This window comes from Agromyces mediolanus (genome assembly GCF_023715325.1).
Classification (GTDB): Bacteria; Actinomycetota; Actinomycetes; order Actinomycetales; family Microbacteriaceae; genus Agromyces; species Agromyces mediolanus_A.
In genome coordinates this window covers 1-56118 of sequence record NZ_JAMBNX010000011.1, presented here as the reverse complement: position 1 = coordinate 56118, position 56118 = coordinate 1, and the positions used below count along the sequence as shown (strand labels likewise).

Sequence of the window (56118 nt, the reverse complement as noted above, 5' to 3'; positions counted from 1 at the left end):
ACGCTGCGCGGCACGCTCGCTGCGGCCGAACGGCTCGCCGCCGAGGGGCCGCTCGGCACGAAGCGGGCGCGGAACGCCGCGGTCCGGGAGGCGTACGTCGCGGCATCCGAGGTGCTGCACAACACCCCGACGATCGCGAAGTCGAGCTATGTGGACCCGCGGGTGGTGCGCGCATACGAGTCGGGCTTCGTGCTCGAGCCGAGCCGGCGGCCGGAGGCGGCGCTCGTCGCCCTCCTGGAGGAAGAGCGCCTCGACGAGGCCCGGTGAGCCGGCCTTCCATATCGCGGCGGAGCTGTCAATCCCTTGGCGGTCGAGGCGCCCTGGTGCGAACGTGGAGTGGTCGGCGCAACTCGCGCCGAAGGGCGAACCGACATCGAGGGGATACCGACCATGGGACTCGGAGACAAGGCCAAGCACACTGCCGAAGAGCTCGCCGGTAAGGCGAAGCAGGGCATCGGCAAGGTGACCGGCAACGAGGAGCTCGAGGCCGAGGGTCGCGCCGAAGAGGCGAAGGCCGACCTCAAGCAGGCCGGAGACAAGGCCAAGGATGCCGGCAACGACGTGAAGGACGCCTTCACGAATCGGGACTGATTGCAACCGACCCGACTTGCCCGACTTTCATGAAAGTCGGGCAAGTCGTGGTTTTGGGGGCGGGTGCGCGAGGGCCGCGAGGGACGCGACGGAGAAAAGGGTCTGGGCTGAATACAGCAGGAATTAACATTCTGAGCTGAATCTATCGATGCCGCGCCGCGAGGGCGGTGCAGATGGTGTCGACCCGGGCGATGCTGGACTGGCTCCGCCGTCAGGGGACCCGCCTCGGAACGCGATCGAGCTGAGCAAGGAGCTCAGCGCGGCCAGGGCGCCGACGGACGCGAGCTGCACGGGATCGACCTGCAGGATGCCGGTCACGCCGGCCCCGAACGTGGCGATCGCGGCCTGGGCGAAGGTCGCGATCGCACGGTCGGCGGCATCGATCCAGAACTGCGGATCGGCGTACTTCGAGGTCATGGTCGGCTCCAGGGGGTTCGGCGGCGGGGGTGGCGGGGGCGGGGCGTCGGGGCCGGGCGCTCCGGGTCTGGGCCCGGGGCTCGACCTGCGTCGGGCCCGAGCTCGCCGCGGAGCTCGCCGCGGAGCTCGTCGTGCAGTTCGTCGTGCAACTCCTCGTGCAGTTCGTCGTGCAGCCGCTCGTGGTCGTCCTCGACCTGGTGGCGCAGTCGGCGTACCGAGGCATCCGTGCGCTCCATGAAGCTCGGCAGGGTGCCGAGCGCCTCGACGAGGGCGACGACGCGACGCAGCCAGGGCCAGAGCCGCACGAGCAGCCGGAGCACGAGCACCGAGGCGGCCACGACGAGGGTCAGCTGCAGCAGATCGATGCTCGCGAGCCAGCCGGCGACGGCGGCGAACCAGTCGGGGGAGATCGAGTCGGTCATGGGGTCCTCCGTTCTTCGGGCCGCGGGGCGGGCGGGGTGGGCTGTGCGCCGGGGTGGCCGCGGTCGTCGGGCTCAGCGCCGGCGGGCGTGGCGGGGTGCCCGGTCGTGGCAGCCGCGGGGGCAGCGCAGCTCGTAGCCGCAGGGGCCGAGCATGGCCCGGGTGCCGCGGCGGCACTTCGCGCAGCACGGGGTCGGGTCGGTGGTCGCTTCGAGGTAGGCGATGATGCGCTCGAACTCGAGGTCGCGCATGGCGGTGATGGTCTGGTCGGGGATGCGGTTCATCCGTGGCTCCGTTCGGTCGATCCTCTATTGCACGTATGCAATGCAATTGCGTGAGATCAATATGGTGGATGCCTTGCGCGAATGCAAGCCGATTGCGGCGCGTCGTCATCCGCCGTACGCTGGAGCCCGTGAATGAGCGGATGCGGTGGAGCGCCTACCTCGCGGCGACGGGCGACGGCGTGCGGAACAGTGAGATCGCCCGACGCGCCGGCGTCGACCCGGCCACGGTCGGACGGTGGCGCAGCGGAGCGACCGACCCCAACCCCAGGCAGGTCGTGGCGTACGCGCGCGCCTTCGGGCGGCCGCCCGTCGAAGCGTTGATCGCCGCCGGGTACCTGACCGCCGAGGAGGCCGAGGTGCCGGTCGCCGTCGCGCCCGCCGATCCGCTCGCCGTGGTCTCGACGGGCCGCCTGCTCCGTGAGGCGCTGCGTCGGGTCGAGGCGGATGCCGGCGCCGGTGTCGGCGGCCACGCCGAGGATGACTACGAGTTCACGCCGGAGGCGCCGTCGCCCGACGACTACCGCCTCGCGGCGCGAACGGGCACACGCAAGTAACAGCACCGCATCGGGGGATCGGGTGAGGGCATTGGTTCGAGTCGCGGCCGCGCTCGGCGTGCGCCTGCACGCCACGCACCTCGACGAGCAGACGCTCGGGCTCTACTCGCCCGATGAGCAGCGCATCTATTTCGACATCCGCCTCACGCCGAACGAGCGGCGGGTGACGATCGCCCATGAGCTCGGCCACGCCTACTACGGCCACGACCACTCCAACCCGAAGCACGAGCGGCAGGCCGAGGTGTTCGCCGCCGAGCTGCTGATCGACCCCGAGAAGTACGCCCGGCTCGAACGCGTCGACCCCGACCAGCACCGCCTCGCCGACGACCTCGGGGTGACCGTCGAGCTCATCCGCACCTACGAGGAGCACTGCCTCGAGCGGGTGCGGGGCATGACCTACACCCGGGCGCGCATGGGTGCCGGGCAGTGGGAGTACCGCGGCGTACGCGCGGACGCGGAATCGGCGGGCGTCTAGCTCGTGCGGGTGGGGTCGCTCGGGCCCGCGGTGGCGATGAGCGCGATGTTCAGGCCGACCAGCGTGGCGGTGCTTCATGGTCAACGTTGGTATCCAGAACTCGAGTCAACAAGAGCATTGAGGATTCCCCTGCCTGAGCTGCATGGAAATGCGGGCATTCGTTCTCGGGGTTGAATTCTTCGGTGGTATCCCGTAGGCAAGAAGCGTCTACGGAGGGAGTTCAATGGTGCAAAGAAGGCTAAGTGGGTTGACGGTGGCGCTCGGAACGGTCTGTGTCTTTGCTGCTTCGGTGGCCACGCCCGCTGCGGATGCGCTGGAACCGACACCAGGCACGCTTTCGGATATTCAGGCTGTCGCGCCGGAGGTGCTCGTCGACGTTGCGACGATCGAGAGGGGGATCGGCTCCCGGGCGGCGATTGAGTTTCGTCAGGGTGCCGATGAGGTGGTGGTGCCCCTCGATCCGGCTGACGGAATCCTGCTGTCGGGGGCGGGCGGAGATCTCGGGATTGGTCTTCCGAATTCGGATGATGCGAGCCAAGGGGAAGTCCTGGCTGGCGGAATTGTGGCCTACGAAAATGGCGATGGCTCAACGACTGTGCCAGTGCTGAAAGACGACGGGTCCGTGCAAATCGTCACGGTCATCGAAGAGCCCACGGCCCCTCACCGCTACGAGTATGTACTGCATCTTCCGGTCGGCGCGACGATCGAGCTGGCCAAGGAAGGGCACATCGTCATCTGGGACATTGACGGTAACCTCCTTGCCGGTGCCGTGGCGCCTTGGGCAACGGGCGCGGACGGGAGCGCTGTGACGACGTACTTCGAAGTCGATGGATCTACGCTCGTACAGATCGTGGAACATGAGCCAACCACAGCGTTTCCCGTGATTGCGGACCCATGGCTCGGGAAAAACCTCTTCGGCAAGGTCGAAAAGAACCGCAGAGGGCTGTTTCAGAAGAAGGCGACGTACTCAAGCGTGCTCTCCACGTGGGGGACCGCCGTGTATACGGGAATCGCACAGGGCGGGGGAATCGCCGGCTCAGTTGCCGGGCATGCGATCCTCCGTGATGCGGGGTGGTCTGAACTCAAGTCTCGGCTCGTGGGCTCTTCACCCGCGGCCACCTTGAAGCAACAATATGACTGCCATGTTCTGGGTGGCTACGCGGTGTGGATGAGTGGCGTTCACTGGGACCTGGAACTTGCGCGCCCGAACAATCCGAACTGGCTTAAGGGAGTTGACAAGCACAAATGCAATTGGTGAGGAGGATTGCCGCCCTATCAGTGATGACCGCGGCGGCCGCGAGCGCACTCACAGGGTGCGCCTCCGACGCCCAGAGCCGGTCGCAGCTCGACCTGGTGGCGACCTTCGTCGATCGCCCTGACGACCCGGACTGGCCCTACCTGGATGCCGTGGACGTCACAAGTTCCGTCTGCGTCGAAAATGTGTCCTGCCGGCAGGCGGTGCGCAGCGACTACGTCATGATCCTCACGTTTCCGGACAGCGACGATGCTCGCGACTACGCGGGCGCACTCGGCGGCGACGGTGTGCAGATCGACCCGCTCGTCATCGACTTCATCGACGAGTCCCTCACCAGTGAAGAGCGACTCGAAATCATCCAGAGCGTCGCCGGGATCAATGCCAGCAGCCCGGATTGATCCGGAGGCCGGCGGGACCTTGAACCGTCGCCTCAGCCCCGCGGCGCGAAGCGGCGCGGCTCGTGCGTGCGCGCGACGAGGTCGCGCAGCGCCTCGAGCGAACCGCTGACGAAGCCGGCGGCGCGCGCCTGGACAAGGAGGTTGCCGAGCGCGGTCGCCTCGACGGGGCCGGCCAGCACCGGCACCCCGGCACGGTCGGCGGTGCGCTGGCAGAGCAGGGCGTTCTGAGCGCCGCCGCCGACGACGTGGATCGTACGCAGTTCGACGCCGCCGAGCCGGGCGGCGGTCGCCGCGGCATCCGCGAACGCTTGCGCGAGCGATTCGACGATCGCACGCGCGATCTCGGCCCGGGTGGCGGGAGCGGCGAGCCCGCGCTCGGCGCACCACGCTCGGATCCGTTCCGGCATGTCACCGGGCGGCAGGAAGCGCGGGTCGTCGACGTCGAAGACCGGCACGGACTCGGCGGGCACCTCGGCCGCCGCCGCGAGCAGCGCCGGAAGCTCGATCGCGTGGCCCTCGCGCTCCCAGCCGCGCACGGTCTCGCTGAGGATCCACAACCCCATCACGTTGTGCAGCAGGCGCACCCGCCCGTCGACGCCGCCCTCGTTCGTGAAGTTCGCGGCGAGCGCCTCGGGGGTGCGCACCGGGTGCTCGACCTCGACGCCGACGAGGCCCCAGGTGCCGCAGGAGATGTACACCGCGGCATCCGCCCGCATCGGCACGGCGACGACGGCCGACGCCGTGTCGTGCGAGCCGACGGCGACGACGTCGGCAGTGCCGCCGAGGGAGTCGGCGACTGCGGGCCGCAGCGCGCCGACGCGCTCGCCGGGGGCGATCAGCGGCGGCAGGAGCTCGCGAGCCCCGGGCGGCAGCCCGACTCCGGCGATGAGGGCGTCGTCCCAGGCCTGCGCCGACCAGTCGAGCAGCCCCGTCGTGGACGCGTTGGTGAGCTCCGCCCGAGCCTCGCCGGTGAGCCAGTACGCGAGCAGGTCGGGCACGAGCAGCGCCCGATCGGCGACGGCGAGCACCTCGGCCGGCTCGGCCGCGAGCTGGTAGAGCGTGTTGAACGGCAGGAACTGCAGCCCGTTCCGCGCGAACAGCTCGGCGTGCGGCATCCGCTCGTGCACCGCGGCGACGCCGCGCGCGGTACGTTCGTCGCGGTAGTGGAACGGGATGCCGAGCAGGCGGCCCTGCCGCAGCAGCCCGTAGTCGACGGCCCAGGAGTCGATGCCGATGCTCGCGATCCCGGATGCCTGCCGGAACGCCTCCCGCAGGCCCGCGAGCACGTCGCCGTAGAGGCCGAGCAGGTTCCAGTGCAGGCCGTCTCCCGCGAACACCGGGGTGTTCGGAAACCGCGCGACCGTCGTGGCCTCGAGGGTGTCGGGACCGACGCGGCCGAGTACGACCCGCCCGCTCGTGGCGCCGAGATCGACCGCCGCGACCGCGCCGGCCGGCCCCGGCGCGCCCCCGCGCCCGGCGCTCATCGCAGGAACGCGGCGGCGACGCCCGAGTCGACGGGGATGTGCAGGCCCGTGGTGCGGCTGAGCTCCGGCCCGGTGAGCACGTACACGGCGTCGGCGACGTTCTCGGGCACGACCTCGCGCTTCAGGATGGTGCGGTTCGCGTAGAACTGGCCGAGGTCCTCCTCGTCGACCCCGTAGGTCGCGGCGCGGTTGGCGCCCCAGCCGGACGCGAAGATGCCCGAGCCGCGCACGACGCCGTCGGGGTTGATGCCGTTGACGCGCACGCCGTGCTCGCCGAGCTCGACCGCGAGGAGACGAACCTGGTGCGCCTGGTCGGCCTTCGTCGCCGAGTAGGCGACGTTGTTCGGCCCGGCGAACACGGAGTTCTTCGAGGAGATGTAGACGATGTCGCCGCCGAGCTTCTGGTCGATGAGCACCCGCGCGGCGGCCTTCGACACGAGGAACGAGCCCTTGGCCATGACATCGTGCTGCAGATCCCAGTCGGCCTCGCTGGTCTCGAGCAACGGCTTCGAGAGCGAGAGCCCCGCGTTGTTCACGACGAGGTCGACGCCGCCGAAGGCGAGCACGGCCTGGTCGATCGCGGCCTGGACCGCGTCGGCGTCGGCGACGTTCGCGGCGACGCCGATCGCGACGTCGGTGCCGCCGAGTTCGGCGGCCGCGGCGCGGGCCTTCTCGAGGTCGAGGTCGGCGACGACGACGCAGGCGCCCTCGGCGGCGAGGCGGGTGGCGATGGCCTTGCCGATGCCGCTCGCCGCGCCGGTGACGAACGCGATGCGCCCCCGGTGCGACTTCGGTTTCGGCATCCGCTGCAGCTTCGCCTCTTCGAGCGCCCAGTACTCGATGCGGAACTTCTCCGCGTCGGAGATCGGGGCGTAGCTCGACACCGACTCGGCGCCGCGCATCACGTTGATCGCGTTCACGTAGAACTCGCCCGCGACTCGGGCGGTCTGCTTGTTCGCCCCGTAGGAGAACATGCCGACACCGGGCACGAGCACGATGAGCGGGTCGGCGCCACGCATCGCGGGGGTGTTCCCTGAGCTCGTCGAAGGGTCGTTCGCATACGTCTCGTAGTACGCCTGGTAGTCGGCGCGGTACGCCGCGTGCAGCTCCGCGAGGCGGGCCAGTTGCTCTTCGAGGCTCGCGGTGGCGGGCAGGTCGAGGAGGAGCGGCTTCACCTTGGTGCGCAGGAAGTGGTCGGGGCAGCTCGTGCCGAGCGCCGCGAGCGCTGGGGCCTTCTCGGAGGCGAGGAAGTCGAGCACCGCCTCTGAGTCGGTGTAGTGCCCGATCATCGGCTTCTCGTTCGACGCGATCCCGCGGATGGCGGGGGCCAGCGCCGCGGCGCGCGCGTGCCGTGCGTCCTCGGGCAGCGCCTCGAAGCCGGGGCGCACGCCGCCGAAGGGCTGCGGGTCGCCGTGTTCGGCGAGGTAGGCGGCTGCGGTGTCGATGATCCACCGCGAGTTCGCTTCGGCCTCGTCGGAGGTGTCGCCCCACGCGGTGATGCCGTGTCCGCCGAGGATCGTGCCGATCGCCTGCGGGTGGTCGGCCTTGATCGCGGCGATGTCGAGGCCGAGCTGGAACCCGGGGCGCCGCCACGGCACCCACACGACGCGGTCGCCGAATATCCGCCCGGTCAGCTCGGGACCGTCGGCGGCCGTCGCGATCGCGATGCCGGAGTCCGGATGCAGGTGATCGACGTGCGCGGCATCCACCAGTCCGTGCATCGCCGTGTCGATCGAGGGCGCCGCACCGCCTGTGCCGTGCAGGCAGTAGTCGAACGCGGCGACCATCTCGTCCTCGTGCTCGACGCCGCGGTACACGCCGCGGAGCGCCCGCATCCGGTCGAGGCGCAGCACCGCCAGCCCCTCCGGCTTCAGGGTGCCCAGGTCGCCGCCCGAGCCCTTCACCCAGAGCAGCTCGACCGGCTCGCCCGTGACCGGGTCGGCCGCGATGCCCTTGGCGGAGGTGTTGCCGCCGGCGTAGTTCGTGTTCCTCGGGTCCGCGCCCAGGCGGTTGCTGCGCGCGATCAGTGCGGCGACGGCCGGGTTCGTCGACTCGTTCGGCTTCGTCATCTCAGGCCCCCCATCCGGCCTGCACGCCGCCGACGCGCTCTTCGGCGATCCGCTGCTGGTAGCCGGAGGCGAGGTACGCGGCCATCGGGTCGGCGGCGAGCCCGCGCTCCTCGCGCCAGGCGGCGAGCTGCGGGCGCACATCGGTGTAGAAGGCATCCATGATCACCGCGTTGGCGGCGAGCACGTCGTTCGCGTCCTGCGCGGCGGTGAGCGCTTCGCGGTCGATGAGCAGCGCGCGGGCGGTCATCTCCTGCACGTTCAGCACCGAGCGGATCTGGCCGGGGATCTTGTCCTCGATGTTGTGGCACTGGTCGAGCATGAACGCCACGTCGGGGTTGTTCAGTCCGCCGCCGCGGATGACCTCGGCAAGGATGCGGAACAGCTGGAACGGGTCGGCGGCACCCACGATGAGGTCGTCGTCGGCGTAGAAGCGGCTGTTGAAGTCGAAGGAGCCGAGCTTGCCGAGGCGCAGCAGCTGCATCACGATGAACTCGATGTTCGTGCCCGGCGCGTGGTGGCCCGTGTCGAGGCAGACCATGGCCTTCTCGCCGAGGGCGCTCACCTGCGCGTAGCTCGTGCCCCAGTCCGGCACGTCCGTGTGGTAGAACGCCGGCTCGAAGAACTTGTACTCGAGCACGAGGCGCTGCTCGTCGCCGAGGCGCGCGTAGATCTGCTGCAGCGAGTCCTGGAGCCGGTCCTGGCGGTCGCGCATGTCGTTCTGGCCGGGGTAGTTCGAGCCCTCGGCGAGCCAGATCTTCAGGTCGCGAGACCCGGTCTCGTCCATGATGTCGATGCACTCGAGGTGATGGTCGATCGCCTTGCGCCGGATGCGCGCGTCGTGGTGGGCGAGGGCGCCGAACTTGTAGTCCTCGTCCTGGAAGGTGTTCGAGTTCACGGTGCCGAGCGTCACACCGAGGTCTTCGGCGTGACGGCGGAGGGCGTCGAACGACTCGACCCGGTCCCACGGGATGTGCAGCGCGACCACGGGCGCGAGCCGCGTGTAGGCGTGCACCTGCGCGGCGTCGGCGATCTTCTCGAAGGGGTCGCGGGGCGTGCCGGGCGTCGCGAACACGCGGAAGCGGGTGCCGGAGTTGCCGAAGGCCCAGCTGGGCAGTTCGACCGACTGCTGGGCGAGGGCGGAGAGGTGCTCGGAGGAGAGGGCGGTCATGATGCGGGGCTTTCGTGGTCGGTGTCGGCGAGGGCCGTCAGCTGGTCGTGCAGGTTGAAGACTTCGGCGAGCGTGGTGGCGGCCTGGTCGGCGCGGCCGTCGAGGCCGACGAAGAACTCGGCCATGGATGCCTCCCAGCGGGCGGCGACGGGGGAGGCGGCGAGGTACGCGCGAGCGGCCTCGTCGTCGTCGGTCTCGTAGTAGCCGAAGAGGGTGCAGCGTTCGCGGTCGAGGAAGATCGAGTAGTTGCGCCGCCCGGCGGCCGCGATCTCGCGGAGCAGCTCCGGCCACACGGGGGTGTGCCGCTCGACGTAGGCGTCGAGCAGTTCGGGGCGCACCTGGAGGGTGAACGCGACGCGGGGCATGGCACTCCTTCGTGGGCTCGCGGGCTTCGAACGGCTCGGTCGACTCGGAAATGAATCGATCCAGCCGTGAATCGTTTCAAACTGTAATGTGGTCCTCAGGGATCCGTCAAGCGATCCGCAATCACCGACCGTCAGGGCGAGGGGCCACCTATGTCAGTGAGCGTGAAGGACGTCGCGGCCGCGGCCGCGGTGTCGGTCGGCACGGTGTCGAACGTGCTGAACCGCCCGGACAAGGTGGCGCCCGCCACCGTCGCCCGGGTGCAGGCCGCCATCGACCGGCTCGGCTTCGTGCGCAACGACGCGGCCAGGCAGCTGCGCGCCGGTCGGAGCCGCAGCATCGGGCTCGTCGTGCTCGACAGCGCGAACCCGTTCTTCGCCGAGGTCGCCCGCGGGGCGGAGGAGCGCGCCGCCCGCGAGGGCATGGCCGTGCTCCTCGGCAACAGCGATCAGACGCCGAGCCGTGAACGCGCCTACCTCGAGCTCTTCCGCGAGCAGCGGGTGAACGGCGTGCTGCTGACCCCGACCGACCTCGAGGACGGTGCCGTACGCCGGCTCGCCGAGAGCGGCATCCCGCTCGTGATCGTCGACGGCGAACTGCCGGGCGGCGGCGTGCCCTCCGTCGCCGTCGACGATGTGCAGGGCGGCATGCTGGCCGTCGCGCACCTGCTGGAGCAGGGGCGTCGGCGTATCGCGTTCATCGGCGGGCCTCGATCGATCCGCCAGGTGGCCGATCGACTCGAGGGCGCCCGGCGCGCCCTGGCCGGGGTGCCGGAGGCGACGCTGGAGGTCATCGAGCTCGACGCGCTGACCGTGCTGCAGGGACGCGATGCCGGTGAGGAGATCGCCCGCCGGTCGCCGGCCGAGCGTCCGGACGCCGTCTTCTGCGCGAACGACCTGCTGGCGGTCGGCGTGCTGCAGGGCACCGCGATCCTCGGCGAGGTCCGCGTCCCCGGGGACCTCGCGCTCATCGGCTACGACGACATCGACTTCGCGCAGTCCGCGGTGGTGCCGCTGTCGTCGGTGCGTCAGCCGGCGCGCGCGATCGGCGCCGCGGCGGTCGAGCTGCTGCTCGAGGCGCTCGACTCCGAGGGTGCCGCCATCCGGCACGTCCGCTTCCAGCCCGAGCTCGTCGTGCGCGCCTCGACCGGGCGGTGAGCGCCGCCGGATCGCGGTCGCGGATCGCCGTATCCGATCCGTGACTTGACCGACGGGCGACGGATGCCTACAGTTGCCCTGAATCGAAACTGAATCGATTCATACCGACCCAGTGAGATCCCCCGATCCCCCAACACCCTCAACGAGGAGGAACCCCGTGCCGAGCACTGACGCACCCGTGGTCCTCGAGCTCTCGGAGGTCGTCAAGTCGTTCGGCGCCGTCGTGGCGCTGCGCTCCGCCAGCCTGCGGTTGCAGGCCGGCTCGATCCACGCCCTCATCGGCGAGAACGGCGCCGGCAAGTCCACGCTCGTGAAGATCGTCGCCGGGCTCTACCGTCGCGACGCAGGCGAGTTCCGGCTCGACGGCGAGGACGTCGACTTCACCTCCACCGCCGAGTCGAAGGCCGCGGGCGTCGCGGTCATCTACCAGGAGCCGACGCTCTTCCCCGACCTCTCGGTCACCGAGAACATCTTCATGGGCCGCCAGCTCACCGGCCGCTTCGGCCGGATCGACCGCAAGGCGATGCGCCACGAGGTCGAGCGCCTCTTCACCCGGCTCGGCGTCGTCATCGACCCCGACCGTCCGGCCGAGGGGCTGTCGATCGCCGACCAGCAGGTCATCGAGATCGCCAAGGCGGTCTCGCTCGACGCGAAGGTGCTGATCATGGACGAGCCCACCGCGGCCCTGTCCGGCGTCGAGGCCGAGCGCCTGTTCGCGATCGCCCGCAGCCTGCGCGACGAGGGCCGCGGTTTGATCTTCATCTCGCACCGCTTCGACGAGGTGTTCGCGCTCTGCGACACCGTCACGGTGATGCGCGACGGCGCCTACATCGCCACGACCCCCATCGCCGAGACCACCCCCGGTGAGCTCGTGCGGCAGATGGTCGGCCGCGAGGTCACCGAGCTGTTCCCGAAGCAGGAGACGGTCGTCGGCGAACCGCTGCTCGAGGTCGAGGGCCTCACCTCGCCCGGCGTCTTCCACGACATCAGCTTCACCGTCCGTTCCGGTGAGATCGTCGGGCTCGCCGGCCTCGTCGGCGCCGGCCGCAGCGAGGTCGCGCGGGCGGTGTTCGGAGTCGACCAGTACCGCGAGGGCACCGTCACGCTCAAGGGTCGGCGCATCCGCCGCGGCCGGCCCACCGAGGCCATGCGCGCCGGGCTCGCCCTCGTGCCCGAGGACCGTCGCAAACAGGGCCTCGTCATCGACTCCGGCGTCGGCCGCAACATCACGATGGCGATCCGCCGCGAGCTCTCCCGCTTCGGCCTCATCACCACCGGGCTCGAGAACCGCGCCGCCCGGGTCTGGGCGAGCCGGCTCGAGGTGAAGTCGTACGCGCTCGACACCGTGGCAGCGACCCTCTCCGGCGGCAACCAGCAGAAGGTCGTCCTCGCCAAGTGGCTCGCCACCAAGCCCGACGTGCTCATCGTCGACGAGCCCACCCGCGGCATCGACGTCGGCACGAAGTCCGAGGTGCACCGCCTGCTCTCCGAGCTCGCGGGGCAGGGCATGGGCATCCTCATGATCTCCTCCGAGTTGCCAGAGGTGCTCGGAATGGCCGACCGGGTGCTCGTGATGCGCGAGGGGCGCATCACCGCCGAGATCGACCGCGCAGACGCCACCAGCGAGAACGTGATGTTCGCCGCCACCCACGCATCGGAGCAGCACTCGTGACCTCCTCTCCCCCCACCACGGTCATCCCCGTCTCCGGGATCACCAAGCACATCGGCGCCCTCGGCAAGGCGCGCGAGTTCGGCATCCTGATCGCCCTCGTCCTCGTGGTGATCGCCGCGACCACGATGAACCCGAGCTTCCTCTTCTCGACCGACGGCTGGCGCGACCTGCTGCTCACCCCGTCGATCCTGGTGCTCGTCGCCGCCGGGCAGGCGATCGTCATCATCACCCGCAACGTCGACCTCTCGGTCGGATCGGTGATGGGGCTGTCGGCCTACCTCACCGGCCGGCTCTTCATCGACGTGCCCGGCCTGCCGATCCCCGTCGTCGTGCTCCTCGCCGTGCTGTTCGGCGCCTTCCTCGGGCTCGTCAACGGCTCGCTCGTGGCGTTCGCCCGCGTGCCCGCGATGGTCATCACGCTCGGCACGCTGTACGCCTACCGCGGCATCAACGTCATGTGGGCCGGCTCGACCCGCGTGAACGCCTCGGACATGCCGAAGGAGTTCCTCGCCATCGGCACCGGGCAGTTCCTCACCATCCCGATCCTCGCCATCGTGGCGTTCGTCATCCTCGCTGTCGCGGCCTGGTACATGCGCAACACGCGCGGCGGCCGCGAGTACTACGCCATCGGCTCCGACCCCGCCGCGGCCGAGCTCTACGGCCTGAAGGTCACCCGTCGGGTGCTCAGCGCCTTCACCCTGTCGGGCGCGCTCGCGGGCCTCGCCGGCGTCTTCTACGTCGCCCGCTACGGCACCGTCAGCTCGCAGGCCGGCGCCGGCTGGGAGCTCGATGCCGTCGGCGCCGCGGTCATCGGCGGCGTCGCGATCACCGGCGGCATCGGCACCGTCTGGGGCGCCGCGATCGGCGCCGTGCTGCTGATGACCATCAACCGGGCACTGCCGATCCTCGGCATCCCCGACTTCTGGCAGCGCGCCGTCGTCGGCGTGCTCATCATCGGCGCCATCGTGCTCGACCGCTGGCTCGCGGTGCGGCAGAGACAGCGACTCATCGAAGCGAGGGACGAGTCATGACCACCACGACCAGCCCGGCGACCCCGCCCGTCACGACGAACCGGGTGAGCCGCGACTCCGAGAAGCCGCTCTGGCGCCGGGTGCTGCTCACCCGCGAGATGGCGATCGTGGCGCTCCTCGTCCTCGTCGTCGCCTACGCGATGCTCACGGTGCGCGGCTTCGCGCAGCCGATCACGCTCAACTATCTGCTGCTCGACATCGCCCCGATCCTGCTGATCGCGCTGCCGATGACCCTCGTCATGATCACCGGCGAGATCGACCTGTCGGTCGGCAGCATGGTGGGCCTCGCGAGCGTCGTCACCGGCGCCGGGGTGCACGCCGGACTGCCCTTCGAGCTCGCCGCCGTGCTCGCGCTGCTCGTCGGGGCGATCGGCGGTGCGTTCAACGGCTTCCTCGTGACCGTCGTCGGGTTGCCCTCGCTCGCGGTGACGATCGGCACGCTCGCGCTGTTCCGCGGCCTCGCGGTCGGCCTGCTCGGCACCACCGCGGTCACCGACTTCCCCGAGGGCTGGACCGCCCTCGCGAAGGCGAAGATCGCCGGCACGACGATCCCGTACATCATGATCCCGTTCCTGATCCTGCTCGTGATCTTCGTGGTGGTGCTGCACTTCACGCCCTTCGGCCGCGGCATCTACGCGATCGGGCAGTCGAAGGATGCCGCGCGCTTCTCGGGCGTGCACCTGGAGCGCACGAAGTTCCTGCTGTTCATGGCGGCCGGGCTCGTCGCGGCCTTCGCGGGCGTCTTCTACACCCTGCGCTTCGGCAGCGCCCGCGGCGACAACGCCACGGGGCTCGAACTGCAGGTCATCGCCGCGGTCGTGCTCGGCGGAGTCTCCGTCTTCGGCGGCCGCGGGCAGCTCTACGGCGTCGTCGCCGCGGTGCTCCTGATCGGGGTGCTCTCGAGCGCCCTCCGGCTCGCGAACGTCACCTCCGACGTCATCAACGTGATCACCGGCACCCTGCTGGTGGTCTCCGTCGTCAGCGCGAGCCTGCTCGCCTGGCTGCAGAAGGTCCGACGACGACGGTCGGGCCCTCCCTCCCCCGTCGCAGCACCCACAGCATCTTGACGACGCTGCGCCCTCGACCGACGGCACTCGTCGCGGTCGCCAGCACGAAAGGAATGGAAGAACAATGAAGTTTGCACACAAGCGTGCGACCGCCGTGGCCGCGGCCGCGGTGGCGGCTGCGCTCGCACTCTCAGGCTGCGCCGACACCGGCTCCACTGGCGGCGGCTCGAGCGACGGCGGCGGGAGCGACAACCTGTCGATCACCTTCCTGCCGAAGAGCCTCGGCAACCCCTACTTCGACACCTCGAGCAAGGGCGGCAAGGCGGCCGTCGAGGAGCTCGGCGGGACCTTCGCCGAGGTCGGCCCGGCCGAGTCGGGCCCCGACGCGCAGGTGAGCTACATCAACACCGCGACGCAGCAGGGCGTCGGCTCCCTCGTCGTCTCGGCGAACGACCCGAAGGCGATCTGCGACGCGCTCAACGAGGCGCGGGACGCCGGCGTCAAGGTCGTCACCTTCGACTCCGACACGAACGCCGACTGCCGCGACCTGTTCGTGAACCAGGCGACGGCCGACGGCATCGCGAAGGTGCAGGTCGACCTCATCGCCGAGCAGATCGGCGACGCCGGTGAGATCGCGATCGTCTCGTCGACGGCGAACGCGACGAACCAGAACACCTGGATCGACAAGATGAAGGAACTGCTCGCCGCCGACCACCCGAACATCCAGCTCGTGGACGTCGTCTACGGCGACGACGACGAGCAGATCTCGTTCGACAAGACGGCGGCCGTGCTGCAGTCGCACCCGAACCTCAAGGGCATCGTCTCGCCGACGACGATCGGCATCTCGGCCGCCGCGCGCTACCTCTCGACCTCGGACTACAAGGGCAAGGTCGCGCTGACCGGCCTCGGCACGCCGAACCAGATGCGCGAGTACATCGAGGACGGCACCGTCACCGCCTTCGCCCTGTGGAACCCGGAGGACCTCGGCTACCTGTCGGCGTACGCCGCCGCCGCGCTCATCAACGGCGACATCACCGGCAAGGAGGGCGACACCTTCAAGGCCGGCAAGCTCGGCGAGTACACCGTCGGTGCGGACGCCACCGTGCTGCTCGGCGACCCGTACGTGTTCAACAAGGACAACATCGACGACTTCGACTTCTGAGTCGTCGGCGGGTTTCGTACGACATCCACCCAGAAGCGCCCCGGCCGGGATCGGCCGGGGCGCTTCGGCGTGGGGGTGATGACCGAGTTGCCCAACTTTCATGAAAGTCGGGCAACTCGGGGGTGGGGGTGGGGTGGGGCGGGGGCGGTTCAGTCCGCTTCTGCGAGGCCCGCGACCCAGCCGACGAGGTGAGCGAGCAGCGGCTCGGCGCTCTCGGTGTCGAGCCGGCGGGGGTCGGCGCCGAAGACGCCGTGCAGCGGGTGGTCGGCGCGGTGTCGGTCCTGGCCGTAGGGGTCCTCGCCTGCGGGCGCCGGGTGCGTCGCGGGGTCGGGCAGCACCTCGACGTGCACGAGCTCGGGCGAGAGGGCGTGCAGCACGAGCGACTCGAAGCGGCCGGCGTGGTCGGGAGCGACCGGCGGGGTGGGCGCCTGGCCGAGGGTGCGGGCGACGGCGCGGAGCGGGGCATCCGTCGCGTTCCAGCGATCCGCGACCCGCTCGATCAGCTCGCGCTGCTCCTCGGCGAAGTGACCGCTCAAGACGACGGCGCGGCGCACGCCGAGCTCCGAGAGCCGGGCGAGACTCTCACCGAGCAGCGTCTCGATCGCCTCGGGGGTGTCGCTCATGAGCGTCCACGGGTAGCGCGAGTGCTCGCCGCCGACCGCCTGGTAGTACGCGGGCAGCACGACGCCGCCGTGCTGCTCGGCCGCCCGCAGGCAGATGCCGTAGGCGGTGAGCGCGTCGAGGCCGATCGGCAGGTGCGGGCCGTGGAACTCGAGCGAGCCGAGCGGCAGATACGCGACGGAGGCGAGCGCCAGGCGCGCCTCGATCTGCTCCGGGCTCAGCCGCTCGATCGCGGGCGAGATGTCGGTTGCTGAGGTGGTGTCGCTCATACGTAGAAGTTCCTCTCCCATCCGAAGCCGGCGAGCTGCTCGCGCAGGCCCTCGGCGAGTCCGCGCCCGTCGGCGAACGACAGGTTGCGGGCGATGCGCCGCTGCGACGTCATGCCGACGATCGCGGTCGAGACCTCCGAGCGGTCGAGCACGAAGCGCACGGCGGCCTCGTCGAGCCCGTCGTAGTACGGCGCCGTGACGGCTTTGATCGCCTCGACCCGCTCGAGCGTCTCGGTGAAGCGCTCGCCGCGGAACATCGTCTTCAGCACCGAGTCATCCGCCCACTGCGCGTACGTCTCCGGCGTCCACGCGCCGCTCAGCGAACCGGAGTCGAGCGCGACGCGCACGATGATCGCCGTGCCGGACGCCGCCGCCGCCGGCAGCAGCGCCCGCTCGGGTCGCTGCTCGAACAGGTTGTAGATGACCTGGATGGAGTCGACGAGTCCCGATTCGGCCAGGGCCACGCCCTCGTCGGCCCGGTAGTCGCGCAGCGAGACGCCGATGCGGTCGATCTTGCCCTCGTCGCGCAGCTCGTGCAGCGTCTCCAGCCAGCCGAGCTCGTGGATGCCGCGAGGCATCCAGCAGTGCAACTGGTAGAGGTCGATGCGATCGACGCCGAGGCGGCGGAGCGACTGCTCGGCCTGGGCGCGCAGGTACTCCGGCCGGTAGGCGGCGGCGATGTCGGGATCGTCGACCGAGGGGTGCGGCCACTCGGGCGGCTGCACCTTCGTGGCGACGTAGACGCGCTCGCCGCCCCACTCCCGGAGCGAGCGGCCGACGACCTCTTCGCTGTGGCCGGAGCCGTACATCTCGGCGGTGTCGACGAAGTTGATGCCTTGGTCGTAGGCGTCGAGCAGCGCGCGCACCGAGGCGTCGTCGTCGACCGGCCCCCACTGCCCGCCGAGCTGCCAGGCGCCGAACGACACCTCGCTGATCTCCCACCCGGTGCGACCGAACGGTCGGCGATGAACGGTCATGTGCTGATGCGCTCCTTCACGCTCGGATGCGCGGACTGCGCGCTGCGGCGCGCGGGCTGCACGCCGCCGCCGCGCACCCGGCGCGGCCCTTCGAATCTACGAAGAGCGGATGGTCCGCCGAAGGACACCGGAACGCAGAAACATGGACTGGACGAGCAACGCGCGCCGCGGTCTCACGGCCGTACGGTCTCCCGGGCGAACTGCGTCGGCGCGACCCCGTACGCCCGCCGGAACGCGCGCGAGAAGTACAGCGGATCGGGATAGCCGACGAGCTGCGCCACCTCGCTGACCCGCATGCCCGTGGTGCGCAGCAGACTGCCGGCCTCGCGCAGCCGCACGTGCCGGATCCACGCCTGCATGGACTCGCCGGTATGCCGGGTGAACAGCCGCTGCGCAGTGGTCTCGCTGCACCTGGCCGCCTCGGCGACCCGGGCGACGGTCAGCGGCTCGGCGATGTGGTGACGGATGAAGGTCATCATGAGCTCGAGCGAGCCGGGCACCGCGGTCTGTTGCGCGTGGCTGTCGGCCCAGGCCGCGTTCTCGAAGAGGATGAGCCGTCCGAGGGCCCGGAAGTACTCCTCGTCGAAGGCGCCCTCGCCGAGGCGTTCGATCGCGATCGTGCCGAACTCGGTGATGCGCCGGGCCGCGGCGTTCCGCATGGTCGACAGCCCGGGGCGGAAGGCCGCCGCATCGCCGTGCCGCGCCGGGTCGTCGAGCAGGGGGTCGCCCGGCAGGTGGGCGACCCGGGGGATGACGGGCGCCGAACGGTCGTAGCGGGGGACGACGTGCAGCGTGCCGATGTGGAACGGACCGCGGCGGTTCGCCCGGTACTCCACGTGATGGTGCCACGGCAGTCGCACGACGTGCTGCGCGTCGACGGTCCAGCTCTGGCCGCCGGCGCGGATCTCGCCCCCGCCGCTCACGATCCAGATGAACGAGACGCTCATCACGTGCGGGTTCACGATCTGCTCGCCCGACGTGAAGCGGTACCAGTTCGCGCCGACGACGACGGGGTCGTCATCGGGGTGCAGCAGCGTCACATCGACCATGGTAGGTCGCATGAGCGTCAGGCGGCGGCCCCCAAGCGGACCGACACGGTGCCCGCCTCGTAGACGGCGACCGGGTGCGCGAAGGGCTGCGGGGTGAGCTGCTCCGCGTCGACGAGGGTGAGCTCGGGGAACGACTCGAGCAGGGCCGTGATGGCCTCGCGGATCTCGACGCGGGCGACTTGCTGGCCGATGCATCCGTGGATGCCGTAGCCGAAGCCGAGGTGGCCGAAGGCGTCCCGGGTGACGTCGAACTCCTCCGGACGATCGCCCCAGTGGCCCGGATCGCGGTTCGCCGCGACGGGCGAGACCGACACCGACGTGCCCGCGGCGATGCGCGTGCCCTCGATCTCGACGTCCTCGAGCGCGGTGCGGGCGAAGAGCGTCACGAACATGGCGCCGGCGCGCATGAACTCCTCGACGGCCGGTCGGAGCTGCTCGGGTTCGGCCCGCAGGATGGCGAGCTGCTCGGGGTTCGTCAGCAGCGCCACGGAGGCCGTCGCGATGAGGTAGGCGACGGAGTCGCGCCCCGCGCCCATCAGCAGGCGCAGCAGCGCCTCGACCTCGACGCGGTCGAGCTCCGGATTCTGCAGCAGGTCGGTGATGACGTCCTCACCGGGCGAGTCGCGGCGCTCCTCGAGGAGGGCGCGGATGAAGTCGTACTTCTGCTGCGCCGTCGACTCCTCGACGAAGAGCGCGACGAAGCGCTCGTAGTGGTGCTCGGGGATGCCGATGACGTGGCAGTGCGTGCGGGCCGAGATCGGCATGGCGTAGTCGCGCCAGAGGTCGACGACCGGGCCGCGCTCCCGGAGCGCCGCGATCTGCTCGGCGACCATGGCGCGGATCCACGGTTCGCGGGCCCGCGCCTGGCGCACCGAGAAGCGGGCGGTCACGGCGCGGCGGAGCTTCGCGTGCTCCTCGCCGTCGAGGTTCAGGAGGTTGAGCTCGTCGGAGGCCTGGCCCGCGGCATCCAGTTCGCCCGGCGCCTCGAGTGGCACCGCGGCGCTCTCGGCCTTGCCCTCCTCGCCGTGCGCCGGCGGCCCGACCGGCATCCGCGAGGGGCGCATGCTGAACCGAGGGTCCTGCAGCACCGCGACGGCGGCGTCGTAGCGGGTGGCGACGAGGCCCTCGTGGCCGTCCTGGAAGTCGAGCGGCACGAAGGCGCCGGCCTCGCGCCAGGCGGCGAGCTGCGGTGACGGCGCGAGCGGCGTGCCGTCACCGGGGAGCGAGCGGGAGTGGAACGGGCATTCGGCGGGGATCGTCATCGATCTGGCTTCTTTCAGGAGTGGGCGACGAGTGGGCGGATGGTGGTGACGACGGCCGCGCGGGCCGTGCGGAAGTCGCGGGGCGGGGCGTTCCAGCCGACGACGCCGCGCAGCTCGCCGGCCTCGTCGTGGCTGCCGGAGACGGTGCCGGGGGAGTCGCTCGTCTTCGGCAGCTCGGCGAGCGGCCGCTCGGGATCGAACCAGCCGTAGGCGTGGATGCGCGTGCCGTGGATCTCGGACCAGAACAGTGGCACCGGCTGCGCGCCCTCGCCACCGTGCGCGAGTCGCGCCGCCACCGCGATGGCCTGCTCGATCGCGTTGCTCTGGTGTTCGACGCGGCGGTGACGGCCCGTGATCGGGTCGAGCCAGGCGGCGACGTCGCCCACCGCGGAGATGCCGGGGGCCGCGACGCCGAGGTGGTCGCAGACGACGCCGTCGGCGAGGTCGAGCGTCGAGGCGGCCAGCCACTCGGTGCGCGGCGTGCCGCCGATCATGGCGACGACGAGGTCGACGGCGCGGCTCGTGCCGTCGGCGAAGGCGAGCGTCGTGCTGCCCGACGCGTTCGGCGCGAGCCCGGCGCCGGCGAGCTCGGCGCCGACGAGCTCGGCGCGAAGGGCGAGCTCGACGCCATGCTGCTCGTGCAGCCGAGTCAGCTCGTCGCTCAGCAGGGTGCCGACGCCGCCGAAACCGAGGGAACCCGAACGGCCGACGAGCAGCACCTCCGCGTCGCGCTTGCGTGCGGCGCTCGCGATCTCGGAGCCGAGGATGCCGGAACCGATCACCGCGACGCGCCGGGCCGTCTCCATCCGCTCGCGCAGTCGCAGCGCGTCGTCCATGGTGCGGAGCGTGGATGCCTCGGCCAGCACGGGGTGCGGCCGGGGTCGTGTGCCGGTGGCGATCACGAGCTCGTCGAAGGGCAACGCGCCGTCGTCGGTGTGCAAGGTGCGCGCCTCGACGTCGAGGCCGGTCGCGGCGCGGCCGGTCAGCACGCGGATGCCGAGCCCGTCGAGCTCGGCGGCGGTGCGGATGGCGGCCTGCTCCGGCTGCCACTCCCCCGCGAGGATCTGCTTCGACAGCGGCGGTCGGGTGTACGGCAGGTGCGGTTCGTCGCCGAGCAGGGTGATCTCGCCGTCGAAGCCCTCGTCGCGCAGCGACTCGGCGACCGTCAGCCCGCCGATCGATGCTCCGACGATGACGACACGTGCGGGCGAGCTCATGTCGTCGAGAGGGCGATCGCTCGGGCGGGGCAGAGCCGCACGGCGCGGGTGGCGGCGGCGAGGTCCGCGCCCTGGGGGTCGGGCTCCAGCAGCAGGACGATGCCGTTGTCGTCTTGATCGAACACGTCGGGGGCGACGAGGGCGCACTGCCCGGCGCCGACGCAGGCGTCGGTCTGGACCAGGATGCTCATCGGTACTCCTCTGTACTAGGTGCAATGGAGTCAATCCAAGCCGCGAGCAGTCAGGAATCACATGACTCGCGCACCCAGAACATGGACTGGACGAGCAGCGGGCGTGCGGGCGGAACGCCCCGCCCTCCGAATGGTGGGCGGGGCGTTCAGCATCGGACCTAGCGCTCGGCCGGAGCGAACTCCTCAGCCGGGGTGAGCGCGACCGCGAGGGCCTCGCGATCCTCGACGGGGAGCGCGCGGATCGTCGCGGCGATCGCGGCGAGCTGCACCGGCGCCGGCTCGACCTCGTCGGCCGCTGCACGCAGCGTGCCCGCGCCGGCGAGCTGCGTCTGCCGGATGTTCTTCAGCGAGTACGGGCTCACCTGGTGCACGTAGTTCAGGTCGTCTCGCCCGCCGTCGACTGCGGTCTTGATGGCCTGCAGCGAACGGGGGTTGCCGGACCCCTGGTTGATCCAGTTGATGTCCGCGCGGATCGCGTTGATGATGGACTGGCCGAGGCCGTTGAGCCAAGCTTCCGAGGGCATGTCTTCTCCTTCTTCGTGGTTGTCTGTGCGTCGTGCGTCGATGTACATCCATGGATCGGTGGTGACGCTGAGGTCTCCGTTGTTCCAGGTGCCGTCGTGCGTGTAGGTGATGGTCAGGTGCAGGTGGTTGCCCTGCGAGGCGGTGCCCTCGTTGCCGACGTTGCCGATGATCTGGCCGCGTGCGACGGATGCGCCCACAGCGAGCGGCGACTGCCGGATCATGTGGGAGTAGCCCGAGAACACACCATCGGCGTGTGCGATCACGAGGACCCAGCCGAGTGCGTCGTTCCAGACGTTGTGGCGGACCGTGCCGTCCGCCACCGCGGGAATCGGCGTGTCCGCGGCTTGCGGGTAGTCGAGTCCGCGGTGCGCCTGCGAGCGGCCGCCGGCCCAAGATCCCCAGCCGTCCGCGAGGTCCGGGTTGGAGAACGGGTGCTGGTACTGAACCATGTCCCTCCTTTCGTTCCGTAGCTTCCGGGCCGCCGATCGGCGACCCGACATTCGAATGCGTGTTCGAAACTATGGATCGGAAGACGGCGATGAGAACCCGACACGCCGCCCGGATATCCGGGTGCGGAAACGAAACGCCCCGCTGCATCCGGCGGGAGCCGGGCCGCGGGGCGAGGTGGTGAAATGTGGAGCCGAAGACGGGAATCGAACCCGCGCTGTCTGCTTGGGAAGCAGAAGTTCTACCATTGAACTACTTCGGCGTGCGACATCCTGAGACGTCACGGAGACCATCGTAGCAACTAGGCTGGGCGCGTGCTGCTCTCCGATCGCGACATCCGTGCCGAACTCGAACGCGAGCGCATCGGCATCGAGCCGTCCGACCCGGCGATGCTGCAACCGTCGAGCGTCGATGTGCGCCTCGACCGGTACTTCCGGCTGTTCGACAACCACAAGTACCCCTTCATCGACCCGGCTGAGGACCAGCCCGAGCTCACTCGCCTCATCGAGGTGAGGCCCGACGAGCCGTTCATCCTGCACCCGGGCGAGTTCGTGCTCGGCTCCACCTACGAGCAGGTCACCCTGCCCGACGACATCGCCGCGCGCCTCGAGGGCAAGAGCTCGCTCGGCCGGCTCGGGCTGCTCACCCACTCGACGGCGGGCTTCATCGACCCCGGCTTCACCGGGCACGTCACGCTCGAGCTCTCGAACGTCGCGACGCTGCCGATCAAGCTGTGGCCGGGCATGAAGATCGGTCAGCTCTGCTTCTTCCGGCTCACCTCGCCGGCCGAGCGGCCGTACGGCTCCGCCGACTACGCGAGCCGCTACCAGGGCCAGCGTGGGCCGACGGCCTCGCGTTCGTTCCAGAACTTCCACCACACCGACGTCGCCGCGAGCGACGCCGGCGCCCGCGGCAACTGACCCCGCCTTCCCCGGCTGATCGGCACCGGGCTGTGCCCGGCCGTGGCATCCCAATTGCGCTTTTCTCTTGATTCCAGCCGAGTGATCGTGCTTAGGATGGCACGGAGCGGCGTCCAGTCGTGCAGTGCTGCATGACGGCGGGGGGACGCCTCGGGCCTTGAGGGGAAGGTGCGGGATGAGCCGAGCAACGGCCGCAGATTCAACCAGTTCCGGTTGGTTCCGGAGTGCAATCGGCGGGCGCTCGCTCCGCGATCGAGCGGACGGTGTGCGGGGCGCGGGGCCGGTTGGCACCTGGCATGCGGCCCGGAGGGCGAGTGGGATCCCGAAGTCCGAACGGGCGCCATCGGGGCGAAAGCTCGCCAGCACCCGATCCGAGCGGCGAGGCCCCCGCCGATTCCTCGCCGGCGTGCTCGCCTCGGTGGTCCTCGCGACCGGGAGCCTCGCGGCCGTCACCGCGGGTCCCGTCGCGCCGGCGGCGGCCGCCTCGCCATTGCAGTGCGGGCCGAGCTACGGCCTGCAGATCGGCACGCCGCAGACCATCTGGCAGATCGACCAGGCCACCGGCGCCCAGACCACGGTGGCCAGGTTCAACTTCCCGCAGGCCAACCTCAACATCAACGCCATGGGAATCTCCGCCGACGGCCGCATGGTGTACGGCACCGGCGCGTATGTCTCGAACCCGCCCGACAACCGCCGGTGGGTCTTCGCCTACGACATGGTCGCCGAAGGGTGGGCCAACCTCGGCGCGGCACCGAGCGGCAGCGCGATGACGCACGGCGCGATCAATCTCGCGACCGGCGTCTACTACTGGGGCGGCATGACCGGGGGCACCCTGAACATCTTCGGCTTCAACCCCGCGACGAACCAGTTCCTGGGGCGAGTCGCCTCGGGCGCCGTGCCTCAGGCCGGCAGCAACGGAGACTTCGCCTTCGATGCGCAGGGCAACCTCTTCTACAGCGCCGGCGCGAACGGCACCAACGTGCTCGGCGTCATCGAGGCGACGCTGCCGACGGCGCCGGTGTCGAGCCCGGTCGCCATCACCGGCACCGAGCTCAACCGGATCACGACCCCCACCGACCAGGCGATCAACGGTCTCGCCTTCGTCAGTGACGGCTCGCTGATCCTCAGCAGCAATGCGACGGTCTTCACCGTGAACCCGACCACGGGTGCCGTGCTGCGGAACGCGCCGCTGCGTCAGTCGGGCACGGGCGATCTGGCGTCGTGCGCCTCGCCGAACACGATCGAAGTGCAGAAGGACCTCCCCGACGGGCGCAAGGCCGCCGACGACCAGGTGACGATGACGATCACGGGCGGCGGTGTCAGCCGCGGCAACAGCGCCACCACGGCGGGTGAGACCGACGGCGTGCAGCCGCAGAAGGCCGGCCCGGTGCTCGCGCTGGCCGGGGTGCGCTACACCGTCACCGAGACAGGCTCCGGTTCGGACGCGAACCGGTACGACTCGAGTTGGCGATGCGTCGATCAGAACTCCGGGGCCGTGGCCGCCGAGGGGGCGGGCCGCACCGGCAGCTTCGAGATGCCGAACAACGGCGGAAGCGGCGCCGCGATCATGTGCACGTTCACGAACACGCCGTACCGACCGGCCCTGGAGCTCGACAAGTCGGTCACCCCGGACGGTGCACTGGTCGTGGGCGAGACGCTCAGCTACTCGTTCGTGGTGACGAACAGCGGCAACATCATGATGCAGGACGTCGCCATCGACGAGACCAGCTTCACCGGCAGCGGCGAGCTGTCGGCCATCCGCTGCCCGGCCGGCCAGCTCGCGCCGGGCGACGCGGTCACCTGCACGGCGAGCTACACCGTGCAGCAGGCCGACATCGACCGCGGCTCGATCAGCAACACGGCGGAGGCGACGGGGTCCTCGACGGGGGGCGAGCCCGTGCGATCGAGTCCCGACACCGCAGTCGTGCCGCAGCGGGCGGAACCGTCGCTCCTGCTGACGAAGACGGCCAGCCGGGGGCAGGTCGACACGGTGCGTCAACCGGTCGGCTACGAGTTCCTCGTCTCCAACAACGGCAACGTCACCATCGACGACATCCGCATCGAGGAGGGCGACTTCAACGGTGCCGGCGGTGCCCCCGAGATCACGTGCCCGGCCACCACCCTGGCGCCGCAGGCGTCGATGACCTGTACCGCGGTCTACCGGGCGACCGTCGCCGACTTCGACCGGGGCGACGACCTGGTGAACACCGCGACGGCCACGGGGACGACCCCGACCGGGGAACGCGTCGACTCGAACGAGTCATCCGCGACGGTCGAGGTCGTACCGGCACCCGCCCTCGAGATCGAGAAGCTCTCCGACGCGACGGAGGGCGCCGAGGCCGGCGACACCATCACGTACACCTTTTGGGTGACGAACACCGGCAACGTCACGCTCGACGGGATCGCGGTGCGCGAGACCGAGTTCAGCGGCACCGGCGAACTGTCGGAGATCGCCTGCCCCGGCGGCGCGCTGCAGCCGGGCGAGCAGGCGCGCTGCACGGCGACGTACACCCTGACGCAGGCCGACGTCGATCGCGGCGAGCTCACCAACGTCGCGGTCGCCACCGGCACGGACCCCGGCGGCAACGAGGTCGAATCCCCCGAGGGATCCGTGGAGGACCCGCTCCCGCCGTCGCCCGCGCTGTCCCTGACCAAGTCGGCTCGTCCCGACCGCGCCACGCGGCCCGGCGAACGGATCGTCTACTCCTTCCTCGTGACCAACACCGGCAACGTCACGCTGCACGGCGTCCGCATCCGGGAGGACAGCTTCTCGGGGGCCGGGCCGATCGCATCCGTCGTCTGCCCGCCTGCGGCCGACTCGTTGCGTCCCGACGCGAGCGTGACCTGCTACGTCAGCTACGTGGTCACCCAGGCCGACCTCGACCGTGGCGAGGCCATCCGCAACACCGCGACGGCGACCGGGCTCGACCCGAACAACGAGGGCGTCGAGTCGGAGCCCTCGCCGGCCGAGGTCACGGTCGACCGGGCGCCAGGCATCGAAGTGAAGAAGTCGGCTGACGGCGCCCCGCGCGAGCTGGTCGTGGGACAGAAGATCACCTACCGATTCGTCGTCACGAACACCGGCAACGTCACGCTCGCGGACGTCGGTCTCACCGAGCAGAGCTTCGACGGGTCGGGCGAACTGTCGGCTATCGACTGTCCCGCCGACCGAACGTTGGCGCCGCGGGGCCAGCTCACCTGCACTGCGCGCTACACCGTCACGCAGGAGGACGTCGACCGCGGCAGTCTGACCAACTCGGTCACGGCGACCGGCACCCCGCCGGAGGGGTCCTCCACCGAGCCGACCATCACGTCGCCGCCGTCCGAAGTGTCGATCCCGGAGGAACCCGACCCCTCGATGCGGCTCGAGAAGGCGCCGCGACCCGTCGCCTCCGCCCGGGCGGGCGAGGTGATCGAGTACGAGTTCCGGCTCACCAACACGGGCAACGTCACCCTGCGCGACCTCGAGATCGCCGAGGGCGAATTCAACGGAGCCGGCGACCCGGTCGTGATCGCCTGCCCCGATTCGAGCTCCCCCGGAACCTACGCGGGCCCGCTACGGCCCGGCGCATCGGTCACGTGCATCGGCCGGTACACCCTCACCCAGGCCGACCTCGACAGCGGCGACGATCTCGTGAACACCGCGACGGCGACGGCGACGCCGCCGAGCGGAGGCCCGATCGAGACGCCGCCGGCCACGGCGATCGTCGAGCTGGAGCCCGCCGCCGGGATCTCGATCGTGAAGTCGGTCGAGCCGGCCGACGGCCTGGTCGCGGGCGAGACTCTGCACTACAGCTTCGTCGTCACCAACACCGGCAATGTCACGCTCACCCGGGTGTACGTGAGCGAGACGCAGTTCACCGGCTCGGGTCGACTCTCGGCGATCACCTGCCCTGAACGGACCCTCGCGCCGGGCGAGCAGACGCGCTGCACCGCTAGCTACGAGGTGCAGCAGGACGACGTCGACCGTGGACGGATCTACAACGCGGCGACGGTGATGGGCCAGGACCCGCTGGGTACCTGGGTGACCACCACCGAAGACGACGCGTCGGTCCCCGAGGAGCCGAGGCCGGAACTCGTGCTGCGCAAGCTCGCCGATCCGGGAGTGGCACGCAACGTCGGCGAGACCATCACCTACTCGTTCGTGGCGACGAACACGGGCAACGTCACCCTGACCGACGTCGCCATCTCGGAGGGCGAGTTCAGCGGCTCGGGCGAGCTGTCCGAGATCGCGTGCCCAGAGGGCGCCTCCGCACTGCGACCCGGCGAGACGGTGACCTGCACCGCGAGCTACCGCCTCACCCAGGCCGACGTCGATTCGGGCGAGCTCACGAACACCGCGACCGCGACCGGCACCCCTCCCGGTGGGGGCGACCCGGTCACGTCGAACGAGCCCGAGGTCCGGGTGCCCGTCGCGCAGCACGCCGCGGTCGAGATCGAGAAGACCGCCGACGTGACGACGATCAGCACGGTCGGCGAGCGGGTCACCTACTCGTTCGCGGTCACGAACACCGGCAGCGTCACGCTCGGTGACGTGGCCGTGGCCGAGGGCGAGTTCAGCGGCTCCGGCGAGCTGTCGGCGGTGAGCTGCCCGGCCGGGGCGAGCTCGCTCGCACCCGGTGAGACGGTCACCTGCACGGCGAGCTACCTGGTCACCCGAGCCGACCTCGACCGGGGGCTGCAGAACACTGCGACCGCGTTCGGCACTCCACCTGGCGGCGGCGCGGACCCGGTGGAGTCCGAGCCGTCCACGGTCGAGATCCCGTCGGAACAGGTCCCGGGGATGTCGATCGTGAAGTCGGCGGACACGGAGCGGGTGAGCCGCGCCGGGGAGGTCATCGTGTACTCGTTCACCGTCACGAACACGGGCAACGTCCCGCTCACCGGGGTGACGGTGGACGACGTCGAGTTCTCCGGCGCGGGTGCCCTCTCCGCGATCGCCTGCCCGCCTGCGATGTCGGCGTTGCCGCCCGGGCAGCAGCTCAGCTGCACCGCGAGCTACGTGGTGCTCGCCGCGGACCTGACGGGCGACACGATCACGAACGTCGCCACCGTGACGGCGACCCCGGCTGGCGCGCCCGGACCGGTCACCGCAGCATCGCCCCCGGCGGTCGTCGAGACGGAGTCCGCAACGCCGCCGCCACCGCTCGCGGTCACGGGCATCGTGATCGGAGGCAGCATCGCGCTCGCCGTCGTGCTGCTGCTCGGCGGGATCCTGATCGTGCTGGTCGTCGCCCGTCGGCGGGCCCGTCGGACCTGACCGTCGGGCCTTCGGGCCCCCGGGCCCGCCGCGCGCGGCGGGGGCCCACGACGAGCGGGCGCCGGGAGCATGGTCGCACGCGCCACGAAGCGCCCCGCGCTCGCCGCAGAGTCGGACGCGCTACGCCGTGGCCCGGGTGTTCGTCACGCTGTCGGTCGCGCCGAGCCTGCGCTGACGGGCTCGAGCGCGTCGACGCCCGCGATACCGCGGAGCGCGAAGGCGGTCACGGCGTCGAGCGTCGTGTCGTGGCCGAGCACGCGCGAGTGGCCGGAGCCGCTGACGACGATCGCTCGGGCGCGGTCGTCGTGCGCGGCGCGCAGGCGCTCGCTCTCGCTCGCGGGCACCTCGCGGTCGGCGGCGTCGTGCACGAGCAGCAGCGGCACCGGGGCCGGGATCGGGTGCGCCACCCGGTCGAAGCGGCGCCAGACCTCGGCGGGGTCGAGCCCCGGTGCGACGCGGTGGATGAACGCCGTGGCGAGCTCGGCGGCCGCCCGATCGCCCAAATGGAGCGCCCCGGCGAACACGTTCGTGGTCACCGCCGCGTCGCCGACGCTCGCGATCGCGACCACGCCGCCCGCACTCGTGCCCTCGGCGACGGCGGTCATCGCGGCGAGGCCGCCGAGCGAGTGCCCGACGATCGCGCTGAAGCGGCCATGCCGCTGCTGCAGCGCCTCGATCGCCGCGATCCAGTCGCGGATGTCGGCGCGGCGCCCGGGGGAGTCGCCGTGCGCGGGCGCGTCGAAGGCGATGACACGGAACCCCTCGGAGCGGAGCTCGCGCACGAGCGGAGCGAACTGGCTCGCCCGGCCGCGCCAGCCGTGCACGAGCAGCACCGTCTGGGCGCCGGAGCCCCACTCGTACGCCGCGAGCTGGTGGCCCGCGGCGGTGAAGGCGCTGCGCCTGGCGCGGTCGTGGATGGCCCGTTCGCGCGGGGCGACCGGGCGGCGCGGCCGCGTCGAGGTGAAGAGGGGCAGCACGGCGCGCGCGGCGAGGCGCGGGCTGCGCGGGGCGGCGGCACGCGCGACGGCGATGCGGGCGGCGACGGACGCGGGGAGCTTCGGCATGACGGCCTCCGAGGTGGCGTTCAAGAATACGAACGATCGTACGGGTTACTTTACGCACGATCGTGCGTAAAATCGAGTGGAGGAGGCACGCATGGAGCAGCAGGCGGTGACCGACGGGCGTCGCGCACGCGGGGATGCCTCGCGCCGCGTCGTCCTGGCCCAGGCGGTCGACCTCGCCTCGATCGAGGGGCTCGACCAGCTCTCCATCGCCCGCATCGCCGAGGCCGCGGGCGTCGGCAAGTCGAGCGTCGCCACCCTCTTCGGCAGCAAGGAACGGCTCCAGCTCGCGACCGTCGAGACCGCGAGCGCACGCTTCGCGGCCACAGTCATCGCCCCGGCACGCGTGCACCCCCGCGGGGTGCGCCGACTCGTCGCCCTGCTCGACCGGGTCGTCGCCTACTCGCAGGACCGGGTGTTCCCCGGCGGCTGCTTCTTCTCCGCCGCGGCCGCCGACTTTCACGCCAAGCCGGGCCAGGTGCGCGACGCCGTCGCCGCGCAGCTCGACGACTGGCTCGGCTACCTCGCGCTCACCGCCCGCTTCGCCGCCGAGCGCGGGGAGCTGCCGGGGCTCGACCCCGCTGGCGACGACCCTGAGCAGCTCGCCTTCGAGATCCAGGGCACCTTCGAGCTGATGAACCTCCTCGCCGTCATCCGCGACGACGAGCTGCCCTACCTGCGCGCCCGCCGCGCCTACCGAGCCCGGCTGCTCGCCCTCGGGGTGCCCGCCGAGCTCGCCGAGCGCGTGCTGGTGCCCGGCGCCGCCCTGCGCTGAGCGGTCGCCGTGCTCACTCCTCTTCGCGGGATCTGCGCGAGGCGCCGAGCGATGTTGAGACGCCTTGCGATTCTCCGAACACATCTCAGTAGAGGAGGGGAGGATCGAGGTGGTGGCTCTCATGGATGATCGTGCAATGTGCGCGAGGCTCGCGGCCGGCGACCAGACCGCGCTCGCCCAGTTGTACAGCCAGTACCGGCGAGCGGTCTACGCGCGTGCATATCTCGAGGTCGAATCCCGCTCGGACGCGGAAGAAGTGCTGCAGGATGCCTTCGTGCTGCTCTGGAAGAAGCGCCGCAAGATCAATCTCGTCGGTGGTTCGGTGCTCCCGTGGCTGCTTGCCTCGGCGCGATACCTCGGCTCGAACAAGCGCCGCCATTCGGCCCGCCGCTCCGCATTGCCGCTCGAGGAGCGTCCGATGGGTTCGCTCGATCCCGAGCAGATCATCGCTCGCAGGGGTCTCGATGAACTCGTTCGCGAAGCGATCGCGAGACTCGATCCGATCGACCGGGCGATCGTCCAGTTGTGCTTGGTTGACGGGCTCAGCTACAAGGAGGCCGCCGTCCGACTGCGAACAACTCATGCTGCGGTGCGCAATCGGCTCAGCCGCGCCCGATTCGCCGTCCGCGCAGATCTCAGCGCCCGAATGAACGAGGAGGGATGATGACGACAGCCTACGAGCCCTCGACTGGAGAATACGACGCCCTCGGGCGGCGGATCAGCGCCGAAGTGGACCGGGTGGCGCGCAGGGAGCGCCGCGCACGGCATGCGATGGCGATCGGGGCGGCTACGGCGGCGTTGGCCGCAGTCGGCGCCGTGTGGCTCGCGAGCCGCGACTTCCAGGACTACGGTGCGTACTGCTATTCAGAGCCATCGACGTCCTCATCCTTCGTCACGATCAGCAGTGCGACGGAAGCGCACGGTGCAGACGGCCGCGCACAACCGGCGCCACCCATCCCAGCCCTCGAGATGTGCGCTGCAGCCTGGCGCGTCGGAGCGGTCGGGCCGCACGCCACTCAACCCCCCGTCGAGGGTGTCGAGTACGCGGTTCCGGACCTCGTTGCTTGCTTGCGTGGTGACGGGGTGACCTCTGTGTTCCCGGATGTGGAACTTCTCGGGGAGGCAGCGCTCTGCGCTCGTCAGGGTTTGGCCGTGGCCGCGCCCTGACGAGCGCAGACGTGGAACCCTAGGCCCGAGTGCCGAATGAGCTGCCCTTGTCGTTCAGCGCGTACAACTGCGGTGCAGCGGATGTGAAGCCGTAGGTGGCGCCACTGCCACCGATCTCGCTGTAGATCCGCCCGACGCAACCGGCATACGTGCGAAACGACGACGCTCGATCACCCCATCCAAGGCCATGGAGGCTATAGATGACGAGTTCAGGTGCTCCGGCGACGCAGCCGCCGGAGGCGGTCACGACATGTGAGCCCCCTCCGTAATTGATGTCGTCGTAGAGGATCGCGCGGACCGTCGCGGCGAAGGGGGCAGCCTCACTCGAGGCGAGCTCGCCCTGAGCCTCGGTGACGGCGGGAATCAACTTGCCGCCGATGACGATCTCCTCGGTGTTGATGATTCGGACGCCCTTCTCCTCGAGCACTCTGGCGAACAGGTCGCCCCCCGCCGGAACGCACAGGCTCTCATTGAGCGAGACGTCGGTCCAGCAGGACTCGGTTGCGTTCCTGGCCTCGACCGATTCCGCTGCGACGGCTGGTGCCGTCCCGATGCTGGCGAAACCTATGACTCCGGCGATGGCTGCCCCGATCCGCAATCCGGTGGACTTCATCTTTGTGCTCCACTTCTCTCAACGTCCCCCGGACCACCCTGCTCAGAGACAAGCACACCACCGCCCAAGAAATCTCATCTTGAGATGGATCTGCTCGGCGCGACATCGCGTCTTTCGGGCGCTGGAGGGGACAAACACGGCGAAGGCGACGACGGAGCGCCGGCCCGTTCGGGACCGGCGCTCCGGGTGGATGTCTCGGCGGGGCCGAGGCGGCGGCTCAGTGGTGCAGGTGCACGTGGACCTCGAGCTGCTCGCGGCGGTGGCCGCGACCGTGGCCGCGACCGCCGTGGCGCTCGTCGTGCCCGTCGCGCGACTCGTGCCCGCAGTGCTCGTGCCCGAAGCCGTGGTCGCCGTGACGCTCGCCGCGGGGGTCGCGGTGGCCGTGCTCGTGCGGGAAGCCCCCGCGGTGACCGTGCTCGTGCGGGAAGCCCCCGCGCTCGCCGTGGAAGCGGCGGCCGCCTCGGCGACCCCGGGGCATCGGCTGCGACTCGTCCCAGCCGAGCTCGCGGGCGATCGCCTCGAGCGTGCGGAGCGTAGTCGCGAAGTCCTCGTCGGACACCGCGCCGGCGACGCGCTCGCGGAATCCGTCGACGCGGGACTGCAGGCGCTCGCGCGCCGCGAGGCCCTCCTCGGTGAGTTCGCCGCGCTCGAGCCAGCCGTGCTCGGCGAGCCGGTGGGCGAGCTTCGGGCGCTCGGCGAGGCGGGCGGCGAGCCGCTCGTCCTCTGCGGCGCCGGCGTACAGGTTCAGTGCGCGCCAGTCGTGGCGGCTGAGGCCCACGTCGGCGAACAGCTCCGCCATCTCCTCGGAGAGGCGGCGGTCGACGAGCTTGAGCCAGAAGCCGAACGGGCGGGCGCCTGCCTTGGGCTCGGCCGGCTCGTTGCGCTCGGCCGGCTCGTCGGGCTCGGGGGTGTGGTGGTCTTCGTGGGTGGTCATGGTGTTCCTCTCTCGGTGGCCCGCCTCGGCGGGTCCCGGCGCGCGTTGCGCGATGATTCGATATTGCATGCCTTATGACATGTATATGTACTATGACATGTATGTCTGATCGAGGTCAAGGAGCTCCCAGCGAACGCTCGGGTTCGGCCGATCCCGTGTCCCGCATCGAAACCGCGCTCGGGATGCTTCGCGGCGGCCCTCGCGGCTTCGGCCCGCACTCCGGCGGCCCCCACGGTGCCGAGGAGGGCGGCGGGCGCCACCACGGGCGTGGGCCGCACGGCGGCGGGCATCACGGTCGCGGTCCTCACGGCGGCGGGCACCACGGCGATGCCCCGCATGGCGATGCGGCCTTCCGTGACCCGGAGCGCGGTGGCTGGCGCGGCCCGGGCGGGCGCGGGGGACAGGCGGCGCTCCGCGTGCTCCACCTTCTCGATGAGCACGGCCCGGCGTCGGTCGGCGAGCTCGCCGACCGGATCGGCGTCGATCAGCCCCGTGCGAGTCGCCTCGTCGCGGCCGCCGTCTCGGCCGGCCACGTCCGGCGCGAGCCCGACCCGCACGACGCTCGTCGAGCCATCCTGGTCATCACCGAAAGCGGACGTGACGCGCTCCGGTCCTTGCTCGGCCGCCGCCGCGGCGCGGTCGAGCGCGCGCTCGAGGGCTTCAGCGAGGCCGAGCGTGCGCAGTTCGCCGAACTGTTCGCGCGCTTCGCCGAGGGCTGGCGCCGCGGCTGACTCGAACGGCGGTCGCCCCCGGGGCGGCCCGAGGCATCCGCCGTCGCTCAGTCGCGCCGCGCGTGCGGTGCGGTCCGCGTCGCCTTCACCGGGATGAGCAGCGCGAGCCCGACGGCGATCACGAGGACGATGCCGAGGATGCCGAAGTACGCCTGGTTGCCGCTGAGGGTGACGAAGATCGCGAACGCGGTCGGGGCGAGGAAGCTCACTGCCCGGCCCGTCGTCGCGTAGAGGCCGAACACCTCGCCTTCGCGTCCGGGCGGGATGAGCCGGGCGAGGAAGGTGCGGCTCGCCGACTGCGCCGGGCCGACGAAGAGGCAGAGCGCGAGCCCTGCCGTCCAGAAGACGATCTGGCCCCCGTCGTGCAGGAAGAACACGACGAGACCGCTCACGACGAGTCCGACGAGGGCGACGACGATGACCGGCTTCGCGCCGAGCCGGTCGTCGAGCACGCCGACGGCGATCGTCGAGATGCCGGCGACCACGTTCGCCGCGATGGCGAACACGATCACCTCGCCGGCCGAGAATCCGAACACCGATGCCGCGAGGACCCCGCCGAAGGTGAACACCCCCGCGAGCCCGTCGCGGAACACCGCGCTCGAGAGCAGGAACCACACCGTGTTGCGGTCCTCCTTCCAGAGCTTCGCGATGTCCCGCCCGAGCCGTTTGTACGAGGCGAAGAAGCCCACCCGTTCGCGCCGCACCGCAGGGCCCCGGTACTCGGGTACGGCGAACAGCACCGGCAGCGCGAACAGCCCGAACCACAGGGCCGAGACGAGCATGGACACGCGCACCGCGAGCCCGTCGTCGCCGGTCACGCCGAACCAGCCCACCTCGGGCTGGATGAAGCCGAAGTAGACGATGAGGAGCAGCACGATGCCGCCGACGTAGCCCATGCCCCACCCGAAGCCCGAGACCTTGCCGATCGAGCGCGGCGTCGACACCTGCACGAGCATGGCGTTGTAGTTCACCCCGGCGAACTCGAAGAACACGTTGCCCGCCGCGACCAGGAAGAGGCCGAGCAGCAGGTACTCCGGCGCGGGCAGGACGAAGAACATCGCGAGCGTGCAGGCGACCACGAGATACGTGTTGACCGCGAGCCAGAGCTTGCGCCGCCCGCTCGTGTCGGAGCGCTGCCCCGTGATCGGCGCGAGCAGCGCGATCAGCAGGCCGGCGATGCCGAGCGCCCAGCCGAGCTGCGCCTCGACCGTGCCGCTCGGGCCGAACGAGTCGCTCGTCAGGTACACCGTGAACACGAAGGTGGTGACGACGGCGTTGAATGCCGCCGAACCCCAGTCCCAGAGCCCCCACGCGAGGATGCGCCCGCGGCGGGCCCCGGCTTCCGTGACCGCCTCCACCTGCTCCGTGCCGACGCCGATGGTCGCCGCGGCGCCCTCCGCGGTCGTCATCGGCGCGGGCGGGAAGTTGCGGGGACGCCCGCCGGCGGGGGTGCCGCCGCTCGGTTCGCCGCCCTGCGGTGCGGTGGGATCGGTCATGGCGGCAGTCTCCCGAGGTCCGGTGAACGGGTGGTGACGGCGCTCGTCCGGGGATCGGCGTCGATCGTCTGCACTGTATCGCGGGGGCGAGCGGGACGCGTGCTTCACGGATGCCTGTCGCCGGCCGCGCCGCCCCTCCACGAAGAAGAGCGGTCACCCGTCGTGAGAGCCACTCTCGCCTGAAACCGGACATCTGCCTCTAGCGCCGCGTGCGTGTTTCCGAGATCGCGTCGTTGATCTCGGTCGTGTTGTAGCCCTCCGCGGCGAGCGCCGACCGGATCTCGGCCTCCTTCGCGCTCATGGATGCGCTCCGACGTTGCGCTTTGCGCGCCGTGAGCCAGTAGGAGCCGAGCTTGAAGCTCAGGTAACCGATCGCAGCCGCTGCCCCGATCCCGAAGAGGACGAGGACGGCGACGCCGAACTGCTACACTACCTCCACTTGGCATCCCCTCGTATGGTCCGCATACCAGCCTTGCACGCTCCGTCCCGACGCGCTCCAGCTACCGGCGGACGACCTCGATCGAGCTGGCCATGTTGTTGAACGCGCCGAGCGTGGTCGCAGCCGTGGTGGGACCGTACATGCTCCCGCGGTACTTGGTATCGACGAAGAGCTTGATCGCGCATTGACCGTAGCTCTGCACTGACTCGACATCGTCGTTTCCGTAGCCGGTCAAGTCGCCGAACCGACCGTACGTGAAGTTCCCGTAAAAGGCGCACGGTACGAAGCCCGGCGACTGCTGGGTGGTCAGGTTCCACTTCTTGCCCGCGTAATTCTTTCCGGCCCAGTAGGCCCCCATGAGGAACGTCTGCTTGGCGGCGTGCGTGCCGACTGATCGTGCCTCCCCGAGCTCAAAGGCCTGGCGTGTGTCGGGTGAGGGCTGCAGGGCATCGTCCGTCTCGGGGTCCTCCGGAAGTGCGACGATCTCGATGCCGTGCTCTAGTAGCAGCTCATCAGCCAGTTCTTGTGCGGTATCGGCGCACAGCGTGAGTCCACTCGTGTCGAGCAGGCACTCGCCTTCCTCCGGCGCTGATTCCACCGCGTTCGCTGGGGTGATCCCCATCCCAACCGTGATGAGCAGGGCTGCAGCCGCGCTGGCTGCGAGCGCGCCGGATCGGCGAGCGGCTCCCGGGGAGTGGGTCATCTTCATGTTTCTGCCTTCGTCTGGCGGGAGACCTCGCTGATGCCCCGCCGCACACGGCTTCCTGCCGGTGCGTGGCATCCCGTTGGTCCGGCGAACTGTTCGCCGTGGGTCCAGAGCTTTTCATCCAGACAGGATGCGACTGGAGTCGGAAAAACGGAGGACTTGATCCAGGAAGGCTCTGGAGTTACCTTCCAGGCCGACTCGGCCATCAGCCGCGATCGTACTGACGGGGCACAGCGACGCGCCGGATGGCGACTCCTAGCTGCCGGGGAGTGCATGGCCCTGGGGCCAGGCTGTACGGCCGGACCCGCCCCTACCAGTGCAGCACGCCCACCAGATCGCCGAACAGCTCCTCCGCGTCGCACTCGAGCCGACGCCTCGTGAACCACTCGCAGAGGTTGACGCAGTCGCGGTGCAGCAGTTCCATGCCGGCGGGGTTGGCGATGACGTCGACGACCTGGGGTAGGTCGATGACGACGACGCGGCCGTGGTGCACGAGCACGTTGTAGGGCGAGAGGTCGCCGTGGGCGAGGCCCGCCCCGGCGAGCACGTGCATGAAGTCGACGAGCTGGTGGAACAGCTCGCGCAGTTCGGCCGGCTCCGCGCGCACCTGGGCGAGTCGCGGTGCCGCGACCCGGTCGTCGCCGATGAACTCCATCAGCACCTCGGTGTCCTGCACCTGCACGGGGTACGGCACCGCTGCCCCGAGCCGGGTCAACTCGCTGAGCGCCTGGAACTCGGTGCTCGCCCATTGCACCCGCGCCACTTCCCGGCCGAAGGTGGAGCGCTTGTCGATGGCGCGCTGGTCGCGGCTGCGACGGGTGCCGCGGCCGTCGGTGTAGATCGAGGAGCGGTGGAAGTCGCTGCGCTCGATGCCGCGGTACCGCTTCGCGGCCAGCACGACGTGCTCGCCCACGGTGCCGGGTGGGGCGCCGGGCACGGCTCGTTCGACGAGGTACAGATCGGCCTCCTTGCCGCTCTTCACGACGCCGAGCTCGGTGTCGATCGCACCGGCGGAGGTCACGAGCCAGTCTGGGCGCGGCTCGGGGCCACGTTCGGTCGGGATGGTGGCCGGCCAGGTCGACCAGCGCTGGCCGTCGCCGGGTTCGGCGGCGGAGAAGAAGAGACCGGATGCCGCGTCGAGCGGCGCGCCGGCGGAATCGTCGAGCGACGAGAGGAAGTTCACGATGGTGGCTTTCGGATCGTGAGGCCACCGGGTGCCGCGACGGGCTTAGACGGCGGCGGCCTCGAAGAGGGGGTCTGCTGAACGCGCGACGAAGGTGTCGGTCATCATTCGCTCCTCTCGCTTCGATCCTGCTGGCCGGCGATGCGGCCGAGCCGGGCCGCGTACACGGCCGATCACGCAGCTTACGCCCGCTCTCCCGCCGTGTCTATGCCCCGTTCCGGACGGAACGGGGGTCATTTGGCTACTTAAGCCGGCGAAATCGTTGCCGTGCCGCCGTTTCCCCCGATACGCTCTCGGGTGCGCTCCGCGGGAGCGCGTGATCCCTACCCCAGAGAGGCACCCCTCATGAGCAACACTCCCGCTCAGCCGCCGGCCGACTACCCCGGCAAGACCCTCGGCATCGTCGGTCTCGTGCTCGCCATCATCACGCCGCTGATCGGTCTGATCATCAGCGCGGTGGCGCAGTCGCAGTCGAAGAAGGCGGGCTACCCGAACGGTCTCGCGAAGGCGGGCGTCATCGTCGGCTCGATCCTCACCGCGCTCGGCGTCATCTTCTTCATCATCTACATCGTCATCATCGTGGCGGCCGTGAACTCCGGCGGCGTCACGACCTACTGATCGATACGACGAAGGGGGCCCGCCGGATCCGGCGGGCCCCCTTTCGCGTTCGGCTATATCGTGCGGACGCAGCCGGTGTGCCCGGCGGCGGCGACGCATTCGGCTTGGATCGCGTCCGCATCGGCGGGCGTGCTGAGCAGCGCGGCCGTGCGCTCGCGCGGCCACACCGCCAACGCGGTGACGGCGCCGCCGGCGGCGAGCACCCCGAGGATCGCCCAGGCGGCGGTGAGGCTCGACGCGCCGACCCATCCGGCGATCGGATAGGCGATGAGCCACGCCAGGTGCGAGAGTGAGAACTGGGCGGCGAAGGCGGCCGGCAGTCCCGCCCGGGCGACCGAGCTTCGGATCACTCGGCCGGTGGGGGTGACGACGAGCGCCATCCCCGCGCCGATCACGACCCAGGTCGACGCGGTGAGCGCCGCGGACTCCGTCTCGGTCGCAGCCGTCGCGACGGCCGCCGCGAGTCCGGCGAGCAGCGTGGCCGCCCCGGTCAGCATGACCGCACGATCGGTGATCCGGTCGAGGACTCTCGGGAGCGCGAGCGCGACGAGGAGCGTGCCGCCACCGGAGGCGGCCAGCATCCAGGCGACGTCGGCCGGGCCTCCCCCGAGCCGGTCGCGGACGTAGTTGACCGTGTTGACCACGACGATGGATCCGGCCGCGGCGACCACGAGGTTCAGCGCCATGACTCCGCGCAGTCTCGGCGTGCGCGCGAAGGAGACGAGGCCGGATGCGATGCGGTCCCAGGCTCCGACTCGTCCGCTGGGGGTCGCGTTCGGGATCTTCGTCGCGAGCACGAGCGCTGCGGAGATCACGAACCCGATCGCCGTGCCGAGGAACAGCCAGTCGAAGCTCATGACGAGCAGCGCGAGCGCGGCGAGCACGGGGCTCAGCAGGCTCTCCATCGTGTACGCGACCTGCGACGCGGAGAGCGCGCGGGTGTACTGGGTCTCGTCGGCGACGATGTCGGGGATGACGGCCTGGAAGGTCGGCGTGAACGCGGCCGACGCCGCTTGCAGCACCCCGATGAGCACGTAGATCTGCCAGATCTCGGTGATGAACGGCAGAGCGATCACGACGGCCGCCCGGATCACGTCGAGCAGGGTCAGGAAGAGCCGGCGGGGCAGCCGGTCGGCCCACGCGGCCGCGATCGGCGCGATGACGACGTACATCACCATCTTGATCGTCAGCGCGGTCGCGAGCACCGTGCCGGCGGCGGGTCCGGCGAGCTCGTAGGCGAGCAGGCCCAGCGCGACGGTGGCGAGGCCCGTGCCGAACAGCGCGATGACCTGGGCGCCGAACAGCCGGCGATAGTCGCGAATCGCGAACAGTCCCATGGCGACCTCCTCTCCCTGCGTGTCTCCTCCGGCAACGATATACCCCTAGGGGGTATTCCCGAAGGATTTGCGGAGAAGCGGCGGGGACGGAGCGGGCTCAGGCTGCGGCGCGGCGGGCCTTCACGTGCTTCTGGATCAGCTGCCACGCCGCGAAGGCGAGCAGCACCGAGAACGCGACGTTCGAGACGAACGGGGTGATGGCCTGCGCGGTCAAGGTGCCGAGCGGCGAGGCGACGCACGCCGTGACGCCGATGATCGCGGCCATCCGCAGATCGACGTTGCGGCGTCGAGCGTTGCCGATCGTTCCCGAGATCGAGCCCGGCACCATCATCGCGAGCGAGGTGCCCTTCGCGACGAGGTCGCTGGCACCGAAGAAGAACATCAGCACGGGCACGACGACGATGCCGCCGCCCACGCCCATGAGCCCCGACAGGATGCCGGTGAGCACGCCGAGCGCGACGAGCGCGGCGCCGAGCCACACGTTGAGCTCGATCTCGGCGTCGCGCTGCGGCACCACGAGCCAGAGGCTCACGGCGACGACGGCGAGGAAGCCGAGGAAGCCCCAGAAGAGCGCGGCCCGCGGAAGCCTCGCCAGCAGGTAGGTGCCGAGCTGGGCGCCGACGATCATGCCCACGGCGATGAGCGCGGCGGCGATCCAGTCGACGTGCCCGGTGAGTCCGTAGGTCACCGTGCCGACGATGGCCGTCGGCAGGATCGCGGCGGTCGAGGTGCCGGCGGCGATGCGCTGGTCGACGCCGAACAGCATCAGTGTCGGCACGAGCACGATGCCGCCGCCGACGCCGAAGAGGCCGGAGAAGTAGCCCATCATGATGCCGAGCAGGATGAGGATCCAGATCGACAGGCGGGTGCGTTCCTGTGTCATCGGGCGGCCCCCTCGCGCAGCTCGGACGCTGCCTCGACGACGATGGCCGAGCCGTCCGAGCGCGGGTCGCTGGCGGCGTCGTAGCCGCCCTCGACGACGCGGACGAGGTTCGAGTGGCCGAGGTTCTCGTCGCGCGGCGGCACGAGTCGGGGCTTCAGCCCGCTCGCGTGCAGTGAGGCGAGCGTCGCTTCCGGCACGTCGCGCTCGATCGTGATCGTGGCCTCGACGTCGCCCGCGTCCTGCACTCCGACGACCCAGCGCGGCGAGCTCGTCGCCTCGAGGGCGGAGGCGCCGGCGAGGGTGCGCAGCAGCAGGTGCGCGTGGATCTGGGGCTGCGCCTGCCCGCCCATCGTGGCCTGGGCCTGCAGCAGCTCTCCGTCGCGGAGGACGAGCACGGGCATGAGGGTGTGCGGCGGGCGGAGGCCTGGGCCGAAAGCGGCGGGGTGCCCGGGGTCGAGCGAGAACGACGTGCCGCGGTTCTGGAAGAGCACGCCCGTCTCGGGCTCCAGCACGCAGGCCCCGAACGCCCAGTAGACCGACTGCACGAGGGACACGGCCCAGCCGTCGGCGCTCACGGCGGTGAGCCCGACGGTGTCGCCGGTCGCGGGCAGGTCGGCGCGGAGCTCGTCGAGCGGAGGCGCGTCGGCCGCCACGAGGCCGGCCGCGTCGATGGCGGCGACGTCGGGGTCGGACAGCCAGGCGCCGCGCACCCGGTTGTTGTCGTGGAAGACGGCCGCGAGCGTGCCGGCCCCGGCACCGAGCGCGTCGACGGGCGCGCCGAGCAGGCCGTTCGCGAGGGCCCGGACGGTGCGCAGCAGCGAGAAGCCCTGCGTGTTCGGCGAGGCGGTGACGACCTCGAGCTCGTCGACCGTCTCCGAGATGGGGGCCTCGACGACGACCCGGGCGGATGCGGCATCCGCCGCCGTGATGCGGCCGCCGAGCGCGGCGAGGCCGGCGATCCAGCGCTGCGCGGTCTCGCCGGTGTAGAACTCGTCGGGCCCGTGCTCGGCGATGCGGTCGAGGGTGTCGGCGAGGGCGGGCTGCACGAGCGCCTCGCCCTCGTCGAGCGGGCGGCCGCCGGGGAGGAACAGTGCGCGGCATCCCGGGTCGGCCTCGAGCGCGGCGCGTTCGTCACGGATGGCGCGCGCGACCGAGGTCGCGGTGGGAACGCCGTCGCGCGCGTAGCGGCGCGCGGCCGCGAGCCGGTCGGCCCAGGGCAGCCGGCCGCCGATCGCGGCGAGCGCCTCCCAGCCTCGGACGCCGCCGGGCACCGTGACGGTGTCGACGCCGCGCGAGGGCAGGGCGCCGCCGTGGCGGGCGCGCAGCGCGTCGAGCCGCTCCGCCGCGGCGGAGCGGCCGGTCGCGTTCACGAAGCTGATCTCGCCGTCGGGACTGCGGACGAGCGCGACGAGGTCGCCGCCGAGCGCGACGTTGTTCGGGTAGACGACGCAGAGCGCCGCGGCGGCGGCGATCGCGGCGTCGACGGCGGTGCCGCCGGCCCGCAGGGCGGCCGCGCCGGCCTCGGTGGCGAGGTAGTGCGAGCTCGCGACGGCGCCGAGGGGTGAGCTGGTGGTCATGGGCAGGGCCTTCTCGTTGCGATCGATCGCGACGCGTCGATCCGCACGGCGGATGCGTCGGTGCTGACAGCGTGACACTTGGTCCTACCAACTGTCAAACTTTCGGCGAGCCCGGCATCGGGCGGTCGGGATGCCTCGGCTCAGCCCGGCTCGACGTCCTCCGCACCGGCGGCCAGCGCGGCCGCCGCGTGCTGGATCTGCTCGCGCACGGCGCCGATGTGCAGCGCCGCCTCGTGCTGCGCGGCCTGGGGGTCGCCGGAGGCGATCGCGGCGAGGATGCGCCGGTGCGCCGCGGTCGAGGTGTCGCGCCGCTCCTGCGTCTGCAGGGCGGTCGACCGGCTCGGCGCGATGAGGTTCGCGATCTGCTCGTTCAGCATCGCGAGCAGCGGGTTGTGGGTGTACTGAGCGATCGCCTGATGGAACGCCCGGTCGAGCTCGGCGTAGTGCTCCTTCGACTCCGGCGAGGCCATCTCGTCGACGAGCTGCTCGAGCTGCACGAGGTCGCGCGGCGTCGCGCGCTGCGAGGCGAGCGAGGCGATCGGCGGCTCGATGATCGAGCGGAGCTCGAGGATGTGCGCGATCTCGCCGCCCGTCGAGCCGAGCACCTCGGCGAGGGCGGCGCCCGAGGCGTCGCGGGCGTCGGCCGGTGACAGCACGACCGTGCCGCGTCCGGGTTTGCGATCGATGAGGCCACGGCGTTCGAGCTCGTGCAGCGCCTGCCGCAGCGAGACCCGGGAGACGCCGAGTCGCTCGGTGAGCTCGAGCTCGGGCGGGAGCTTCTCGCCGGGCTGCAGCGTGCCGTCGAGGATGAGTCGCTCCAGTCGGATCGATAGCCGGTCCGGCACCGAAAGCGTGCGACCCTGCTCGATCTCAGTCCAGTCCATGCCGTTCCCTTCCGAGACGATTGAAGCAGCTCGGCCGCCCGAGCGGCGGATTCCGGACGGTCCGTCCCGCCCGGCGAGCCGAGGGCCGTTGACGCCGGAGTCGTCCGCCGGTACTCTCCGACTAATCGTCCTACAAACTAACCAGTAGTCAAGTGGATGAATCAACGAAGGAGTTGTCCGTGTCCGTGGAGCTGCAGATCACCCCGAGCGAGTACGCCGCCCGAGTCGCGGGAGTGCGCCGGCTGATGGCCGAGTCCGAGCTCGACGCGATCGTCGTCTGGGGCCGCGGCGGCGGCACCATCGAGCGCTACGGCAACGTGCTCTACCTCTGCGGCCACTACGCCGTCTTCCCCACCATCCGCGACGTGCCCGGCGTCTGGAGCGACCGCGGCTACGCGGCCGTCGTCGTCACCGCCGACGAGCTCGTGCTCTGCTCGGAGGACGTCGACGCCGAGCCCGTCGGCGCCACCCGCCACCTCGCCCTCGACGGTCGCACCGGCGGCAGCCTCGGCGAGCTCGTCGGCGACGCCCTGCGTGGCGGCACCGGCCTCCGCATCGGCGTCGTCGGCAGCGACACGATGACCGCCAAGCAGCTCGCCGCCGTCGATCGCGCCACCGAGAGCCTCCGCCGGGGCTCGCTCGTGCTCGCCGACGACCTCGTCGAGACGGTGCGCTCCATCAAGTCCGAGACCGAGGTGGCGCTCCTCCGCCGCGCCGGCGAGATCGGCAACCGCGCCCTGACGGCGGGCGCCGAGTTCCTCGTGCCCGGTGCGCGAGAGACCGACGCCGTCGCCGCGATGGTCGCCGAGCTCACCCGCAGCGAGGCCGTCATGGCGAACGCCTTCGTCTACACCTTCGGCGCGGAGGCCCCCGGCATCCCCGCCCCGCCCACCTACTCCAACCGGGTGCTGCAGGCCGGCGACCTCTTCACCGTCGACCTCACCGGCGCCTACCGGGGCTACTTCTTCGACTTCGCCCGCAGCCGCGTCGTCGGCGCCGAGCCCACCGCGCCGCAGGAGGCCGCCTACCGCCTCGCGCGTACCTCGATCGACGCCGCCGTCGCCGCCGCCAAGCCCGGCGCGACCGTCGGCGACCTCGCCCGCGCAGCCGACGCGCTGCTCGCCGAGGGCGGCTACGACTTCGAGCACGCCGAGTTCCAGGCCGGCGGCCACGGCCTCGGCCTCGGCTTCGAGGCCCCGTGGATCCGCCCCGAGAACGACCGGCCCATCGAGGTCGGCATGACCCTCGCCTTCGAGCGCTTCGTCGTGATGGGCGGCACCGCCGCCACCTTCGAGCGCAACGTGGTCGTCACCGCCGACGGTGCGGTCGACCTCGCCCCCGTCCTCGACCTCTGGTAGGCCGGCGACTCCCCCGCACGCAGCATCACCAGCAGCACCGCTCCCGCACCCCCGAAGGAGTCCTGATATGTCCCGCACCCCGTACCGCGTCGCCGCGGCGGCGCTCGTCGTCCCGCTCGCCGTCGTCCTCGCCGCCTGCTCGGCCGAGCGACCCAGCCCGAGCGCCGGCGGCGGCTCGGCCGGTGCCGAGCTCGAGTGGATCACCACGACCCCCGCCGCCTCCGGCCCCATCGACTCCTTCACGTGGAACCTGACGAGCGGCGAGCCCGCCTCGCTCGACTGGATCTACGCCTACAGCGACTCGGAGAACACCACCCTCGCCAACATGTGCGAGAGCCTCATGCTGCAGACGCCCGACTTCGGGCTCGAGCCCGGCCTCGCCGAGAAGGTCGACCGCCCCGACGACACGACGATGGTGCTCACCATCCGCTCGGGCGTCACCTTCTGGGACGGCAGCCCGCTCACCGCCGAGGACGTGGTCTTCAGCCTCTCCCGCAACCTCGACGACGCGGCCGGCTCGTACTGGGGGGTGCCCTTCTACGACCGGGTCGCCTCGATCGAGCAGACCGGTGAACTCCAGGTCACCATCACCTTCACCGAGCCCGACGCACTGTTCGAGCGGATGCTCGCGACCGCGGCCGGCGTCGTCGGCTCCAAGGCGTACGTCGAGCAGGCCGGCGAAGCCTACGGCACCGCGTCCGGCGGCATCATGTGCACCGGGCCGTTCCAGTTCGACGGCTGGAAGCCCGGCACGAACATCACGATGTCGCGCTACGCCGACTACTGGAACGACGACCGCGCCGCGCTCGCCGACTCCGCCACGCTGACCTTCGTCACCGACGAGTCGACGATCGCGTCGAGCCTCCTCTCCGGTGACATCGACGGCACCTACCGGGTGCCGCTCTCGGCGACCGAGCCGCTCATGAACTCCGACTCGGGCAGCTTCTACCTGGGTGAGAGCACCGACTGGATGGCCGTGCGCCCGACCGAGAAGGACGGGCCGTTCCAGAACGCCGACCTCCGCCGCGCGCTGAGCCTCGCCTACGACCGCCAGGCGCTCGCCGACACGGTCTTCCGCGGCACCGCCGCGCCGTCGCTGACCCCGATCCAGCCGGGCGCCTGGGGCTATGCGAAGGACGTCTGGGAGCAGGGCGCCGCCGAGCTGCCCTCGGTCGCGCAGGACGTGGATGCCGCGAAGAAGCTCGTCGACGACGGCGGTCTCGCCGGCCAGAGCATCACCGTCGCGCTGCCCGCCGAGACCGAGGCCGACAACAAGGCCGCCGAGCTGCTGGCCGCGGCCGGCAAGGCCATCGGCGTCGAGGTGAAGACGCAGACGCTGCCCATCACGAGCTTCAACGCGCTCTACTTCGACGCGGCCGCCCGCGCCGAGTACGACGCCTTCATCGTGAACGAGTACGGCGCCGGCGTCGCCGACCCGATCGTGTCCCTGAGCGAGTTCACCCCGCTGAGCGCCTACAACTACGGGCTGCTCGACGAGCCGAGCGTCACCGACAACGTGGCCGCCGCCTTCGGCGAGCTCGACGACACCGCCCGCGCGGAGTCGCTCGTGGCCGCGCAGGCCGGACTCGTCGACTCCATGGGGCTCATCAACCTGGTGAACCCGGGCATGCGGCTCTACCTGAACGACCGCATCTCGGGCGCGACGGCCTCGCTCGCGTTCCTCTACTACCCGTGGGCGGCGGGCATCGGCGCCAAGTAGCGCCGAGCCCCGTCCGAACCCGACCGAGGAGGGTCGTCGTCTTGCCCCGCTTCATCGCCATCCGTGTGCTCGAGGGACTGGCGACCCTCCTCGTGTCCTCGTTCCTGATCTTCGGCGCCCTGTACCTGGCGCCCGGCGATCCGCTCAGCTACCTGATCGGCAACCGCACGCTGAGCGACGAGGCGATCGCGGCGCTCCGCGAGCAGTACCACCTCGACGACCCCTTCCTCGTGCGCTGGGTCGCGTGGCTGGGCGACGTGCTCTCGGGCGACCTCGGCCGCTCCATCACGTACCGCGACGACGTGCTGTCGCTGCTCGGGCCGCGCCTGGCGACCACGACGATGCTCATCGCGTACGCGCTCGTGGTCATCGTGGTCATCGGCGTCGGGCTCGGCATCGTGGCGGCGCTGTCCCGCCGGGCGCTCAGCGACGTGATCCTCGCCGGCACCTCGATCGGCGTCGCGATCCCCTCCTTCGTGGCGGCCTCGACGCTCATCTCGGTGTTCGCCGTCGGCCTCGGCTGGTTCCCGGCGTTCGGTCCGGGTGACGGCTTCTTCGACCGGCTCTACCATCTGACCCTGCCCGTGATCGCGCTCACCCTCGCCTCCGGCTCCTATGTCATCCGGGTGACGCGGGCGGCGCTCCGCGAGGAGGCGGCCCGCGATCAGGTGAAGGCGGCGGTCGCACGCGGGATCCCGCGCAGCACGGTCATCGGGCGGCACATCCTCCGCAACGGGCTCACGCCCGTCGCGACCGTGGTGGGTCTCACCCTGACGAGCCTCATCGTCGGATCGGTCGTCGTCGAGCGGGCCTTCGCCCTCGACGGCATCGGCGCGCTCCTGACCGAGGCCGTCGCGAAGAAGGACTTCGGCGTGGTGCAGGCGATCTGCCTGCTGCTCATCACCGCCGTCGTCATCGTCGTGCTCATCGTCGACGTCATCCAGGTCGTCATCGACCCGCGGGTGCGCGAGCGTCAGGGGATCGCCGCATGACCACCGTCGTCTTCGAGGCGCTGCGGATGCGCCGTCGCGCGAAGCGCCGCACGCGCGGCTTCGGCGTCCCCGGCATCGTCGCGACCGTCGTCGTCGGGCTCGCGGTGCTCGCCGCGCTGCTCGCGCCGGTGATCGCCCCGTACGACCCGAACGAGGTCGACTTCGGCCTCACCTACCGCCCGATGGAGCCCTGGGCGCTGCTCGGCACGGACGGCTCCGGCCGGGACATCCTGAGCCGGCTGCTCTACGGGGCGCGCACGAGCCTCCTCGGCCCGGCGGTCGTAGTGCTCGTCGCCGCGGTCGTCGGCACGGTGCTGGCGCTCGTGGCCGCGATCTCGGGCGGCTGGGTCGACCGCATCCTGAGCCGCATCTTCGACATCGGCTTCGCGTTCCCGGGCCTGCTGCTCGCGATCCTCGCGGTCTCCGTGCTCGGCCCGGGCTTCACGACCGCGGTGCTCGCCCTCGCGATCGCGTACATCCCCTTCATCGCGCGGATCGTTCGCAGCGTCGCGGTCGGCGAGATGTCGCTGCCGTACCTCAGTGCGCTCGTCACCGTCGGGCAGTCGCGGACGAGGATCGCGGGTCGTCACCTGCTGCCCGCCGTGATGCCGACCGTGCTCGCCCAGTCGACGATCTCCTTCGGCTACGCCATGGTCGATCTCGCGGCGCTGTCGTTCCTCGGGCTCGGGGTGCAGCCGCCCGATGCCGACTGGGGCCTCATGATCTCCGAGGGCCAGCGCGGGGTGCTGCAGGGGTACTGGGAGGAGGCCACCTTCGCCGGCCTCGCCATCGTGATCGTCGTGGCCGCCGTCTCGCTCATCGGCGACCGGCTCGCCGATCGGGTCAGCCTGAACCGGGAGGGTCGATGACTGCGCTGCTGGAGGTCGAGGACCTCGCCGTCGAGCTCTTCGACGGCACCGAGTGGGTGCGCGCCCTCGACGGCGTGAGCTTCACCGTCGCGCCGGGCGAGATCGTCGGCTTCATCGGCGAGTCCGGGTCGGGCAAGTCGACCGCCGTGAACGCCGTCGCCCGGTTGCTGCCGGCCTCGGCGCGGGTGAGCGGCAGCATCCGCTTCGACGGGCGCGACGTGCTCGCCTTCCGCCAGCGCGAGCTCGCCCGGTTCCGGGCGGAGGAGCTCGGCATGGTGTTCCAGGATCCGCGCGCCTCGGTGAATCCGGTCACCACCGTCGGCGAGTACGTCACCGAGGCGCTGCGCACGACGAAGCGGATGCCTCGGGCCGCGGCCTACGCGCGCGCCGAGCAGCTGCTCGGGGAGGTCGGCATCGCCGAGCCCGCGCAGCGTCTCGCCGAGTACCCGCACCAGCTCTCGGGCGGAATGCTGCAGCGGGCGGTGATCGCGGCGGCGCTCTCGACCGACCCACGGCTGATGCTCGCCGACGAGGCGACCACCGCGCTCGACGTGACCCGGCAGGCCGAGATCGCGGCGATCCTGCGCGTCGCGACCCGCGAGCGCGGACTCGGCACGATCTTCATCACCCACGACCTCGAGCTCGCCGGCGCGCTCTGCGACCGCATCTGCGTCATGTATCGCGGACGCATCGTCGAGCAGTTGCCCGCTGACGAGCTGCACGGCGGAGCGAGGCATCCGTACACCCTGGCCCTGTTGCGCTCGCGGCCGAGCATCGAGGAGCGGATGCCCCGGCTGCCCACGATCACGGCGGCCGACCGTGAGGCGTTCCTCAGCACGCCCGCGGTCGGCGCCGAGCACGCCGGCGAGGCATCCGCGTCGGAGGCGTCCGCGCCAGAAGGAGGAGCGCGATGAGCGCCGAGCAGCCGGGCGAGACGCCTGCCGTCGTCGTCGAGGACGTCACCCGCGTCTTCAGCCGGCGCGGCCGGCGCACCGTCGCCGTCGACGGGGTCTCCTTCACCATGCATGCCGGCCGCGACCTCGGCATCGTCGGGGAGTCCGGCTCCGGCAAGTCGACCCTCGCCCGGATCATCATGGGCCTCGACCAGCCGACGAGCGGTCGGGTGCTGGTGCACGGCCAGGACCTCAGCTCGAAGCCGCGCTCCCGGGCCGAACGGCTGCGCCGGGCGAAGCTCGTGCAGATGGTCTACCAGGACCCGTACGGCTCCCTCGACCCCAGGCAGACCGTGCGCTCCTGCCTCGTCGAGGTGCTGCGGCTGCACCCGCCGCGCGGCGGCGATTTCGCGGCGCGCGCCAGCGAGCTCGGCGACCTGGTGGGACTCACGCCAGGCCAGCTCGACCGGAGCCCGGTCGGCCTCTCGGGCGGGCAGCGCCAGCGCGTGGCGATCGCGAGGGCGCTCGCCGTCGAGCCGCGGCTGATCATCCTCGACGAGGCGGTCGCCGCGCTCGACATCTCGATCCAGGCGCAGATCCTGAACCTGCTCGCCGAGCTCCGCGACGAGCTCGGCACCGCCTACCTGCTGATCTCGCACGACCTCGCGGTCGTGCGCCAACTCACCGACGATGTCGTGGTCCTGCACCACGGCCGGCTCGTCGAGCAGGGCGAGACCGGTGCAGTGCTCGACGCCCCCGCCGAGGACTACACCCGGCGGCTGCGGGACAGCATCCCGAGCCGGCACTGGCGCGAACCTGGCATGCTCGAAGAGCTCACCCGGGTGGGGTGATCGGTGCGAGCCCTCAGCCCACCACGCTCGGATCGGCGACCTCGACGACGACAGGCGCCTGCGGCATCCCCGCCGCCCGCCACACCCGCACCGGCGCGCCGATCCCCGGAACCTGCGACTGCAGCAGCCGCTGCGCCGCGCGCTCGAGCCGCCACTCGGCGGTGACCCGTTCGCCTCCTTCGAGCTCGACATCGAGTTCGAAGGAGGTCGGGGTGCCCTCCTCGGCGAGCTCGGTGCGGCGGGCGGCGATCCGGCCGGCCGTCGCGGTCGCCCGCTCACGGACAGCGCTCCAGGCCGTCTGCGCCTCGCGGTCCTCGCGCGCCGCGCCGATCGAGCCGATGAGCAGGAGCCACAGCGCGAGGGCCAGCGCGCCGAGCAGCAGGGTGAACAGCAGGCTGAACCACCAGCCGGGGGTCTCCTCACGCCAGAGCAGCACGATGCCGCCCGCGGCCACCAGGGTCGCGACGAGGTTCGCCGCGGCGAAGGCGATGCGACCCGGCGTGCCGAGCCGCCGCGGGAGGCGCAGCGCAGCCGGCGGGTGCGCGCTGGCGGCGTCGTCGAGCCGCTCGACGAGGTGCACGACGCGGCGATCGGGCGAGGCGGTGCGCGTCATCGGCATGGGCGCATCGTAGTCCGCCGCGGTGTCCGCCGGGCAGCTGGCCGGGGAGGGTGGTGTTCCCAGGCGGGCGCGACGACGATGGGAGGAGTGCCGCGCCTGGCGGCGCCGACGAGGGGAGCAGCATGCAGCAGGAATTCGACCTCATCGTGATCGGCGGCGGGCCGGTGGGCGAGAACGTCGCCGATCGGGCCGTTCAGGGCGGGCTCAGCGCCGTCATCGTCGAGCACGAGCTCGTCGGCGGGGAATGCTCGTACTGGGCGTGCATGCCGTCGAAGGCGCTGCTCCGCGCCGGGGCCGCGATCAATGCGGCCCGCCGGGTGCCGGGTGCGGCCGAGGCCGTCACCGGGCAGCTCGACGTCGAGGCGCTCTTCGCGCACCGCGACGACGTCGTGAAGCACTGGAACGACAGCGGCCAGGTCGAATGGCTCGACGGTGCCGGCATCCAGCTGGTCCGGGGGCACGGCCGGCTCGACGGCGAGCGCCGCGTCGTCGTGGACACGCCCGATGGCGCCGCCGTCGAGCTCGTGGCCCGCGTCGCGGTGGTCGTCGCGACCGGCTCCGATCCGCTCATCCCGCGCATCGAGGGACTCGCCGAGGCCCGTCCGTGGGCGAGCCGGGAGGCCACGAGCACCGAGCAGGCGCCGCGGCGGCTCGCGGTCATCGGCGGCGGCGTCGTCGGCGTCGAGATGGCCGCCGCCTACGCCTCGTTCGGCACCGAGGTGACCGTCATCGCCCGCAGCGGGCTGCTGCGCGAGTTCGAGCCCTTCGCGGGCGAGCTCGTCGGTGAGGGGCTGGCCGCGCAGGGCGCGCGGGTCATCACGGGGGCGTCGCCGGTGCGGGTCGAGCGGGACGGGGCGGCGGACGCCGCGGATGCCTCGGGCGGCGAGGTGCGCATCGAGCTGTCGACCGGCGAGACGGTCGTCGCCGACGAGGTGCTCGTCGCGACGGGCCGTACGCCGCGCACGCGCGAGCTCGGACTCGAGACGATCGGCCTCGAACCGGGCGCCTGGCTCGACGTCGACGACACGCTCCGGGTGCCCGGCCACGACTGGCTCTACGCCGTCGGCGACGTGAACCATCGGGCGCTGCTCACCCACCAGGGCAAGTACCAGGCTCGGGCCGCGGGCGACGCGATCGCGGCGCGGGCGCGCGGCGACGAGGCATCCGAGGCCCCCTGGGGCGCGCACGTCGCGACCGCCGACCACCACGCCGTGCCGCAGGTGGTCTTCTCCGAGCCGGAGGTCGCCGCCGTCGGGCTCACGGCGGCCGCCGCCGAGGAGGCCGGGGTGCGTACCCGCGTGCTCGACTACGAGTTGGGCTGGGTCGCCGGCGCCTCGCTGCTCGCCGACGGGTACCGGGGCACGGCCCGCATGATCGTCGACGAGGATCGCGGCGTGGTCGTCGGTGCCACCTTCGTCGGGCAGGACGTCGCCGAGCTCCTGCAGGCCGCGACGATCGCGATCGTCGGCGAGGTGCCGATCGATCGGCTCTGGCACGCGGTGCCCGCCTACCCGACGGTGAGCGAGGTCTGGCTGCGCCTGCTCGAGGCCTACGGCCGCCCCGCCGCCTGACCTTCCATGCCCTGGTTCGCTGAGCTCGTCGCCCTGGTTCGCTGAGCCTGTCGCCCTGGTTCGCTGAGCCTGTCGAAGCGTGTGGAGCTCGCTTCGACACGCTTCGACGAGCTCGCTTCGACAAGCTCAGCGAACCAGTGGTCAGAGCCAGCGGCGGAGCTTGAACACGCCGTACAGCACGGCGCTCATGCCGACCATGAGCAGCAGGGCGAAGGGGTAGCCGAAGCTCCACTGCAGCTCGGGCATGACGTCGAAGTTCATGCCGTACACGGTGCCGATCAGGGTCGGCGCGAAGAGGATCGCCGCCCAGGAGGAGATCTTCTTGATCTCCTCGTTCTGGGCGAGGTTCAGCTCCGTCATCCGGCGCATCTCCTCGTTCTGCCGCTGCGCGACGAGCGTCGCCTCGACCTGCAGGGCGTTGTCCAGGATGGCTCGGAACGCCCCGGCCCGCTCCACGATCCGCAGGGCGTGGTCGAGCACGTCGCGCAAGGAACGGCGCAGCTCGAGGTCGACCCCGTACTTGTCGGATCCGCGGGCGAGTCCCTCCAGCATGCCGACGAGCGGCTGCGCGGCGCGCTGGAAGTCGAGCACCTCGCGGGCGAGCTCGTAGATCCGCCGGGACACGCCCTCGACGCCGGAGAACAACTGGTCCTCGATCTCGTCGATGTCGTTCTCGAGCCCGGCGACGACCGGGCCGTACTCGTCGACGACCTCGTCGAGCACGGCGTAGAGCACCGCCTCGGGGCCCATCGAGAGCAGCTCGGGGGAGGCCTCGAGCCGCCGCCGCACCCGGCGGAGGTCGGGCGCCTCGGCGTGCCGGATCGTGACGACGAAGTCGGGCCCGACGAACACGTGCAGTTCGCCGAACTCGACCTCCTCGTGCTCGTCGACGTAGCGCGCCGGGCGCAGCACGACGAAGAGGGTGTCGCCGTAGCGCTCGAGCTTGGAGCGCTGGTGGCCGGTCAGCGCGTCCTCCACGGCGAGGGGATGCAGGTCGAACTGCTCGGCCACCGAGCGCACCTCCTCGGGGCTCGGCCGGTACAGGCCGATCCAGGCCATGCCGCCGCCGGAGCGCATCACCTCGGTCGTCTGCAGCAGGTTCTCGGGGCTGGCGGTGCGGAGGCCGTCCACGTACACGCCGTTGTCGATCAGGGTCATCATTCGTCTCACCTCGTCTGGGTCGATCGTGCGCCGCGCCACGGCGTCGCGGGGCAGCGCGCAGCGGGCGCGCTGGAGCCACCGCTCGGACCGGCGAGGGACGGATGCCTCGGGCGGATCTGCGTCCCGCCTCAGAGGCTCGGCGTGCTGGCGCGGAGCTCGGGGAGGAGGACGGTCAGTGCCGCGGGAGGCCGACTCGAAGGGGCGAGGCGGTGGCGCGGCTACTATCACCGGACATTTCGCATCACCTGCCTTCGATCGGGCGGCCCGGTGCCGGAATCGGCGTGGGGCCAGGGGTGGGCCCGAGGGCCTCGGCAACCATAGGCCGGGGCATCCGCGGTGTCAATGCGACGGCGCCCGGTCATGTCGGGGGTGAGCGCAAGACTCGCCCCATGACGTCACACACCCACGGCATCCCGCGCACGATCGACTACGTCGAGATCCCGGTCACCGATCTGCCCGCCGCGCAGGCGTTCTACGCTGCCGCCTTCGGGTGGGAGTTCACGCCCTACGGTCCGCAGTACGCCGGCATCCGCACCGCCGCCGAACGCGACGGCGACGAGGCCGGTGGGCTGATCCTGGTCGACGAGGTCACCGCGGGCGGCCCGCTCGTGCTCCTCTACAGCGACGATCTCGACGGTGCCGCCGAGGCGATCGTCGAGGCCGGGGGCCGCGTGGTCCAGGGTCCGTACGAGTTCCCCGGTGGCCGCCGGCTGCACTTCGCCGACCCGAGCGGCAACGAGCTGGGGGTCTGGTCGGAGCACTGATCCCACCGCCCGCGAATTCCTCCAAGCGTGGGAATACCACGCAGGCTCTCGAAGTTGAGTCAACTGTACTCAAGTTTCACCGAATCGACTTGACGTGTTCATCTCGATTTGCGACACTTGAGCCGTTAGGACTCAAGTCTTGACGGGGCCAGAAATGGCCGTCAGAGATGACAGAGACTTCGGCTGCGGGCCAGCACGGCCGAGCCGCGCGCTGAACCGGGGTCTCGATCAGGCGCACCCGCGCCGCCCGACACCGGTCAGCAGAAGGAGAGAAACACATGTCACGAGCAGTTGGAATCGACCTCGGCACCACGAACTCCGTGGTCAGCGTCCTCGAGGGTGGCGAGCCCACCGTCATCGCGAACGCCGAAGGTTTCCGCACCACCCCCTCGGTGGTCGCGTTCACGAAGGACGGCGAGGTGCTCGTCGGCGAGACCGCCAAGCGCCAGGCCGTCACCAACGTCGACCGCACCATCTCGTCGGTGAAGCGCCACATGGGCACCGACTGGAAGACGCAGGAGATCGACGGCAAGCAGTACACGCCGCAGGAGATCTCGGCGCGCATCCTGCAGAAGCTCAAGCGCGACGCCGAGCAGTACCTCGGCGACACCGTGACCGACGCGGTCATCACCGTCCCGGCGTACTTCAACGACGCCGAGCGTCAGGCCACCAAGGAGGCCGGTGAGATCGCGGGCCTCAACGTGCTGCGCATCATCAACGAGCCGACCGCGGCGGCGCTCGCCTACGGCCTCGACAAGGGCAAGGAAGACGAGCTCATCCTCGTCTTCGACCTCGGTGGCGGCACCTTCGACGTGTCCCTCCTCGAGGTCGGCAAGGACGAGGACTTCTCGACCATCCAGGTCCGCGCGACCGCCGGCGACAACCGCCTCGGCGGCGACGACTGGGACGAGCGCGTCGTCGAGTGGCTCATCAAGCGCTTCAAGGAGTCGACCGGCGTCGACGTCTCGAACGACAAGATCGCGAAGCAGCGCCTCAAGGAGGCCGCCGAGCAGGCCAAGAAGGAGCTCTCGTCGAGCATGTCGACGAGCATCCAGCTCCCCTACCTCTCGCTCACCGAGAACGGGCCGGCGAACCTCGACGAGACGCTCACCCGCGCCCAGTTCGAGAACATGACGAGCGACCTGCTCGACCGCACGAAGAAGCCCTTCGAGGACGTCATCAAGGAGGCCGGCATCAAGGTCTCCGACATCGCCCACGTCGTGCTCGTCGGCGGTTCGACGCGCATGCCCGCCGTCTCGGAGCTCGTGAAGCAGGAGACCGGCAAGGACCCGAACAAGGGGGTGAACCCCGACGAGGTCGTCGCCGTCGGCGCCGCGCTGCAGGCCGGTGTGCTGAAGGGCGAGCGCAAGGACGTCCTGCTCATCGACGTCACCCCCCTCAGCCTCGGCATCGAGACCAAGGGCGGCATGATGACGAAGCTCATCGAGCGCAACACCGCCATCCCGACCAAGCGCAGCGAGACCTTCACGACCGCCGACGACAACCAGCCGTCGGTCGCGATCCAGGTCTTCCAGGGCGAGCGCGACTTCACGCGCGACAACAAGGCGCTCGGCACCTTCGAGCTGACCGGCATCGCGCCCGCGCCCCGCGGCATCCCGCAGATCGAGGTCACCTTCGACATCGACGCGAACGGCATCGTGCACGTGTCCGCCAAGGACAAGGGCACGGGCAAGGAGCAGTCGATGACCATCACGGGCGGCTCGTCGCTCTCGAAGGACGACATCGACCGCATGGTGCGCGAGGCCGAGGAGCACGCCGCCGAAGACAAGAAGCGCCGCGAGTCCGCCGAGCAGCGCAACCAGGCCGAGCAGCTCGCTTACTCGGTCGAGAAGCTGATCAAGGACAACGAGGACAAGCTCCCCGACGACGTCAAGACCGAGGTCCAGGGCGATGTCGACGCGCTGAAGTCGGCGCTCGCCGGCGACGACGATGACGCGGTGAAGACCGCGTTCGAGAAGCTCTCGCAGTCGCAGGGCAAGCTCGGCGAGGCGATCTACGCCCAGCAGCAGTCCGAGGCATCCGCCGGTGCTGGTGAAGACCAGGGCGCCAGCGGCCAGGCATCCGACCAGGCGTCCGATGAGGACGTGGTCGACGCCGAGGTCGTCGACGACGAAGACCCGTCGACGGGACAGGCGAAGTAACCATGGCCGACGAGAACCAGAACCCCGAAGAGCCGGTCATCCGCGACAAGCGGAAGATCGACCCCGAGACCGGTGCGGTTCGCGAGCCTTCGAGCGAGACGGATGCCGCGGCCGACGCCGCGGCATCCGCCGACGAGGCCGAGCTGACCGTCGACGACATCCTGAACGCGGCGCAGGCCGAGGTGGCGGAGCCGAACGACGAGCACCTCGCCGATCTCAAGCGAGTGACCGCCGAGTACGCCAACTACCGCAAGCGCACCGAGCAGAACCGCGAGCTCGAGCGCGACCGGGCCGTCGGGCAGACGGTGGCCGCGCTGCTGCCCGTGCTCGACGACCTCGACCGGGCCGAGAAGCACGGCGACCTCGAGGGCGACACCGCCTTCGGCACGATCGCCGCGAAGCTCCGGCAGGTCACCGAGCGGCTCGGGCTGGTGCGCTTCGGCGCGGTCGGCGACCCGTTCGACCCGCAGCTGCACGAGGCGATCTTCCAGCAGCCCGCCGACGACGTC

General features: G+C 70.9%; 53 protein-coding genes, 1 tRNA gene and 1 pseudogene (1 of these 55 only partly in view). 28 read left to right on the top strand and 27 right to left on the bottom strand.

Going from position 1 to position 56118, the window contains the following annotated elements:
• Positions 1-267 carry the end of a DNA topoisomerase IB gene (locus M3147_RS16830; protein ID WP_251204578.1) on the top strand. Its footprint begins 729 nt before the window's first position, so 267 of the gene's 996 nt are visible here — the last part of the coding sequence; the start codon falls outside the window, past its left edge; it ends in the stop codon at positions 265-267.
• Between the two features lie 123 nt (positions 268-390).
• Positions 391-591, top strand: coding sequence for a CsbD family protein (locus M3147_RS16825; protein WP_251204577.1), 201 nt, complete (start codon positions 391-393; stop codon positions 589-591).
• Positions 592-714: 123 nt separating this feature from the next.
• On the opposite strand, the gene M3147_RS16820 is transcribed toward M3147_RS16825, so the two are convergent.
• The 3 genes from M3147_RS16820 to M3147_RS16810 all read right to left on the bottom strand — a co-directional run bounded on the left by M3147_RS16820 (position 715) and on the right by M3147_RS16810 (position 1712).
• A complete protein-coding gene (locus M3147_RS16820) occupies positions 715-1008 on the bottom strand; it encodes a holin (RefSeq protein WP_251204576.1) in 294 nt (97 codons plus the stop codon).
• Positions 1005-1430, bottom strand: coding sequence for a hypothetical protein (locus tag M3147_RS16815; protein WP_251204575.1), 426 nt, complete (start codon positions 1428-1430; stop codon positions 1005-1007). The genes M3147_RS16820 and M3147_RS16815 overlap by 4 nt, the downstream gene beginning before the upstream one ends.
• A gap of 72 nt (positions 1431-1502) precedes the next feature.
• On the bottom strand, positions 1503-1712 hold the full coding sequence (locus tag M3147_RS16810; RefSeq protein WP_251204574.1) for a hypothetical protein: 210 nt from the start codon (positions 1710-1712) through the stop codon (positions 1503-1505).
• Between the two features lie 128 nt (positions 1713-1840).
• Between M3147_RS16810 and M3147_RS16805 the strand changes: the two genes are divergently transcribed.
• The 4 genes from M3147_RS16805 (at position 1841) to M3147_RS16790 (ending at position 4394) form a co-directional block, all read left to right on the top strand.
• Positions 1841-2266 carry a helix-turn-helix domain-containing protein gene (locus M3147_RS16805; RefSeq protein ID WP_251204573.1) on the top strand — a complete coding sequence of 142 codons (426 nt, stop codon included), beginning with the start codon at positions 1841-1843 and terminating at the stop codon, positions 2264-2266.
• Positions 2267-2297: 31 nt separating this feature from the next.
• The gene (locus M3147_RS16800; protein ID WP_251204572.1) at positions 2298-2741 is read left to right on the top strand and encodes an ImmA/IrrE family metallo-endopeptidase; all 444 of its coding nucleotides are present in this window, start codon (positions 2298-2300) and stop codon (positions 2739-2741) included.
• Between the two features lie 247 nt (positions 2742-2988).
• Positions 2989-3999 (top strand): hypothetical protein, encoded by a 1011-nt coding sequence (locus M3147_RS16795; protein WP_251204571.1) that lies wholly within the window; start codon positions 2989-2991, stop codon positions 3997-3999.
• 23 nt (positions 4000-4022) lie between these two features.
• The gene (locus tag M3147_RS16790; protein WP_251204570.1) at positions 4023-4394 is read left to right on the top strand and encodes a hypothetical protein; all 372 of its coding nucleotides are present in this window, start codon (positions 4023-4025) and stop codon (positions 4392-4394) included.
• A gap of 32 nt (positions 4395-4426) precedes the next feature.
• Here M3147_RS16790 and M3147_RS16785 read toward each other — a convergent pair whose 3' ends face one another.
• From M3147_RS16785 to M3147_RS16770, 4 genes are read right to left on the bottom strand one after another with little or no spacing between them, the layout of a single operon-like run.
• Positions 4427-5878 carry a rhamnulokinase gene (locus M3147_RS16785; protein ID WP_251204569.1) on the bottom strand — a complete coding sequence of 484 codons (1452 nt, stop codon included), beginning with the start codon at positions 5876-5878 and terminating at the stop codon, positions 4427-4429.
• Positions 5875-7947: a bifunctional aldolase/short-chain dehydrogenase gene (locus M3147_RS16780; protein WP_251204568.1), complete on the bottom strand. Its 2073-nt coding sequence runs from the start codon at positions 7945-7947 to the stop codon at positions 5875-5877. The genes M3147_RS16785 and M3147_RS16780 overlap by 4 nt, the downstream gene beginning before the upstream one ends.
• Before the next feature lies 1 nt (position 7948).
• Positions 7949-9115 carry an L-rhamnose isomerase gene (rhaI, locus tag M3147_RS16775; RefSeq protein ID WP_251204567.1) on the bottom strand — a complete coding sequence of 389 codons (1167 nt, stop codon included), beginning with the start codon at positions 9113-9115 and terminating at the stop codon, positions 7949-7951.
• Complete coding sequence (locus M3147_RS16770) at positions 9112-9480, bottom strand: L-rhamnose mutarotase (RefSeq protein WP_251204566.1); 369 nt, start codon at positions 9478-9480, stop codon at positions 9112-9114. Before M3147_RS16770 ends, rhaI begins: the two co-directional genes overlap by 4 nt.
• Before the next feature lie 150 nt (positions 9481-9630).
• Here M3147_RS16770 and M3147_RS16765 point away from each other — a divergent pair, with 150 nt between their 5' ends.
• From M3147_RS16765 to rhaS, 5 genes are all read left to right on the top strand, one after another.
• Positions 9631-10635 (top strand): LacI family DNA-binding transcriptional regulator, encoded by a 1005-nt coding sequence (locus M3147_RS16765; RefSeq protein ID WP_251204565.1) that lies wholly within the window; start codon positions 9631-9633, stop codon positions 10633-10635.
• A 157-nt stretch (positions 10636-10792) separates the two neighbouring features.
• Positions 10793-12307, top strand: a complete 1515-nt coding sequence (locus M3147_RS16760; protein ID WP_251204564.1) for a sugar ABC transporter ATP-binding protein — start codon at positions 10793-10795, stop codon at positions 12305-12307.
• Between the two features lie 50 nt (positions 12308-12357).
• Positions 12358-13338 carry an ABC transporter permease gene (locus tag M3147_RS16755; RefSeq protein WP_251204637.1) on the top strand — a complete coding sequence of 327 codons (981 nt, stop codon included), beginning with the start codon at positions 12358-12360 and terminating at the stop codon, positions 13336-13338.
• Positions 13335-14405: an ABC transporter permease gene (locus tag M3147_RS16750; protein ID WP_251204563.1), complete on the top strand. Its 1071-nt coding sequence runs from the start codon at positions 13335-13337 to the stop codon at positions 14403-14405. The genes M3147_RS16755 and M3147_RS16750 overlap by 4 nt, the downstream gene beginning before the upstream one ends.
• Before the next feature lie 64 nt (positions 14406-14469).
• Positions 14470-15507, top strand: coding sequence for a rhamnose ABC transporter substrate-binding protein (gene rhaS, locus M3147_RS16745; protein ID WP_251204562.1), 1038 nt, complete (start codon positions 14470-14472; stop codon positions 15505-15507).
• Positions 15508-15656: 149 nt separating this feature from the next.
• On the opposite strand, the gene M3147_RS16740 is transcribed toward rhaS, so the two are convergent.
• The 8 genes and pseudogenes from M3147_RS16740 to M3147_RS16705 form a co-directional block, all read right to left on the bottom strand.
• The gene (locus M3147_RS16740) at positions 15657-16397 is read right to left on the bottom strand and encodes a creatininase family protein (RefSeq protein ID WP_251204561.1); all 741 of its coding nucleotides are present in this window, start codon (positions 16395-16397) and stop codon (positions 15657-15659) included.
• Positions 16394-17374, bottom strand: coding sequence for an aldo/keto reductase (locus tag M3147_RS16735; RefSeq protein ID WP_251204560.1), 981 nt, complete (start codon positions 17372-17374; stop codon positions 16394-16396). Before M3147_RS16735 ends, M3147_RS16740 begins: the two co-directional genes overlap by 4 nt.
• A 173-nt stretch (positions 17375-17547) precedes the next feature.
• Complete coding sequence (locus M3147_RS16730; RefSeq protein WP_251204559.1) at positions 17548-18414, bottom strand: helix-turn-helix transcriptional regulator; 867 nt, start codon at positions 18412-18414, stop codon at positions 17548-17550.
• A gap of 26 nt (positions 18415-18440) precedes the next feature.
• Complete coding sequence (locus tag M3147_RS16725; protein WP_251204558.1) at positions 18441-19685, bottom strand: cytochrome P450; 1245 nt, start codon at positions 19683-19685, stop codon at positions 18441-18443.
• 14 nt (positions 19686-19699) lie between these two features.
• A complete protein-coding gene (locus M3147_RS16720) occupies positions 19700-20902 on the bottom strand; it encodes an NAD(P)/FAD-dependent oxidoreductase (RefSeq protein ID WP_251204557.1) in 1203 nt (400 codons plus the stop codon).
• Positions 20899-21096 (bottom strand): annotated as a pseudogene (locus tag M3147_RS16715) (ferredoxin); the annotation flags it as partial. The pseudogene M3147_RS16715 and the gene M3147_RS16720, both read right to left, overlap by 4 nt.
• A gap of 155 nt (positions 21097-21251) precedes the next feature.
• Positions 21252-22067: a M23 family metallopeptidase gene (locus M3147_RS16710; protein ID WP_251204556.1), complete on the bottom strand. Its 816-nt coding sequence runs from the start codon at positions 22065-22067 to the stop codon at positions 21252-21254.
• Between the two features lie 186 nt (positions 22068-22253).
• Positions 22254-22327, bottom strand: a tRNA-Gly gene (locus M3147_RS16705).
• A gap of 52 nt (positions 22328-22379) precedes the next feature.
• On the opposite strand from M3147_RS16705, the gene dcd reads away from it, so the two are divergent.
• Positions 22380-22985 (top strand): dCTP deaminase, encoded by a 606-nt coding sequence (gene dcd / locus M3147_RS16700; protein WP_251204555.1) that lies wholly within the window; start codon positions 22380-22382, stop codon positions 22983-22985.
• A 406-nt stretch (positions 22986-23391) separates the two neighbouring features.
• Complete coding sequence (locus tag M3147_RS16695) at positions 23392-28245, top strand: DUF11 domain-containing protein (RefSeq protein WP_251204554.1); 4854 nt, start codon at positions 23392-23394, stop codon at positions 28243-28245.
• 143 nt (positions 28246-28388) lie between these two features.
• Here the strand turns inward: M3147_RS16695 and M3147_RS16690 are convergent, their stop codons facing one another.
• Positions 28389-29309, bottom strand: coding sequence for an alpha/beta fold hydrolase (locus M3147_RS16690; RefSeq protein ID WP_251204553.1), 921 nt, complete (start codon positions 29307-29309; stop codon positions 28389-28391).
• 91 nt (positions 29310-29400) lie between these two features.
• Here M3147_RS16690 and M3147_RS16685 point away from each other — a divergent pair, with 91 nt between their 5' ends.
• The 3 genes from M3147_RS16685 (at position 29401) to M3147_RS16675 (ending at position 31248) form a co-directional block, all read left to right on the top strand.
• Positions 29401-30081, top strand: coding sequence for a TetR/AcrR family transcriptional regulator (locus M3147_RS16685; RefSeq protein ID WP_251204552.1), 681 nt, complete (start codon positions 29401-29403; stop codon positions 30079-30081).
• Between the two features lie 121 nt (positions 30082-30202).
• Positions 30203-30745 carry an RNA polymerase sigma factor gene (locus tag M3147_RS16680; RefSeq protein WP_251204551.1) on the top strand — a complete coding sequence of 181 codons (543 nt, stop codon included), beginning with the start codon at positions 30203-30205 and terminating at the stop codon, positions 30743-30745.
• Positions 30745-31248: a hypothetical protein gene (locus tag M3147_RS16675; RefSeq protein WP_251204550.1), complete on the top strand. Its 504-nt coding sequence runs from the start codon at positions 30745-30747 to the stop codon at positions 31246-31248. Before M3147_RS16680 ends, M3147_RS16675 begins: the two co-directional genes overlap by 1 nt.
• A gap of 19 nt (positions 31249-31267) precedes the next feature.
• Here the strand turns inward: M3147_RS16675 and M3147_RS16670 are convergent, their stop codons facing one another.
• On the bottom strand, positions 31268-31861 hold the full coding sequence (locus M3147_RS16670) for a hypothetical protein (protein ID WP_251204549.1): 594 nt from the start codon (positions 31859-31861) through the stop codon (positions 31268-31270).
• Positions 31862-32078: 217 nt separating this feature from the next.
• Positions 32079-32795, bottom strand: a complete 717-nt coding sequence (locus M3147_RS16665; protein WP_251204548.1) for a MarR family winged helix-turn-helix transcriptional regulator — start codon at positions 32793-32795, stop codon at positions 32079-32081.
• Between the two features lie 416 nt (positions 32796-33211).
• On the opposite strand from M3147_RS16665, the gene M3147_RS19595 reads away from it, so the two are divergent.
• Positions 33212-33526: a MarR family winged helix-turn-helix transcriptional regulator gene (locus M3147_RS19595; protein ID WP_251204547.1), complete on the top strand. Its 315-nt coding sequence runs from the start codon at positions 33212-33214 to the stop codon at positions 33524-33526.
• Positions 33527-33573: 47 nt separating this feature from the next.
• On the opposite strand, the gene M3147_RS16655 is transcribed toward M3147_RS19595, so the two are convergent.
• The 3 genes from M3147_RS16655 to M3147_RS16645 form a co-directional block, all read right to left on the bottom strand.
• Positions 33574-34935 carry an MFS transporter gene (locus tag M3147_RS16655; protein ID WP_439954209.1) on the bottom strand — a complete coding sequence of 454 codons (1362 nt, stop codon included), beginning with the start codon at positions 34933-34935 and terminating at the stop codon, positions 33574-33576.
• Positions 34936-35522: 587 nt separating this feature from the next.
• Entirely contained in the window at positions 35523-36170 is a 648-nt protein-coding gene (locus tag M3147_RS16650; RefSeq protein ID WP_251204545.1) for a hypothetical protein, read from the bottom strand.
• A gap of 307 nt (positions 36171-36477) precedes the next feature.
• Positions 36478-37350 (bottom strand): serine protein kinase RIO, encoded by an 873-nt coding sequence (locus tag M3147_RS16645; protein WP_251204544.1) that lies wholly within the window; start codon positions 37348-37350, stop codon positions 36478-36480.
• Positions 37351-37695: 345 nt separating this feature from the next.
• On the opposite strand from M3147_RS16645, the gene M3147_RS16640 reads away from it, so the two are divergent.
• Positions 37696-37968 carry a DUF4190 domain-containing protein gene (locus M3147_RS16640; protein ID WP_251204543.1) on the top strand — a complete coding sequence of 91 codons (273 nt, stop codon included), beginning with the start codon at positions 37696-37698 and terminating at the stop codon, positions 37966-37968.
• Positions 37969-38021: 53 nt separating this feature from the next.
• Here M3147_RS16640 and M3147_RS16635 read toward each other — a convergent pair whose 3' ends face one another.
• The 4 genes from M3147_RS16635 to M3147_RS16620 all read right to left on the bottom strand — a co-directional run bounded on the left by M3147_RS16635 (position 38022) and on the right by M3147_RS16620 (position 42649).
• Positions 38022-39305, bottom strand: a complete 1284-nt coding sequence (locus tag M3147_RS16635) for an MFS transporter (protein ID WP_251204542.1) — start codon at positions 39303-39305, stop codon at positions 38022-38024.
• Between the two features lie 97 nt (positions 39306-39402).
• Entirely contained in the window at positions 39403-40188 is a 786-nt protein-coding gene (locus M3147_RS16630) for a sulfite exporter TauE/SafE family protein (protein WP_251204541.1), read from the bottom strand.
• Positions 40185-41765 carry a gamma-glutamyltransferase gene (locus tag M3147_RS16625; protein ID WP_251204540.1) on the bottom strand — a complete coding sequence of 527 codons (1581 nt, stop codon included), beginning with the start codon at positions 41763-41765 and terminating at the stop codon, positions 40185-40187. The genes M3147_RS16630 and M3147_RS16625 overlap by 4 nt, the downstream gene beginning before the upstream one ends.
• Positions 41766-41905: 140 nt before the next feature.
• Complete coding sequence (locus tag M3147_RS16620; protein ID WP_251204539.1) at positions 41906-42649, bottom strand: FadR/GntR family transcriptional regulator; 744 nt, start codon at positions 42647-42649, stop codon at positions 41906-41908.
• Between the two features lie 179 nt (positions 42650-42828).
• On the opposite strand from M3147_RS16620, the gene M3147_RS16615 reads away from it, so the two are divergent.
• The 6 genes from M3147_RS16615 (at position 42829) to M3147_RS16590 (ending at position 49332) form a co-directional block, all read left to right on the top strand.
• Positions 42829-44007: a M24 family metallopeptidase gene (locus M3147_RS16615; RefSeq protein WP_251204538.1), complete on the top strand. Its 1179-nt coding sequence runs from the start codon at positions 42829-42831 to the stop codon at positions 44005-44007.
• A gap of 67 nt (positions 44008-44074) precedes the next feature.
• Positions 44075-45727 (top strand): ABC transporter substrate-binding protein, encoded by a 1653-nt coding sequence (locus M3147_RS16610; RefSeq protein WP_251204537.1) that lies wholly within the window; start codon positions 44075-44077, stop codon positions 45725-45727.
• 41 nt (positions 45728-45768) lie between these two features.
• The gene (locus M3147_RS16605) at positions 45769-46719 is read left to right on the top strand and encodes an ABC transporter permease (RefSeq protein WP_251204536.1); all 951 of its coding nucleotides are present in this window, start codon (positions 45769-45771) and stop codon (positions 46717-46719) included.
• Positions 46716-47588, top strand: coding sequence for an ABC transporter permease (locus M3147_RS16600; protein ID WP_251204535.1), 873 nt, complete (start codon positions 46716-46718; stop codon positions 47586-47588). The genes M3147_RS16605 and M3147_RS16600 overlap by 4 nt, the downstream gene beginning before the upstream one ends.
• Positions 47585-48502, top strand: a complete 918-nt coding sequence (locus M3147_RS16595; RefSeq protein WP_251204534.1) for an ABC transporter ATP-binding protein — start codon at positions 47585-47587, stop codon at positions 48500-48502. Before M3147_RS16600 ends, M3147_RS16595 begins: the two co-directional genes overlap by 4 nt.
• Positions 48499-49332, top strand: coding sequence for an ABC transporter ATP-binding protein (locus M3147_RS16590; RefSeq protein WP_251204533.1), 834 nt, complete (start codon positions 48499-48501; stop codon positions 49330-49332). The genes M3147_RS16595 and M3147_RS16590 overlap by 4 nt, the downstream gene beginning before the upstream one ends.
• 13 nt (positions 49333-49345) lie before the next feature.
• On the opposite strand, the gene M3147_RS16585 is transcribed toward M3147_RS16590, so the two are convergent.
• Entirely contained in the window at positions 49346-49951 is a 606-nt protein-coding gene (locus M3147_RS16585; protein WP_251204532.1) for a hypothetical protein, read from the bottom strand.
• A gap of 122 nt (positions 49952-50073) precedes the next feature.
• Between M3147_RS16585 and M3147_RS16580 the strand changes: the two genes are divergently transcribed.
• The gene (locus tag M3147_RS16580; RefSeq protein ID WP_251204531.1) at positions 50074-51522 is read left to right on the top strand and encodes a dihydrolipoyl dehydrogenase family protein; all 1449 of its coding nucleotides are present in this window, start codon (positions 50074-50076) and stop codon (positions 51520-51522) included.
• Between the two features lie 141 nt (positions 51523-51663).
• Here the strand turns inward: M3147_RS16580 and M3147_RS16575 are convergent, their stop codons facing one another.
• Complete coding sequence (locus tag M3147_RS16575) at positions 51664-52680, bottom strand: magnesium and cobalt transport protein CorA (protein ID WP_251204636.1); 1017 nt, start codon at positions 52678-52680, stop codon at positions 51664-51666.
• 392 nt (positions 52681-53072) lie between these two features.
• Here M3147_RS16575 and M3147_RS16570 point away from each other — a divergent pair, with 392 nt between their 5' ends.
• From M3147_RS16570 to M3147_RS16560, 3 genes are all read left to right on the top strand, one after another.
• A complete protein-coding gene (locus M3147_RS16570; RefSeq protein WP_251204530.1) occupies positions 53073-53447 on the top strand; it encodes a VOC family protein in 375 nt (124 codons plus the stop codon).
• Positions 53448-53725: 278 nt separating this feature from the next.
• On the top strand, positions 53726-55609 hold the full coding sequence (dnaK, locus tag M3147_RS16565) for a molecular chaperone DnaK (RefSeq protein ID WP_251204529.1): 1884 nt from the start codon (positions 53726-53728) through the stop codon (positions 55607-55609).
• A 2-nt stretch (positions 55610-55611) separates the two neighbouring features.
• The coding region (locus tag M3147_RS16560) for a nucleotide exchange factor GrpE (protein WP_251204528.1) at positions 55612-56118 on the top strand (507 nt) is incomplete at its 3' end.

What these genes read in the sequence shown, in the direction of transcription:
- M3147_RS16825 (WP_251204577.1), top strand. Translation starts at nt 391, where the DNA reads ATGGGACTCGGAGACAAGGCCAAGCACACTGCCGAAGAGCTCGCCGGT.
- M3147_RS16820 (WP_251204576.1), bottom strand. Translation starts at nt 1,008, where the DNA reads ATGACCTCGAAGTACGCCGATCCGCAGTTCTGGATCGATGCCGCCGAC.
- M3147_RS16815 (WP_251204575.1), bottom strand. Translation starts at nt 1,430, where the DNA reads ATGACCGACTCGATCTCCCCCGACTGGTTCGCCGCCGTCGCCGGCTGG.
- M3147_RS16810 (WP_251204574.1), bottom strand. Translation starts at nt 1,712, where the DNA reads ATGAACCGCATCCCCGACCAGACCATCACCGCCATGCGCGACCTCGAG.
- M3147_RS16790 (WP_251204570.1), top strand. Translation starts at nt 4,023, where the DNA reads ATGACCGCGGCGGCCGCGAGCGCACTCACAGGGTGCGCCTCCGACGCC.
- M3147_RS16785 (WP_251204569.1), bottom strand. Translation starts at nt 5,878, where the DNA reads ATGAGCGCCGGGCGCGGGGGCGCGCCGGGGCCGGCCGGCGCGGTCGCG.
- M3147_RS16780 (WP_251204568.1), bottom strand. Translation starts at nt 7,947, where the DNA reads ATGACGAAGCCGAACGAGTCGACGAACCCGGCCGTCGCCGCACTGATC.
- rhaI (WP_251204567.1), bottom strand. Translation starts at nt 9,115, where the DNA reads ATGACCGCCCTCTCCTCCGAGCACCTCTCCGCCCTCGCCCAGCAGTCG.
- M3147_RS16770 (WP_251204566.1), bottom strand. Translation starts at nt 9,480, where the DNA reads ATGCCCCGCGTCGCGTTCACCCTCCAGGTGCGCCCCGAACTGCTCGAC.
- M3147_RS16765 (WP_251204565.1), top strand. Translation starts at nt 9,631, where the DNA reads ATGTCAGTGAGCGTGAAGGACGTCGCGGCCGCGGCCGCGGTGTCGGTC.
- M3147_RS16750 (WP_251204563.1), top strand. Translation starts at nt 13,335, where the DNA reads ATGACCACCACGACCAGCCCGGCGACCCCGCCCGTCACGACGAACCGG.
- rhaS (WP_251204562.1), top strand. Translation starts at nt 14,470, where the DNA reads ATGAAGTTTGCACACAAGCGTGCGACCGCCGTGGCCGCGGCCGCGGTG.
- M3147_RS16740 (WP_251204561.1), bottom strand. Translation starts at nt 16,397, where the DNA reads ATGAGCGACACCACCTCAGCAACCGACATCTCGCCCGCGATCGAGCGG.
- M3147_RS16735 (WP_251204560.1), bottom strand. Translation starts at nt 17,374, where the DNA reads ATGACCGTTCATCGCCGACCGTTCGGTCGCACCGGGTGGGAGATCAGC.
- M3147_RS16725 (WP_251204558.1), bottom strand. Translation starts at nt 19,685, where the DNA reads ATGACGATCCCCGCCGAATGCCCGTTCCACTCCCGCTCGCTCCCCGGT.
- M3147_RS16720 (WP_251204557.1), bottom strand. Translation starts at nt 20,902, where the DNA reads ATGAGCTCGCCCGCACGTGTCGTCATCGTCGGAGCATCGATCGGCGGG.
- M3147_RS16710 (WP_251204556.1), bottom strand. Translation starts at nt 22,067, where the DNA reads ATGGTTCAGTACCAGCACCCGTTCTCCAACCCGGACCTCGCGGACGGC.
- M3147_RS16690 (WP_251204553.1), bottom strand. Translation starts at nt 29,309, where the DNA reads ATGCCGAAGCTCCCCGCGTCCGTCGCCGCCCGCATCGCCGTCGCGCGT.
- M3147_RS16685 (WP_251204552.1), top strand. Translation starts at nt 29,401, where the DNA reads ATGGAGCAGCAGGCGGTGACCGACGGGCGTCGCGCACGCGGGGATGCC.
- M3147_RS16680 (WP_251204551.1), top strand. Translation starts at nt 30,203, where the DNA reads ATGGATGATCGTGCAATGTGCGCGAGGCTCGCGGCCGGCGACCAGACC.
- M3147_RS16675 (WP_251204550.1), top strand. Translation starts at nt 30,745, where the DNA reads ATGACGACAGCCTACGAGCCCTCGACTGGAGAATACGACGCCCTCGGG.
- M3147_RS16670 (WP_251204549.1), bottom strand. Translation starts at nt 31,861, where the DNA reads ATGAAGTCCACCGGATTGCGGATCGGGGCAGCCATCGCCGGAGTCATA.
- M3147_RS16665 (WP_251204548.1), bottom strand. Translation starts at nt 32,795, where the DNA reads ATGACCACCCACGAAGACCACCACACCCCCGAGCCCGACGAGCCGGCC.
- M3147_RS16655 (WP_439954209.1), bottom strand. Translation starts at nt 34,935, where the DNA reads ATGACGACCGCGGAGGGCGCCGCGGCGACCATCGGCGTCGGCACGGAG.
- M3147_RS16650 (WP_251204545.1), bottom strand. Translation starts at nt 36,170, where the DNA reads ATGAAGATGACCCACTCCCCGGGAGCCGCTCGCCGATCCGGCGCGCTC.
- M3147_RS16640 (WP_251204543.1), top strand. Translation starts at nt 37,696, where the DNA reads ATGAGCAACACTCCCGCTCAGCCGCCGGCCGACTACCCCGGCAAGACC.
- M3147_RS16635 (WP_251204542.1), bottom strand. Translation starts at nt 39,305, where the DNA reads ATGGGACTGTTCGCGATTCGCGACTATCGCCGGCTGTTCGGCGCCCAG.
- M3147_RS16630 (WP_251204541.1), bottom strand. Translation starts at nt 40,188, where the DNA reads ATGACACAGGAACGCACCCGCCTGTCGATCTGGATCCTCATCCTGCTC.
- M3147_RS16625 (WP_251204540.1), bottom strand. Translation starts at nt 41,765, where the DNA reads ATGACCACCAGCTCACCCCTCGGCGCCGTCGCGAGCTCGCACTACCTC.
- M3147_RS16620 (WP_251204539.1), bottom strand. Translation starts at nt 42,649, where the DNA reads ATGGACTGGACTGAGATCGAGCAGGGTCGCACGCTTTCGGTGCCGGAC.
- M3147_RS16610 (WP_251204537.1), top strand. Translation starts at nt 44,075, where the DNA reads ATGTCCCGCACCCCGTACCGCGTCGCCGCGGCGGCGCTCGTCGTCCCG.
- M3147_RS16600 (WP_251204535.1), top strand. Translation starts at nt 46,716, where the DNA reads ATGACCACCGTCGTCTTCGAGGCGCTGCGGATGCGCCGTCGCGCGAAG.
- M3147_RS16595 (WP_251204534.1), top strand. Translation starts at nt 47,585, where the DNA reads ATGACTGCGCTGCTGGAGGTCGAGGACCTCGCCGTCGAGCTCTTCGAC.
- M3147_RS16590 (WP_251204533.1), top strand. Translation starts at nt 48,499, where the DNA reads ATGAGCGCCGAGCAGCCGGGCGAGACGCCTGCCGTCGTCGTCGAGGAC.
- M3147_RS16585 (WP_251204532.1), bottom strand. Translation starts at nt 49,951, where the DNA reads ATGCCGATGACGCGCACCGCCTCGCCCGATCGCCGCGTCGTGCACCTC.
- M3147_RS16580 (WP_251204531.1), top strand. Translation starts at nt 50,074, where the DNA reads ATGCAGCAGGAATTCGACCTCATCGTGATCGGCGGCGGGCCGGTGGGC.
- M3147_RS16575 (WP_251204636.1), bottom strand. Translation starts at nt 52,680, where the DNA reads ATGACCCTGATCGACAACGGCGTGTACGTGGACGGCCTCCGCACCGCC.
- M3147_RS16570 (WP_251204530.1), top strand. Translation starts at nt 53,073, where the DNA reads ATGACGTCACACACCCACGGCATCCCGCGCACGATCGACTACGTCGAG.
- dnaK (WP_251204529.1), top strand. Translation starts at nt 53,726, where the DNA reads ATGTCACGAGCAGTTGGAATCGACCTCGGCACCACGAACTCCGTGGTC.